This is a genomic window from Pseudogemmobacter sp. TB195 (genome assembly GCF_058313095.1).
In genome coordinates this window covers 1-42455 of record NZ_JBZEGG010000035.1, presented here as the reverse complement: position 1 = coordinate 42455, position 42455 = coordinate 1, and the positions used below count along the sequence as shown (strand labels likewise).

Annotated in this window: 48 protein-coding genes, 5 pseudogenes, 1 riboswitch and 1 other annotated feature; of the genes and pseudogenes, 23 read left to right on the top strand and 30 right to left on the bottom strand. The window is 64.3% G+C overall.

Annotation, left to right across the window (positions count from 1 at the left end; translation table 11 throughout):
- Together AC4FS3_RS25835 and AC4FS3_RS25830 are read left to right on the top strand one after the other, a co-directional pair.
- A pseudogene (locus AC4FS3_RS25835) lies at window positions 1–200 on the top strand (hypothetical protein); the annotation flags it as partial.
- A 5-nt stretch (window positions 201–205) separates the two neighbouring features.
- The gene (locus AC4FS3_RS25830; protein WP_491022895.1) at window positions 206–502 is read left to right on the top strand and encodes a hypothetical protein; all 297 of its coding nucleotides are present in this window, start codon (window positions 206–208) and stop codon (window positions 500–502) included.
- Between the two features lie 518 nt (window positions 503–1020).
- Here the strand turns inward: AC4FS3_RS25830 and AC4FS3_RS25825 are convergent.
- Window positions 1021–1896, bottom strand: a complete 876-nt coding sequence (locus tag AC4FS3_RS25825; protein ID WP_491022894.1) for an AraC family transcriptional regulator — start codon at window positions 1894–1896, stop codon at window positions 1021–1023.
- Window positions 1897–2040: 144 nt separating this feature from the next.
- On the opposite strand from AC4FS3_RS25825, the gene AC4FS3_RS25820 reads away from it, so the two are divergent.
- Genes AC4FS3_RS25820 through AC4FS3_RS25800 form a run of 5 tightly spaced genes read left to right on the top strand, consistent with a single transcriptional unit; the run spans window position 2041 to window position 4962 of the window.
- Window positions 2041–2772 (top strand): SDR family NAD(P)-dependent oxidoreductase, encoded by a 732-nt coding sequence (locus AC4FS3_RS25820; protein WP_491022896.1) that lies wholly within the window; start codon window positions 2041–2043, stop codon window positions 2770–2772.
- A 10-nt stretch (window positions 2773–2782) separates the two neighbouring features.
- A complete protein-coding gene (locus tag AC4FS3_RS25815) occupies window positions 2783–3193 on the top strand; it encodes a VOC family protein (protein WP_491022893.1) in 411 nt (136 codons plus the stop codon).
- Window positions 3190–3531 carry a YybH family protein gene (locus AC4FS3_RS25810; protein WP_491022892.1) on the top strand — a complete coding sequence of 114 codons (342 nt, stop codon included), beginning with the start codon at window positions 3190–3192 and terminating at the stop codon, window positions 3529–3531. Before AC4FS3_RS25815 ends, AC4FS3_RS25810 begins: the two co-directional genes overlap by 4 nt.
- A gap of 6 nt (window positions 3532–3537) precedes the next feature.
- Window positions 3538–4542, top strand: a complete 1005-nt coding sequence (locus AC4FS3_RS25805; RefSeq protein WP_491022891.1) for a saccharopine dehydrogenase family protein — start codon at window positions 3538–3540, stop codon at window positions 4540–4542.
- 27 nt (window positions 4543–4569) lie between these two features.
- Window positions 4570–4962 carry a VOC family protein gene (locus AC4FS3_RS25800; RefSeq protein WP_491022890.1) on the top strand — a complete coding sequence of 131 codons (393 nt, stop codon included), beginning with the start codon at window positions 4570–4572 and terminating at the stop codon, window positions 4960–4962.
- A gap of 54 nt (window positions 4963–5016) precedes the next feature.
- Here AC4FS3_RS25800 and AC4FS3_RS25795 read toward each other — a convergent pair whose 3' ends face one another.
- Window positions 5017–5616: a TetR/AcrR family transcriptional regulator gene (locus AC4FS3_RS25795; protein ID WP_491022889.1), complete on the bottom strand. Its 600-nt coding sequence runs from the start codon at window positions 5614–5616 to the stop codon at window positions 5017–5019.
- A gap of 156 nt (window positions 5617–5772) precedes the next feature.
- Between AC4FS3_RS25795 and AC4FS3_RS25790 the strand changes: the two genes are divergently transcribed.
- The 5 genes and pseudogenes from AC4FS3_RS25790 (at window position 5773) to AC4FS3_RS25770 (ending at window position 8634) form a co-directional block, all read left to right on the top strand.
- Window positions 5773–6261 carry a nuclear transport factor 2 family protein gene (locus tag AC4FS3_RS25790; RefSeq protein WP_491022888.1) on the top strand — a complete coding sequence of 163 codons (489 nt, stop codon included), beginning with the start codon at window positions 5773–5775 and terminating at the stop codon, window positions 6259–6261.
- Window positions 6162–6527, top strand: a pseudogene (locus AC4FS3_RS25785) (SDR family NAD(P)-dependent oxidoreductase); the annotation flags it as partial. The gene AC4FS3_RS25790 and the pseudogene AC4FS3_RS25785, both read left to right, overlap by 100 nt.
- 64 nt (window positions 6528–6591) lie before the next feature.
- Window positions 6592–6984 (top strand): SDR family NAD(P)-dependent oxidoreductase, encoded by a 393-nt coding sequence (locus AC4FS3_RS25780; RefSeq protein ID WP_491022887.1) that lies wholly within the window; start codon window positions 6592–6594, stop codon window positions 6982–6984.
- Between the two features lie 164 nt (window positions 6985–7148).
- Entirely contained in the window at window positions 7149–7904 is a 756-nt protein-coding gene (locus tag AC4FS3_RS25775; protein WP_491022886.1) for an SDR family NAD(P)-dependent oxidoreductase, read from the top strand.
- Window positions 7905–8112: 208 nt separating this feature from the next.
- On the top strand, window positions 8113–8634 hold the full coding sequence (locus tag AC4FS3_RS25770) for a zinc-binding dehydrogenase (RefSeq protein ID WP_491022885.1): 522 nt from the start codon (window positions 8113–8115) through the stop codon (window positions 8632–8634).
- A 36-nt stretch (window positions 8635–8670) separates the two neighbouring features.
- Here the strand turns inward: AC4FS3_RS25770 and AC4FS3_RS25765 are convergent.
- The 12 genes and pseudogenes from AC4FS3_RS25765 to AC4FS3_RS25710 form a co-directional block, all read right to left on the bottom strand.
- A pseudogene (locus AC4FS3_RS25765) lies at window positions 8671–8865 on the bottom strand (IS3 family transposase); the annotation flags it as partial.
- Window positions 8866–9254: pseudogene (locus tag AC4FS3_RS25760) on the bottom strand (transposase); the annotation flags it as partial.
- Window positions 8869–8985 (bottom strand) — a sequence feature (AL1L pseudoknot). Its footprint overlaps the pseudogene before it by 117 nt.
- A 719-nt stretch (window positions 9255–9973) precedes the next feature.
- Window positions 9974–11146, bottom strand: a complete 1173-nt coding sequence (locus tag AC4FS3_RS25755; RefSeq protein WP_491022884.1) for a DcaP family trimeric outer membrane transporter — start codon at window positions 11144–11146, stop codon at window positions 9974–9976.
- 110 nt (window positions 11147–11256) lie between these two features.
- Complete coding sequence (gene folD, locus AC4FS3_RS25750; protein WP_491022883.1) at window positions 11257–12135, bottom strand: bifunctional methylenetetrahydrofolate dehydrogenase/methenyltetrahydrofolate cyclohydrolase FolD; 879 nt, start codon at window positions 12133–12135, stop codon at window positions 11257–11259.
- Window positions 12132–13010, bottom strand: a complete 879-nt coding sequence (locus AC4FS3_RS25745; RefSeq protein WP_491022882.1) for a methylenetetrahydrofolate reductase — start codon at window positions 13008–13010, stop codon at window positions 12132–12134. Before AC4FS3_RS25745 ends, folD begins: the two co-directional genes overlap by 4 nt.
- Before the next feature lie 9 nt (window positions 13011–13019).
- Window positions 13020–13865, bottom strand: coding sequence for a formyltetrahydrofolate deformylase (gene purU / locus AC4FS3_RS25740; RefSeq protein ID WP_491022881.1), 846 nt, complete (start codon window positions 13863–13865; stop codon window positions 13020–13022).
- 16 nt (window positions 13866–13881) lie between these two features.
- A complete protein-coding gene (locus tag AC4FS3_RS25735; RefSeq protein WP_491022880.1) occupies window positions 13882–15381 on the bottom strand; it encodes a fumarate hydratase in 1500 nt (499 codons plus the stop codon).
- A 4-nt stretch (window positions 15382–15385) separates the two neighbouring features.
- Window positions 15386–16030, bottom strand: a complete 645-nt coding sequence (gene maiA / locus AC4FS3_RS25730; RefSeq protein ID WP_491022879.1) for a maleylacetoacetate isomerase — start codon at window positions 16028–16030, stop codon at window positions 15386–15388.
- Window positions 16027–16725: a fumarylacetoacetate hydrolase family protein gene (locus AC4FS3_RS25725; RefSeq protein ID WP_491022878.1), complete on the bottom strand. Its 699-nt coding sequence runs from the start codon at window positions 16723–16725 to the stop codon at window positions 16027–16029. Before AC4FS3_RS25725 ends, maiA begins: the two co-directional genes overlap by 4 nt.
- A gap of 18 nt (window positions 16726–16743) precedes the next feature.
- Window positions 16744–17805 carry a gentisate 1,2-dioxygenase gene (gene gtdA / locus AC4FS3_RS25720; RefSeq protein ID WP_491022877.1) on the bottom strand — a complete coding sequence of 354 codons (1062 nt, stop codon included), beginning with the start codon at window positions 17803–17805 and terminating at the stop codon, window positions 16744–16746.
- Between the two features lie 12 nt (window positions 17806–17817).
- The gene (locus tag AC4FS3_RS25715) at window positions 17818–19038 is read right to left on the bottom strand and encodes an FAD-dependent monooxygenase (protein ID WP_491022876.1); all 1221 of its coding nucleotides are present in this window, start codon (window positions 19036–19038) and stop codon (window positions 17818–17820) included.
- Complete coding sequence (locus AC4FS3_RS25710; protein ID WP_491022875.1) at window positions 19038–19778, bottom strand: glutathione S-transferase family protein; 741 nt, start codon at window positions 19776–19778, stop codon at window positions 19038–19040. Before AC4FS3_RS25710 ends, AC4FS3_RS25715 begins: the two co-directional genes overlap by 1 nt.
- A 259-nt stretch (window positions 19779–20037) precedes the next feature.
- Between AC4FS3_RS25710 and AC4FS3_RS25705 the strand changes: the two genes are divergently transcribed.
- Genes AC4FS3_RS25705 through AC4FS3_RS25690 form a run of 4 tightly spaced genes read left to right on the top strand, consistent with a single transcriptional unit; the run spans window position 20038 to window position 23798 of the window.
- Entirely contained in the window at window positions 20038–21087 is a 1050-nt protein-coding gene (locus AC4FS3_RS25705; protein ID WP_491022874.1) for a TRAP transporter substrate-binding protein, read from the top strand.
- Window positions 21084–21686, top strand: coding sequence for a TRAP transporter small permease (locus tag AC4FS3_RS25700; RefSeq protein ID WP_491022873.1), 603 nt, complete (start codon window positions 21084–21086; stop codon window positions 21684–21686). Before AC4FS3_RS25705 ends, AC4FS3_RS25700 begins: the two co-directional genes overlap by 4 nt.
- Window positions 21683–22975, top strand: coding sequence for a TRAP transporter large permease (locus tag AC4FS3_RS25695; RefSeq protein ID WP_491022872.1), 1293 nt, complete (start codon window positions 21683–21685; stop codon window positions 22973–22975). Before AC4FS3_RS25700 ends, AC4FS3_RS25695 begins: the two co-directional genes overlap by 4 nt.
- Window position 22976: 1 nt before the next feature.
- Window positions 22977–23798, top strand: a complete 822-nt coding sequence (locus AC4FS3_RS25690) for an IclR family transcriptional regulator domain-containing protein (RefSeq protein ID WP_491022871.1) — start codon at window positions 22977–22979, stop codon at window positions 23796–23798.
- A gap of 114 nt (window positions 23799–23912) precedes the next feature.
- Here AC4FS3_RS25690 and ligM read toward each other — a convergent pair whose 3' ends face one another.
- From ligM to AC4FS3_RS25670, 4 genes are all read right to left on the bottom strand, one after another.
- Entirely contained in the window at window positions 23913–25313 is a 1401-nt protein-coding gene (gene ligM / locus AC4FS3_RS25685; RefSeq protein WP_491022870.1) for a vanillate/3-O-methylgallate O-demethylase, read from the bottom strand.
- Window positions 25314–25466: 153 nt separating this feature from the next.
- Window positions 25467–26840: a glutathione-disulfide reductase gene (gene gorA, locus AC4FS3_RS25680; RefSeq protein WP_491022869.1), complete on the bottom strand. Its 1374-nt coding sequence runs from the start codon at window positions 26838–26840 to the stop codon at window positions 25467–25469.
- Between the two features lie 108 nt (window positions 26841–26948).
- A complete protein-coding gene (locus tag AC4FS3_RS25675; RefSeq protein ID WP_491022868.1) occupies window positions 26949–27335 on the bottom strand; it encodes a VOC family protein in 387 nt (128 codons plus the stop codon).
- Window positions 27336–27348: 13 nt separating this feature from the next.
- Window positions 27349–28272, bottom strand: coding sequence for an AraC family transcriptional regulator (locus tag AC4FS3_RS25670; RefSeq protein ID WP_491022867.1), 924 nt, complete (start codon window positions 28270–28272; stop codon window positions 27349–27351).
- Between the two features lie 168 nt (window positions 28273–28440).
- Here AC4FS3_RS25670 and AC4FS3_RS25665 point away from each other — a divergent pair, with 168 nt between their 5' ends.
- From AC4FS3_RS25665 to AC4FS3_RS25655, 3 genes are read left to right on the top strand one after another with little or no spacing between them, the layout of a single operon-like run.
- A complete protein-coding gene (locus AC4FS3_RS25665) occupies window positions 28441–29184 on the top strand; it encodes an SDR family NAD(P)-dependent oxidoreductase (protein WP_491022866.1) in 744 nt (247 codons plus the stop codon).
- Between the two features lie 7 nt (window positions 29185–29191).
- Entirely contained in the window at window positions 29192–29581 is a 390-nt protein-coding gene (locus AC4FS3_RS25660; RefSeq protein WP_491022865.1) for a VOC family protein, read from the top strand.
- Between the two features lie 8 nt (window positions 29582–29589).
- Entirely contained in the window at window positions 29590–30591 is a 1002-nt protein-coding gene (locus AC4FS3_RS25655) for a saccharopine dehydrogenase NADP-binding domain-containing protein (protein ID WP_491022864.1), read from the top strand.
- 142 nt (window positions 30592–30733) lie between these two features.
- Here the strand turns inward: AC4FS3_RS25655 and AC4FS3_RS25650 are convergent, their stop codons facing one another.
- The 12 genes from AC4FS3_RS25650 to AC4FS3_RS25595 all read right to left on the bottom strand — a co-directional run bounded on the left by AC4FS3_RS25650 (window position 30734) and on the right by AC4FS3_RS25595 (window position 39898).
- Window positions 30734–31483 (bottom strand): ABC transporter permease, encoded by a 750-nt coding sequence (locus AC4FS3_RS25650; RefSeq protein ID WP_491022863.1) that lies wholly within the window; start codon window positions 31481–31483, stop codon window positions 30734–30736.
- Window positions 31480–32184 carry an ABC transporter ATP-binding protein gene (locus AC4FS3_RS25645; protein WP_491022862.1) on the bottom strand — a complete coding sequence of 235 codons (705 nt, stop codon included), beginning with the start codon at window positions 32182–32184 and terminating at the stop codon, window positions 31480–31482. Before AC4FS3_RS25645 ends, AC4FS3_RS25650 begins: the two co-directional genes overlap by 4 nt.
- Window positions 32181–32858 carry a TenA family protein gene (locus AC4FS3_RS25640; RefSeq protein WP_491022861.1) on the bottom strand — a complete coding sequence of 226 codons (678 nt, stop codon included), beginning with the start codon at window positions 32856–32858 and terminating at the stop codon, window positions 32181–32183. The genes AC4FS3_RS25645 and AC4FS3_RS25640 overlap by 4 nt, the downstream gene beginning before the upstream one ends.
- Window positions 32855–33805, bottom strand: coding sequence for an ABC transporter substrate-binding protein (locus AC4FS3_RS25635; RefSeq protein WP_491022860.1), 951 nt, complete (start codon window positions 33803–33805; stop codon window positions 32855–32857). The genes AC4FS3_RS25640 and AC4FS3_RS25635 overlap by 4 nt, the downstream gene beginning before the upstream one ends.
- Before the next feature lie 11 nt (window positions 33806–33816).
- Entirely contained in the window at window positions 33817–34788 is a 972-nt protein-coding gene (locus AC4FS3_RS25630) for a HesA/MoeB/ThiF family protein (RefSeq protein ID WP_491022858.1), read from the bottom strand.
- Window positions 34785–35381, bottom strand: a complete 597-nt coding sequence (locus tag AC4FS3_RS25625) for a thiamine phosphate synthase (RefSeq protein WP_491022857.1) — start codon at window positions 35379–35381, stop codon at window positions 34785–34787. The genes AC4FS3_RS25630 and AC4FS3_RS25625 overlap by 4 nt, the downstream gene beginning before the upstream one ends.
- A complete protein-coding gene (locus AC4FS3_RS25620; protein ID WP_491022856.1) occupies window positions 35378–36142 on the bottom strand; it encodes a thiazole synthase in 765 nt (254 codons plus the stop codon). Before AC4FS3_RS25620 ends, AC4FS3_RS25625 begins: the two co-directional genes overlap by 4 nt.
- A 3-nt stretch (window positions 36143–36145) precedes the next feature.
- On the bottom strand, window positions 36146–36340 hold the full coding sequence (gene thiS, locus AC4FS3_RS25615) for a sulfur carrier protein ThiS (RefSeq protein WP_491022855.1): 195 nt from the start codon (window positions 36338–36340) through the stop codon (window positions 36146–36148).
- Entirely contained in the window at window positions 36340–37311 is a 972-nt protein-coding gene (locus AC4FS3_RS25610; protein ID WP_491022854.1) for an FAD-dependent oxidoreductase, read from the bottom strand. Before AC4FS3_RS25610 ends, thiS begins: the two co-directional genes overlap by 1 nt.
- The gene (gene thiD / locus AC4FS3_RS25605) at window positions 37308–38120 is read right to left on the bottom strand and encodes a bifunctional hydroxymethylpyrimidine kinase/phosphomethylpyrimidine kinase (protein ID WP_491022853.1); all 813 of its coding nucleotides are present in this window, start codon (window positions 38118–38120) and stop codon (window positions 37308–37310) included. Before thiD ends, AC4FS3_RS25610 begins: the two co-directional genes overlap by 4 nt.
- Before the next feature lie 68 nt (window positions 38121–38188).
- Window positions 38189–38293: riboswitch (TPP riboswitch) on the bottom strand.
- A 74-nt stretch (window positions 38294–38367) separates the two neighbouring features.
- The gene (locus AC4FS3_RS25600) at window positions 38368–39093 is read right to left on the bottom strand and encodes a sulfite exporter TauE/SafE family protein (protein WP_491022852.1); all 726 of its coding nucleotides are present in this window, start codon (window positions 39091–39093) and stop codon (window positions 38368–38370) included.
- Between the two features lie 43 nt (window positions 39094–39136).
- Entirely contained in the window at window positions 39137–39898 is a 762-nt protein-coding gene (locus AC4FS3_RS25595) for a spermidine synthase (RefSeq protein WP_491022851.1), read from the bottom strand.
- Between the two features lie 703 nt (window positions 39899–40601).
- Here AC4FS3_RS25595 and AC4FS3_RS25590 point away from each other — a divergent pair.
- The 4 genes and pseudogenes from AC4FS3_RS25590 to AC4FS3_RS25575 all read left to right on the top strand — a co-directional run.
- Window positions 40602–40766 (top strand): hypothetical protein, encoded by a 165-nt coding sequence (locus tag AC4FS3_RS25590; RefSeq protein ID WP_491022850.1) that lies wholly within the window; start codon window positions 40602–40604, stop codon window positions 40764–40766.
- Window positions 40767–40984: 218 nt separating this feature from the next.
- Window positions 40985–41470 (top strand): DUF6878 family protein, encoded by a 486-nt coding sequence (locus AC4FS3_RS25585; protein WP_491022849.1) that lies wholly within the window; start codon window positions 40985–40987, stop codon window positions 41468–41470.
- Between the two features lie 11 nt (window positions 41471–41481).
- Window positions 41482–41841: pseudogene (locus tag AC4FS3_RS25580) on the top strand (DUF6915 family protein); the annotation flags it as partial.
- 263 nt (window positions 41842–42104) lie between these two features.
- A partial coding sequence (locus tag AC4FS3_RS25575; protein WP_491022848.1) for a hypothetical protein occupies window positions 42105–42455 on the top strand: 351 nt, incomplete at its 3' end.

Sequence of the window (42455 nt, the reverse complement as noted above, 5' to 3'; positions counted from 1 at the left end):
TCGCCAGCGATGCTGAAGCGCGGGCGGTGGTCACCCTGGCCTGCCGCCAGCGGGCTGAAGCGCAGCATCTCGCCGATTTGGGCAAACATGCCGATGCCAACCGTCTGCGCAGACAGGCGGCCGCGACCGAAGGCCGCCTGGTCGATCCGTTCTGGCGTGATGCTGCACAGCTGGCGCTTCTGCAGCGGAGAGCCGCGTGATGCCTTTGAACATCGAGATCAAGATCTGTCACTTTGACTATCTGGCGGAGACCGCCAATGACAATGCCCCCGGCTCTGCGGATGGAACTTTTGTTACATTCGCAGCCCTCCTTCCATCGCGTGAGATCAGGCCGTCCAAATGGGCGGAAAGCCTTCTGATGGCGCTGCGGCGTGGCTGTGGCAGAAACGTTGCCGTTGCAGTCCTTCGAGCCGACCGCAGCGAGATCGCCGTGAGGGCGGCGAGCGGTCTGACGGCAGCGCGGCATGGCAGACGCGGCGACGTCGCGAAAACGGTTATTTGAACAACTTGCGGCAAAGTTGGCGGATCTTGCTGTTAACCAGCAGAAAGCAGTTTTTCATACAAATTGCATCAAACGGATGCTGTGGCATTTCTGCCCAGAGACCACGACAGTCCTTAACGGTTGAGTACCGGGCATCAGAACGTTTGCCTCAGATCGATCGTTCGAATCCCACCCTCTCGGCCAGCCCTGGCGATTTCCCTCTATGACCCGATAGCGCCGCAGCTCTGCCAATCGTCGAGCACCACCATATGGTAAATCGAACCGCCGATTCCACGCTGTTATCTGGTACTTACGTGTCCAAGCCGGCAGTGCGACAGCTTTTGAGCACCCCAGTCATTCCCCTCCCAAGCGGTAAACGTCCCGTTTCGCGGAAAGCCTGTGACCACTTTTGATCAGGCTGTTCTGCGAGCTACTGCCCGGCGGCGGCCGGCCTCCCGCGCAAGAGCGGTCAAAGGGGCCATAGCTGATTTTTGCAGTGCATTGTGTCGCCGGCGGTTCTTTGAAATCCCACCAAAGGATCACAATTGGCGTAACCGCAGCGCGTCCCGCGACGGCGGCAGGCCGAATTGGCGCGCATATTCCCGGCTGAATTGCGTAGGGCTTTCATAACCGACGCGGAACGCCACGGCCGTTGCGTTTCCATTGCCCGCGATCAGCATGGACCGGGCGTGCAGCAGGCGAACGTGCTTCTGGTACTGTAACGGACTAAGCGCGGTCACCGCCTTGAAGTGGCGATGAAAGGCGGACACGCTGAGTGCGGCCATCTCGGCCAGCACCTCGACGCGGATAGGGTGCGCGAAATTCTCCCTGATCCATTGAATAACCACCCCGATCCTCGACAGCGCGGTATCAGGTATGGCAATATCGCGCAGCATCCCGCCCATCGGCCCTTGCAGGACGCGAAACAGGATCTCGCGCTCATAGGCGGGCGCGAGCGCGGCGATCTCGTGCGGACGCCTGATCAGGCGCAGCATCCTCACCCAAGCGTCGAGCAGGTCCGCCGTCACCGGTGCGACCGAAAAGCCCGGGCTGAAAAGATCGCCGCCAGCAGTTCTGGGCATGTCCGTCAACAATGTGGCGACCATGGAGGGTTGGATCGTGAGGCTGACCGCGAGATAGGGCGCGCCGCTTGCCGACGGATGGACGGCACCCGCCGCGGGGAGGTCAACGGACATGACGAAGTAAGTCGCCGGATCGTAACGCAGCGTGCGGTCACCTACGGTCATCGTTTTGGACCCTGTCAGGATCAGATTGACCATTGGCTCGTAGACGGCGGCGAGCTGATGTTCGGGGATCACTCCCTGCACCATGGCGACACGTGGAATGCCAGTTTCGGTCCGGCGGTTCTCGGCACGTGCCGTCAGCGCACGCAGTTCGGTGAGTTGAGCTTCCATATCCCATCGCTCCCACGAAACGCGCTCCCAGACAACCGATGAGCAGGAATAGGCAAGAATCGGGCAGGATTTGACGAGCGGTGACATCGCCTTGCGTCTAGAGCTTTCTCAGCGAGATCGAAGGAGCATCGCCGTGAGTATCGCATCATCACCGGCGGCAGCCGCAGTCTCGGCGCCAGTGCCGCTGCGGAATGCGCGAGGCGCGGTATGGGCGTCATCGTGACATATAACACCAGGCCCGGGGCCGCCGCCAAAGTCGTGTCCGCTATCGAAGCTGAGGGTGGCAGGGCGGTCGTCCTGCAGCTGGATGTCAGCGACAGCGCGCGCTTCCCAGCGTTCCGGGATGCCGCCCGCGAGACGCTGGCGGCAAGCTGGCATACGGATAGGTTCGACGCCCTCGTCAAAAATGCCGGTTATGGCCTCTTCCGTCCGATGGTCGAAGTCGACGAGGACGCGTTTGACGGCCTTTACCGTGTCTACCTGAAGGGGCCGTTCTTTCTTACTCAGACGCTGCTCCCGCTGATGGAGGACGGTGGTCATGTCCTGAATATCGCCAGCGCGACCACGCGTGTGGCAACAGTGGGCTTTGCGCCCTATGTCGCGTTTAAGGGCGGGCTGGAGGTCTTGACCCGCTACATGGCGAAAGAGTTCGGCGAACGCCGCATCCGCGCCAACTCGATCGCGCCGGGTCTGATAAGGACCGGCCTCGGCGGCGGCGTGAGTCCGGAGTTCGATACCTTGCTCGCTGTTCAGACCGCGCTTGGCCGCGTCGGCGAGCCGGACGATGTTGGCTGCCTGATCGCCGGGCCGCTTTCAGAAGATCATCGCTGGGTCAACGCCCAGAATATCGAGGTTGCCGGCGGCTACATGATCTAAGGAACGAAATATGCTCGACCACATCTTTCTGACAGTCAATGACACTGACCGTTCGGTTGCCTTCTACGAACGGGTGCTGCCGATCCTCGGTATCACCGCGCGGCTCGATTACCATGGTAAGGATGGCCCGTCCGGTCATCCCGACCTGAATGGCTTCGGCGCGAAGGGACGCATGTTCTTCTGGCTGCGACGGGGCCATGCCGCGCCAGGCGCGGTCCATGTCGGCCTGGTCGCAACCTCACCGGCGATGGTGGATGCGGCGCACGCCGCCGCGTTGGCGGCCGGGGCAAGCGAAATCCACCCACCCGGGCCGCAGCTCCACTACGATCCCCGCTATTACGCCGCGCAGGTCTGTGATCCTGACGGCTATTCCCTCGAATTCGTTTTCAAGAGCTGGCAACACGAAGGGCAGCTGCCATGACCGACCACCCCTTGCGAGACGTCGCAGTCTCGCTGATTGCTGCGACCAATGCCGGCGATCTCGATGCGGTCGTCGCGCTGTTCACGCCGGACGCAGTGATCGATGATCCGTCAACTGGCCATCGCTTCGACGGCCATGGCGGCATCCGCACCTATGTTGGGCGGTATTTTGTCGGCTATCACACCGTCACGCAACTGATCGCCATCTCGACCTTGACCGATGATCGCACACGCGTGCGTGTCGATTTTACCGGCGATTTCGGCAACGAGATCGGTATCCTAGACCTCACGGTCGACGCCAACCACCGCATCACGCGCATCGACGCCGACCTCGAGTAACCGAACATGCAAAAGCTGATGATCTACGGTGCCAGCGGCTATACTGGCCGTATGGCCGCCGAAGCTGCGCGCGCGGCTGGAATTTCGCTGGTTCTCGGCGGGCGCTCCCGTGCCTCGCTTGTCCAACTTGGCGACAGCCTCGACGCCGGCTGCCGCGTATTCGATCTCTCAGTTTCCGGCGCCATCGAAGAAGCGCTGAGCGATGTGACGGCGGTGCTGAACTGCGCCGGGCCGTATATGGACACCGCCGGGCCGCTGATGCGCGCAGCGATCCGGTCGCGTGTGCATTATCTCGATATTGCTGCCGAACTGGACAGTTACTATTTGGCGGAAAAGCTGGATGAAGGCGCGAAGGCGGCGGGCGTTATGCTACTCCCCGGCAGTGGCGGCAGCGTTGCGATGCTGGGCTGCCTTGCCGGTCATGCCGCCGCGCGGGTGGAAAACCCGCGCAAGGTGGAGGTCGCCCTGCATGTCGCCGGCTCGATGTCGCGGGGGTCGGCGATCAGCGCAAGCCGCAACGTCGTGACCGAAACGCTGACACTGCATGGAGGGCGATTGACGCCGCGCCCGTCGGGCGAAACGGCACTGTTCGACTTCGGCAATGGTAAGGTGCCATGCTTTGCCGTCACCCTGCCGGACATTATCACGATCGGCCGGTCGACCGGCATTCCAGACGTGGAAACCTATGTGCATGTCTCCGGCAGCGCCTTTCCCGAGGGCGACCTGGCGGCATTGCCAGACGGCCCGGACAGGTCAGAGCGCGAGGCCAATCGATACCAGGCTGCGGTCGCGATCACCACAGCAGGCGGCACTGTCGCGCGTTCGATCCTCGACACGGTGAACGGCTACAGCTTTACACCGATGGCTGCGACCGAAGCCGCACGTCGCGTGCTGGCCGGCGAGGTCTGCGCCGGGTTCCAGACGCCGGCGGGGCTGTTCGGCAATGGCTTCGCCGAAACAATCGCCGGCACGCAGATCACTGACCTTCCACTTGGCTCAGGGCTGGGATGAATGTGACCCGGCATGAAGGAGGACGATATGGACATCATCAATCACATCGAAATCGGCGTTACTGACGTTGCGGCGTCGCGGCGCTTTTATGACGCCGCTCTTGCGCCGTTGGGGTTGTCGCTGGTCGTCAGCATCGATCCTGCGCGCACCGCGCACGGCACGGCGCGCTATGGCTTTGGCTGTGACGGCTATCCCAGCATCTGGATCCATGGAGAGGCGGGGCCCGGTCGCGCCATCCACATTGGCTTTACCGCCGCGAGTCATGATCAGGTCGATGCGTTTCACAGGGTGGCGCTTGCCAATGGCGGGACAGACAATGGTCCACCGGGTATCCGCACGCGCTATCACTCCCGCTACTATGCGGCATTCGTTCTCGACCCGGATGGCAACAATATCGAGGCGGTCTGCCAGAGCGAATGATCCGGGCCGGGGAGCGTGGGGCTTTCCTGCGCCCGTTATGACGGTGCGCTCGACTCAGCCGAACTCCTGAGCGAGCGACTTGCCGGCCATCCGTGCGCATTCCACCAGCTTCTCCTGCTCCCATCCGAGGCAGGCGAAGGACGAGAGGCCCCTTAGTGTCAAAAGAATGTAGCCGGTTATCTCGTCCGTGCGATCGGGCGCGTGTCCGGCAACATAGCTCCGGATCATCTCGGAACCCGGCTCAGACAACACTATGGCCATGTCGCGTGCAACCGGATCGTTGGCACGCATTCCTTCGGTGATCATGCAACCACGCGGCGCCCCGTGCCGCGTGTAGTGACGCGCGGCCTGGATCAGGAGGTCAGTCAGCACGTCGGCAGGAAGTCGGTCCGATGCGAGGATCTTTTCGAGTGGCAGCGCCTCATCCGCGGCGTAGTGCCGAATGGCGCGTTCGAACAGTTCCGCCTTACTTCCGTAGGCGGCGTACAGGCTGGGCGGCACGATATTCAGCGCGGCGGTGAGATCGGCAATGCTGACCGCATCATAGCCGCGCGAATGGAAAAGCGCGCGCGCGATCACCTCGCCCTTCTCGCGATCAAATGCGGCGCGGCGTTTGCGAGCCGGCGCCTCTGTTTTCTGGTCTCTGATGCTCATTCTGACCCTTTACACCGGAACACTGGGTCGGTCACCTTTATAGTGACTGCTACAAGCTCCTTGTGCCGGCCTGATTTTAGTGTATAGCAATCACTATATAGCGATTACTATATACGCCATGACTTTCGGGCCACCACGAACGACCAGGATGAAGCGATGACCGACTCTCGGATGAAAACGATTTACCGGCTGGATGCCGAAAGCGCTGTTCGACAGTTGATCGCCCGATACGCACGCAGCCTCGACGAGGGTAAGTTTGGCGAAGTTGCGGAGCTTCTCCAGTATGCCGAATTTGATGTTGTCGGGAAACTCGTTGCCGGGCGCTTCGAGATCGAAGCGTTTCTGAACAGAGGGGTACAGCGCCATGCTGATGGCACACCTCGCACCTGGCACTCGGTCACCAACACGCTCATCGACGTCGATAATTCAGGCGAGCAGGCGTCGTCGTCGAGCTATTACACCGTGTCTCAGCAACTTGACGGCTTTCCCCTTCAGCCCATCGTGATCGGAAAGTACCTTGATAGATTTGTACGCTCGCACGGGGAATGGCGCTTCGCCCGTCGGGCCGTCACGGCTCACTCTATGGGCGATCTCCGGTACCACGTCATGGGATCGAACACCGAGCCGACGAAGGTGGGCAGATGACCCTGAAGCGGCAGGCGCTGATTACCGGCGCGAACAAGGGCATCGGCCTCGCCATCGCGAAGGGACTCGCCGAGGCAGGCATGACCGTCTGGATGGCGGCGCGGGATCTGCAGCGCGGCGAGGCAGCGGTCAAGAGCCTGCGGGAAACAGGGCACGACGTCCGCCTGGTTGAACTGGGCGTTGCAAGTGACAGGAGCGTCACGCGTGCGGCTGCATGGCTTTCGGGCCAGATCGATGCGCTGCACGTGCTGGTGACCAACGCGGGAACCCTTGTCGACGCTGGGACACCACCGAGCGGGCTTGCCATGAAGGACATCGCTGACCTTCGAGGTGAGCCTGTTTGGCCCCATCCGGGTAACGCAGAGTCTCACGCCGCTGTTGAAGAAGGAGGGAGACTCCCGCGTGGTGATGATGGGGAGCGGTCTCGGATCGCTTGCCTTGATCACCGATCCCGCGTCGATCTACTCGAGCGTCAACCTGCTCGACTACAGCGCATCGAAAGTCGCCCTGAACGCCGTGACCATCTCTTTCGCCGGGGAGCTCGAACCGTTCGGAGTCAAGGTGAACAGCGTTGATCCCGGGAACGTCAGGACCGAATTGGACGACAATACAGGGGTCCTGACGCCGGAGGAAGGCGCGGCCACTGCGATCAGGATGGCCTTGTTGGATTCTCGCGGTCCGACCGGAGGATTTTTTGCCAGCCATGGGCGTCAACGCTGGTGATGTCAGGTCGGCGGAGCGGGTGACCGGCTACAGGTCGGTTCGTGCCCGCCAATCCGGCGCTCCCAATCCCGGGCATACCGCAACGCCGATCATTCCGGGGACTGAGCGCCGTCACAGAATTGCACCTCACTCACGAGTTGCATCACTTAGAAAAGGTCTGAACCATGAGTAACAAGCTTCAGGATAAAGTCGCCGTCATCACGGGCGGTTCAAGCGGCATCGGTCTTGCCACAGCCAAGGCGTTCGTCGCTGAAGGCGCTTATGTCTTCATTACCGGCCGACGGATGGAGGAACTGGACAAGGCCGCCAGGGAAATCGGACGAAACGTCACGCCGGTGCAGGGCGACGTTGCCAGCATGGATGACCTCGACACGCTTTACGACACCGTCCGCCGCGAAAAGGGCCGCATCGATATTATCTTCGCCAATGCCGCCGTGGGGGGCCTCGCACCAGAGGGTGCGGCCGCATCGCCCGACCATTTCGACCGTGTCTTCAACGTTAATACGCGCGGCGCATTCTTCACGGTTCAGAAGGCGCTCCCCCTCCTGAGCGACGACGCCTCCATCGTACTGACCGCCTCGAACGCCCACTACCAGGGCATTCCCAACTTCGGGCCCTATTCCGCATCCAAAGCGGCGGTCCGTTCGTTCGTGCGGACCTGGGCGGCGGAGTTTGCGCCTCGCGGTATTCGGGTCAACACGCTGAGCCCTGGACCAATCGACACGCCGATCATGGCCACATCCGGCCTTTCGCCGGAAGATGTGGACAGCTTCATGGAGCAGATCATCGCGAGTGTACCGCTGGGTCGCATCGGTCGTCCTGAAGAAATGGCTAGGGCCGCTCTATTCCTGGCGTCGAGCGACTCTAGCTTCATCACCGGCATCGACCTTGTCGCCGATGGCGGCATGACACAGATCTGACCGCGCGCAGAGCAAACCGCTCGGCCATTCAAGCCCCTCGGAGCGATCCCGGGGGCTTCTTTAGCATGAACAGAGTGCCAGTGCTGCACGGGTATTCCTTCCCGTTCCAGCGGGGCAGACGGCGTGAACCAGAAGCGCATCCGGCGGCTCATATGACTTATGAGCCTGATGCGCGTGATGCCGATCTACCCGAGGCCCAACACCAGTAATGGGCGGGCCGACTGTGGCAGAAGTTCTGGAAAGCTTTCATCCCGATTTCCAGGCTGGCGACATGGTGCAAACATGGTCAGGATGGCAGGATTACGCTGTCTCGAACGGCAACGGTATTCGCAAGCTTGATGAGAAAGCAGCCCCACTTTCAACTGCGCTCGGCCCTCTTGGTTTAACGGGCTTCACGGCATGGTATGGCATGACCAAGGTGCATGACTTCAAGCCCGGCGGAACGCTCGTTGTGACAGGCGCGGCGGGCGCAGTCGGATCAACCGCCGCTCAACTGGGTAAATTGCGCGGTATGCGCGTGGTGGGAATAGCCGGTGGACCGGCCAAGGTTGCCATGCTGAAGAACGATCTCGGCCTGGATGCTTCAGTTGATTACAAATCGAGTAATTTCGCGGACCAGCTACGCGATTCTTTGCCCGATGGCATTGACGCGTTGTTCGAAAACGTCGGTGGCCCGATCTTCCCGATCCTGATGGAACATTTCAATACCGATGCCAAAATGACGATCTGAACCGCGCCGGGTTTGCCGGAGGCCGATTAGGGTTAGTTACGCGGCCATGGCTTCAGTTTCCAGAGCTGCATAGAAGTTCGCCTCTGCCTCTGCTGGCGGGATGTTCCCGATTGGCTCGAGCAGGCGGCGGTTGTTGAACCAGTCGACCCATTCCAGCGTGGCATATTCCACGGCTTCGAAGTTACGCCATGGCCCGCGCCTGTGAATGACCTCGGCCTTGAACAGACCATTGGACGGGGCAATCGGCAGAAACCTGCAGATCGGCTCGACCCCGTGCGTGCCCCGATGGACATCAATAAAACCCACCATCACTTCGACCGGCGGTCGAGCTCCGCCATCGCAAAATACGCTGACGCCTTGCGCAGGATCTCGTTCGCCTGGCGCAGTTCCCGGTTCTCACGTTCCAGGGCTTTCATGCGATCCGACATCTCACTGGAAACGCCCGGCCGTTTGCCGCTGTCGATCTCGGCCTTCTTGACCCAGTCATTCAAGGTCTGGATCTTCGCCGCAATCGACATCACCGACTGCCAACGCGAGCCATGCTGCCCTTCGTTGTCGAGAACCATCCGAAACGCTCGTGCGCGCACTTCAGGGGAAAACTTGTTCGTTGTCTTGCTCATGATGCTCCACCTTACTCAGGAGTTGGAGCCTCCGGCAAACCCGGCGCGGTTCAGTTCGCGGTGGAGGCCGCGCTCAAAGGTTCGACGCTGGAGCCCCGGCTTCTGCATCTCGTTAAGCTGCGCGCCAGCCCGACCATCTGACCGTCTATCTGACCGATGTTCTCGCAACGATCGGGATCACGGATCTACGCTTTGTTTATCTTGAGGCGACGGCGAACCCGCAGATCCAGCCAAAGGTGCTGGCACGGGGCCGGGCGCTGGTCGCCGCCGATCCGCGTTTCGGAGCACTGCAACCCGCCAGCTGAGGGAGAGCAAAACCTGCGCCGCGTTGGAGCCGACAGAAGACACGATAGCCCGTGCCGCAGCCGAAGCTTCCGGATGATGTTCAAAAGTCCCATGTGGATCACTCGGTTGCCCCCCCTCGCTCGACGCGCGGGGGAAGGGTCACATGGGTCAATTCTCAATGGCCTTCTCCCATCAAGGCCCGCTCAACGTATCAGTTCTTCAGGCTCCCGTGGTCCAGCCGATGGGGTTCACTCCAGCTCGTCTCCCAAGTAAAGACAAGCTTGAAACACAGGCCGCAGACCAAGGGGGTCCATTTCGTCAAGACGACCATAAGCTGGCTGTTTTCACGAAAGATCGCATTCAGTTACTGGTATGGATGACACAGTAAATGCTGCGCCATCCCTGACAATGGCTGGCGCAGCATCTCGTGATGATCAGAAGGCAAACATCGCCGACAGCTGGACACGATTGTTGGCGAAACGCGCGCCATCGCGTTGTTCACGTTCTGCACGGATGTATTCAACACCGAAGGTGGTGTTCGCCGCGGGCTTGGAGCGCGCCGTCAGATGCAGTGTCCTGATCTCATCAGTGCCGTTAGACCCCTGGCCGACATAGGGGTCATACCGGCTGAACCCGACGGCCGCACCCAGATCAAACCGGGCCGAAAGCGATTGGCTTGCAGAAAGCGAAAGCGCCTGCATGCCGATGGTTCCGCCAAGCGCATCCAGATCGTGGAAGGTCTGTGTACCGGTGCCCGCCTGTTGACCCGCAAAGGGGGCGTAAGCCATGAGAGACGAGATCCCCGAACCTCGGGTATAGGCCAGCTGCACCAAGCCGCCCTCCCACAACTTGGCATTGCCGCTGAGCATCACAGCCCAGCCACGGGCACTGCCGGTGGACGCACTGTCCAGCGGGCGGGACAGGAGCGCCAACCGCAGGGTGCCCTTGTCGAACTTCTGCGCCAACGTGCCCACCAGATTGAACCCGTCCGCCCAGCTTGCCGGATCCTCCTCCAACGAAACCGCAAGCGTGGTGGCGCCGAGATCGCGGGTATAGCGCAACTGCGCAACGCGGTTGGCTACCATACCCGCGGGGCCGTTCAGATCAAGCGTTGCCGGCACCTCGCCCAAGGGCACGAACAGGCTCCACGTCTGACCGGCGAGCACCCCTCCCAGTTGACCCCAGGCGTGGCGCAGACGGAATGTACCGCCCGTGCCGCCCAGAAAATCGCCTTCGATGTTGAAGGCAAGCGTCCCGCTCTCTGTGTCCTGCGTGCCGCGAATGCCGATGCGCGACTGGAAGGCATGCGCGCGGCTGTCCGATTTCTGTGGCGTGGCGGCCCCCACCCCGCCGATGCCTGCGGTGTTCAGCCCAAGCCCATAGCTGTCGTCGTAAAGGGCATCGGCCTTGATCAGCCCGTAGAAACTTAGCTTGAAGCCTGTCGGCGTGGTGATCGCGGCCGGTTTGGCAGCTTGTGCCTCCAGCGCGGCGATGCGGTGATCAAGCACATCCAGATCTTGCGCCAAAGTCGGCGCTTGCCAAGCCAGCCCAAGACAGATCGCGACAGGCAGATGGCGCAATGGCCATCGGTTTGCAATCCAACGCATTTTCTTTCTCCTCCCAGAGTGTTTCAGACCTGTAGCCCCTTCGCGAAGCCGCAGGCTGCAGTCATGTCGGCCAGTGTTGTTGTCCTGGTCCTGGCCATTCGCGGGTGACGTCACCGCCGATCGGGCAGATTCATCGCGGCCCGAGCGGCGGTCAGGGTGTTGTGCAGAAGGCAGGCAATCGTCATCGGTCCCACCCCGCCTGGGACGGGGGTGATCGCAGAGGCCACGTCCCGCGCCGCGGCGAAGGCCACATCGCCAAGCAACAGCGGCTTGCCATCGCGCTCGACCCGGTTGATGCCGACATCGATCACGGTGGCGCCGGGCTTTATCCAGTCACCCCGGATCAGTTCCGGCCGCCCGACCGCAGCCACCAGAATATCCGCGCTGCGGCAGACTTGGGGCAGATCGCGGGTGCGCGAATGAGCGATGGTGACGGTGCAACCCTCGGCCAACAACAGGCGGGCCATCGGTTTGCCCACGATGTTCGACCGCCCGACCACCACGGCATGACATCCCGCAAGGCTGGACCGGGCCTCGCGCAGCAGCATCAGGCAGCCAAGCGGCGTACAGGGCACCAACGCCTGCTGCCCCGTCGCCAGCAGGCCCGCATTCAACGGGTGGAATCCGTCGACATCCTTGGCTGGATCAATCGCCGTCAGGATCTGCTGGGCATCGATCTGTGCAGGCAGGGGCAGCTGCACCAGAATGCCATGCACCGCCGGATCCGCGTTCAGTCGCCCGATCAGTTCCAGCAGCACGGCCCCGGTTGTCGTCTCTGGCAGGTGATGTTCGGAACTGCGGATCCCGACCTCGGTGCTTTGGCGGGCCTTATTGCGGACATAAAGGCTGCTGGCTGGATCAGCCCCGACCAGAACCACGGCCAGAGCCGGCGCCAGACCGTGATGAGTGCGGAAGTCCGCAACCCTCGCGGCAATCTGCGCGCGCAGCCGAGCGGCAGTGGCCTTGCCGTCAATCAGCCGCGCCGTCACGCCGACACCCGACGCATCCAGTCTGCCGTGGCCCCGATCCCGCCCAGGGGAAACAGGTGGATGTGCCGGATCAACCCTTGCGGATCACGGCTTTGCGCATCCACAAACGCGGCAAGCAGATCATCCGCCTCGAACGGGCGCAGCAGCGCGGTCAGATCCATGGCGCGTTTTTTAAGCACCCGCAGCGAAGGACCGACCCCGCAGGCGATGGCGAATTTGATAAGGCTCGACAGTTTGGTCGGCCCGGTCAGACCGATATGGATAGGCAACTCCACGCCCCTTTCCCGCAGCCGCGCGGCCCAGTCCAGGACCGGCGCAGCCTCGAAGGCGAACTGGGTCACGATGGCCATATCGATACCCGCAGACCGGGCATATTCCTGCTTTTGCAGCAAAAAATCGTCCAAGGCTTCGGGTGCTGCGGGCGCGATATCGGCATTGCCCTCGGGGTGGCCCGCGACATGCAGCCGGTCGAAGCCATGTTTGATGAAGACGCCGCTTTCCAGCAGCTGAAGCGCGGAATGCAGGCTGCCGCGCGGCGTGACCGGCCCACCCCCCAGAACCAGCGCCTCATGTATCCCGGCCTCGTCCCGGTAGCGGGCGAGCAGGCCGTCGACCTCTGCCAGATTGTGGAAGATCCGCGCGGGCAGATGCGGCATCACTGTAAAGCCTTCGCCGGTCAGTCGGCGGGCGGTTGCCACCATGTCCTCGGCGCCCGTGCCCTCGATATGGGCCAGATAGATGCGCGTGTCCGCAGGCAGGATCGCCGAAAAGCTGGGGATCTTGGCGGCCGTACGCGGCATCACCTCGATCGAAAAGCCGCGGCGCAGCCGGTGCGGATCAGATTGCTGCGGGGAAAGAGAGGGGACCAGTTTCATGCCACCCCCTCAGCGCCGGAAGACGACGGTGCGCGCACCGTTCATCAGAATGCGGTCTTCCAGATAGCAATGCACCGCATCCGCCAGCACCCGCCGTTCCGTGTCACGGCCGATGCGGATCATGTCTTCGGGCGAATGCGCGTGGCTGACCGGCTCGACTCCTTGGGCGATGATCGGCCCCTCGTCCAGATCGGCGGTCACGAAATGGGCCGTGGCGCCCACCATCTTCACCCCCAGATCAAAGGCCTGATGATAGGGTTTGGCACCCTTGAAGCCCGGCAGGAACGAATGGTGGATGTTGATGCAGCGTCCTGACAGGAAGGCCGACAGGTCATCGGACAGGATCTGCATGTAGCGCGCCAGAATGACCAGTTCGGCCCCCGTGCGGGTCACGATCTGCTTGATCTGAGCTTCCTGCGCGGCCTTGGTCGCGGCCGTGACGGGTAGGTGATGGAAGCGGTCGGCGGGAATGCCAACCAGCTCGCTCGCGTCCAGCTGATGGTTCGACAGCACCGCCACGATGTCGAGGTTAAGCTCGCCGATCCTGACACGGTAAAGCAGATCGGCCAGACAATGGGTAAAGCGCGAGACAAGAATCACCACCTTGCGCGCCGAAGCCGCCCGCCGCAGCGTGATCTGCGCACTGATGCTGTCTGCCACACTCTGCAGATCGGCCAGAAGTGTGGGGTGTGCCGGCGCCCGGAACGACAGGCGCATGAAGAAGCGCCCGGATTGCGTGTCGTCGAACTGCTGCGATTCAAGGATGTCGCCGCCCAGTTGGTGGATCGCGCTTGAAATGCGCGCAACAAGGCCCGGCCCGTTCGCACAGGTGATGGTCAGGATATGCTCGATCATGGTTCTTCCCGAAGTCTCAAGTGGGGGCGGCCCTGCGCCAACGGGCGGGGCCGGTCTGGTGAAGTGAGGTGCCTTCCGCATCGACGGCGACGATGACGGGCATGTCCTGCACGCGGAATTCGTGGATGGCCTCCATCCCCAAATCCTCGAAGGCGACGATGCGGGCGGCGCGGATCGCTCGGGACACCAGAATGGCGGCGCCGCCGACTGCGATCAGATAAGGGGTGCCATGCCGCGCGATGGCGGCGATGACTTCGGGGCCGCGCTCGGCCTTGCCGATCATCACCGCAAGGCCGGTTTCGGCCAGCAGGCGCGGGGTGAATTTGTCCATCCGGGTAGAGGTGGTCGGCCCTGCCGGTCCGATCACCTCTCCGGGTGCGGCATCGACGGGGCCGACGTAATAGATGGCCCGTCCCTGAAGGCTGACCGGCAATGCCTCGCCCCGGTCAAGCATCGCATCCATCCGTTTATGCGCGGCATCGCGGCCGGTCAGGATATGGCCCGACAAAAGCAGGGTATCGCCGGCCTTCCAGCTATAACGCTCGGCTTGGGTCAGATGGTCCAGATCGACGCGCCGGGCGCCGTCTTCCGCCCGGGCGGTGAAGTCGGGCCAAAGGCTGATCGGCGGGGGCTCCAGATCGAAGCCCCGCTCCGCATCTAGCCGGAAACGGACCATCCGCGTTGCCGCACATTGCGGGATCAGCGCGACCGGCATCGCCGAGGCATGTGTCGGCGCCGTCCTCAGTTTGACATCCAGAACCGAGGTCAAGCCGCCAAGTCCCTGTGCCCCGATGCCCAAGGCATTGACCCGGTCGCACAGCGTGACGCGAAAATCCTCTTCCGGGGTGCGTGCGGGCCTCTCGCGCAGCGTGGTCATATCCGGCGGGTCGTAAAGGCTTTCCTTGGCCAGCCGCATCGCGATGTCGGCACTGCCTCCCACGCCGATGCCCAGCATCCCCGGCGGACACCAGCCCGACCCCAGCTTTGGCAGTTCCGCCAGCACCCATTCCATCACATCATCCGAGGGTCGCAGCGTGATGAAGCGGCTCTTGTTCTCGGCCCCGCCGCCCTTGGCCATCAGGCCGATATCGATCCCGTCGCCGGGCACCAGATCGATGGTCAGCATCGCCGGCGTGTTGTCGCGGGTATTGCGGCGCCCGAACAACGGATCGGCCACCATCGACGCCCGCAGCGGGTTCCTCTCGTCCGCCCATGCGCGTCGGATGCCTTCGTTGACCAACGATTGCAGACTTCTGTCGCCCTCCAGCTGCACCTGCATCCCGACCTGCAGCCAAGCATTGACGGTGCCGGTGTCCTGACACAGGGCCCGGCGCCCCAGCGCCGCCATGCGCGAGTTGGTCAGGATCTGTTCAATTGCCGCGCGGGCAACGGGACTTTGCTCATCCGCGTGGGCCTGGGCCAGATGGCGGATGTAATCCACCGGATGGAAGGCAGACAGATACTGCAGCGCCTCGGCCACGGCGTCGACGATCCGTGCATTGGAGATCAGCACCATCGGCCTAGCCCTTCGGTGCATCGGGCTGGCGGTCGGGGTGGGCCTCTTGCACCGCAGGCAGAGCCAGCATCGCGGCATGGGCCTGTGCCAGTCGCGGATAGTCGGCTACCCTGACGCCCGCCCGTGCCGCATTGGCGACCTGCGGAACCAGACAGATATCGGCCATTCCGGGGGTCTCACCGAACAGATACGGACCGGGGTTTCCCACCGTCTGCGCCTCAAGTCCGCGGAAGCCCTCGGCGACCCAGCTCCCCTCCCATTTGCGGATGGCCTTCTCGTCCAGCCCCAACGTCTCTTGCAGGTAATGAAGGACGCGGCGGTTGTTCAGCGGATGGATATCACAGGCTATCAGCAGTGCGGCGGATCGGACCTGCGCCCGCGCCAAAGGGTCGGCGGGCAGGATCGGCACGGCAGGATGGGTCTCCTCCAGCCATTCCATGATGGCGATGGACTGGGGCAGGACGGTGCCACCCACATCCAGCGCAGGCACCAATCCTTGCGGATTGGTCGCCAGATAGGCAGCCTGGCGATGCGCCTCGCCCCGGATCCAGACGCCACTGGTGTCATGCGCCACGCCTTTCAGGCGCAGCGCGATCCGCACCCGCCAGGCCGCGGTCGAGCGGAAGAAGTCATAAAGGACCGGCGTCATGTTCTGGCTCCGATGGTGGTGACCAGATCGGGGAACCCGTTGATCCCGCCGCGCATCGTCTGACCGGCCGTCACCGGGCCGATACCGGCCGGCGTGCCTGTCATGATCAGATCGCCCGGTTCCAGCCGCCACAGGCGCGAACAGGCGGCGACAATCTCGCCCAGCTTCCAGATCAGCTGCGCCAGATCGCCGGTCTGCTTGCGCTGTCCATCGACATCCAGCCAGATTGCGCCCCGGTCGGGGTGACCGATGTCTTCCACGCGCAGGATCTCGGTCACGGGGGCCGAGCTGTCGAAGGCCTTGCCTGTGTCCCATGGCCGCCCCTCATCCCGGGCTGCAAGCTGAAGATCGCGGCGTGTCAGGTCATTGCCCACCGCATAGCCCATCACATGGTCCAATGCCGATCCGGGGTCTAGGTCCGCCCCCGCCGTGCCGATGGCCGCCACAAGCTCGATCTCGTGGTGCAGATTGGTGGTGGCCGCCGGATAGGGGAGGGTCGCGTGGTTCTGAACCAGCGCATCGGCGGGTTTGGTGAAGAAAAACGGCGGGCTGCGATCAGGGTCGCGCCCCATCTCGCGGACGTGTTCGGCATAGTTCCGACCGACGCAGAAGATGCGTCGGACGGGGAAATCCACGGACAGCCCACGCAGGGGCAAGCTGGGCCGCAAGGGCGGCGCAAAGATGTAGTCGGGCATCTGTTTTCCTTCGTCGGCTCAGTGCGAGGGGGGGAAGCAAGGTGCATCATTGCCCCGCGTTTCCATGAAGAAGCCCAGCTTGTCCTGCGCCGCGCGGTCTGAGTAATTGAACAGGAACGCGTCGGTCTCGGCTTCCAGTGTGAAGGGCGTCCAGGCGGGGACGACGAAGATGTCCTTCGGTTTCCAGGCCATGCGTTTGCCCGCGACCTCGACATGGCCGTGCCCTTCGGTCACGACGAAAACCGAGCTTTCGGTCGAGCGATACGGGGTCGAGACGAAGCCCGCCGGCAGCTTGCGCAGATAGGTCGCCAGCGTCGGCATCGCCCAATCGCCGTTGATCGGGTTGGTGTAGCGCAGCCGCCACCCGTGGCAGGGGTCGGGCGCCCCGGTCCGTGAGACCTGTTCGACCGAGGCGCGGCTTTTGACATAGGGATAGTTAAACACCGGCGAGGATTTGCGCGCCCAGGCCTCGTCCACCGGGGCAAGGCCGGATCCGAACCGGGCCAGACTGTCGCCCTCAGTCTTCACGATGGCCTGGCTTTCGGTTTCCAGATCCTCTTCGAAACCGGCGTTGAACAGGCGAACCATCGGAATATCCAGCCCGTCCAACCAGATCATCGGCTGATCCGACAGGTTGCCGTGATCATGCCAGCGCCAGGGTGGGGTCACGATGAAATCGCCAAACTCCATCGTGGTCTTTTCGCCGCCGACGGCCGTATAGGCGCCCGAGCCGTCCAGCACGAAGCGCAGCGCGGCCTGGCTGTGGCGGTGCGAGGGGGCAACTTCGCCCGGAAGGATGATCTGGAAACCCCCGAATATCGAATCCGCGATGCGGCTGGTGCCCTTCAAGGACGGGTTTTCCAGGATCAGCACACGGCGTTCGGCCTCTTTCGCGGTCACCAGGCGGCCGGCTTCCAGAATATGCGGCCGCAGTGCATCGAAATCCCACAGATGGGCCACCGCCTGCGGCGCAGGTGCAGGCGGAACCAGCCCGCGCAGACGGCCCCACAGCGGGGCAAGCGCCTGAGATTCAACGGTGTCGATGTAAGACTGCGGTGTCTTCGCCAGAGCGTCACTCATGTCGTATCCTCCTTAAAAGTCGTTCTGATCGCCGTAGAGCCAGTCCACGGCCGAATAGTCCTGCGGATTGCGGGCGCGCATGATCCTGTCGCGAACCTCAGATTCGATGCCGCCGGAATGGATCACCTCGCCGAAGCGGCGGGCGGTCAGCTGGACACGCGCCGTGCGCAGCAGACGCCGCGCCTCGAAGGCGGCGAATGTGGTTTCGGGATCGCCCTCTGCATCGGTCATGCAGCGGGCCAGAACCGCCGCATCCTCCAGCGCCTGGCAGGCGCCCTGGGCCAGATACTGGTACATCGCATGGGCGGCGTCGCCCATAAGGACCACAGGACCGCGCCACCAGGGGCGGAAGCTGTCGACATCGCGCAACGGCCAGCGGATGCCCCGATTCACCCCGGTGATCGACTGGCGCACATGCGGCGCCATGGTGCTGAAGGCAGCGTCCAGCTCTTCCGGGGTACCCCAATCCTCGTGCGAGGGGTCGTACCTGTCCGACAGGAATACCGCGGCCTGATTGTAAAGCTCTCCGCCTCGAATCGGATACTGGATCAGGTGGATCCGGTCGCCGCCGTAAAGGATGATGTTGTCGCCATGGGTGGTGGTGTTCATGCTTTGCGAGGGCACGGTGCCGCGATAGACGACATAGCCCGTGCCCTGTGGCCGCATCTCGCCCGTTACCGCGCGACGCACGGCCGACATATTGCCATCGGCGCCCACCAGACGACGCGTGACATAGGTCACCCCGTCAGAGCAGGTGACGCGCGCAAGATCCCCCTCGATGGCGACATCGGTGACATGCCGGTTGTTCTCCAGCGTCACATTTTCCGACTGCCGCGCCTTTGCCAGCAGTGCCTCCAGCAGGTCAGAGCGGTGCATGACCAGATAGCGGTAACCGAACTGGCGCACGAAGCCGGCGCCGAGGTCGATGCGCGTGATCTCTTCGGCGGTGTTGATGTCGTGAAATGCGATCCTTTCGGGAAAGATCGCTTTGGCCTGCAACTGTTCCAGCACACCAAGCCGGTCGAGCACACGCGACCCGTTCGGCCCGATTTGCAGACCGGCCCCGACTTCGGAGTATTCGGGCGCCCGTTCCAGCAGATGGACCGGAAAGCCCGCATCGGACAATGCCACGGCGGTCGCAAGCCCACCGATCCCGCCGCCGACAATAAGCGTCGTTTCTGCCGACAGCACGATGGTGTTTGCGCTGTCCGTCGATCCAGCAAGCCGCTGCATCATGCGACCTTGGCCGCTTGAAAGCGCTGGCGCACTTTGGGGATCGCTTCAAGATAGGCGGGGCGCGCCTTCACCAATGCGATCCAGCGCTGGACATTGGGCATCTCGGTCCAGAGGCCGACGAAATCCAGCTCTTCCAGCCGGTCGATAAAGGGCGCGGCGGCGATATCGGCAAGGGTATAGCGGTCGCAGGCCAGCCATTCGGACTGCGCAAGCTGGCGGTCAAGGCGCTGCAGGGCCGCGGCCATCTTTGCGCGGGCCTCGCTTACGGCGGTCGCGTTGAACGGCTGGCGCGCTGCATCATGCAACTCGCGGGCGCGCTGCGGATTGGGGTGCTTGCCCATCAGTTCGGCAAGCTCTTCATCGGAGAGCACCGCAAGTTCCTGCGCCATCATCATGTTGAAGGTCGCAGGGCGGATGGCGGGATGCAGCACGTCATCCTCGTATTTCACCCAGAACCGCATGCGGGCGCGTTCCACCGGGTTGGCGGGAACCAGACTGATCTGCGGGAAAACCTCGTCGAGGTATTCGTTGATCAGGGTGGATTCGACGATCGGCACGCCGTCATGCACCAGCGTCGGCACCACCCCGTTGGGGTTCAGCGCCAGATATTCCGGCCGGGTGTGTTCCAGCTTCATCAGGTCGACATAGTGGCTGGTCCAGTCCAGCCCCTTTTCGGTCAGGCACAGCCGGACCTTGATCGAGCAGAACGAGCGCCAGTCGTGATACAGTTCAAGCATCTTTCTTCCCCTCCATGCGGCGGTTCACCGCACGGAGTGATCGGCCGAAGTGGCTGGCATGACCAAAGGTTTGCCAATGGCTGTCCGTTAGCCGGACGAATGGATGACCGTTCCCCTTATTTTTCTGCACCAGCAAAGCCGCATTGCAGCAAAAACTGTCCGGCTACCGGACAGGATGCAGATTGAAATCAGGCCCGCATTTCGGAAGCCCTACTGTCACCCCCGACCGGAGAGGCGGTCAAAGAGGGAGGAGACCACAATGGACAAAGCCGTGTTTCATGGCCGGCGCCGCTTTTTGCGCGGTGCCGCCACAGCAGGGGGCGCGCTGCTTGCAGCGCCCGCGATCCTACGGGCGCAGACGCAGTACAACCTGACAGCCAGCCTGTTCCTGCCCCCGCAGCATCCTTGGGTAAAGGACTGGCTGGAGCCCTGGGGCGAGGAACTTTCGGCGCGCACCAACGGTGCGGTCTCGCTACGGATCTATGGCGCGGGCAGCGCTTTTGGTCAGGCGGCGCGGCAGTATGATCAGGTGGTTGCCGGGGCCGTCGATATCTCGGCGGGCATGCGCGGCTTTCCGGCCGGGCGGTTCCCGCTGACGGGGCTGATCGAGATGCCCTATCTGGTGCGCGGCGCGGGCGCGGCCTCGCAGGCACTGTGGGACAGCTATCCCAACCATCTGGCCCCGGAATTCACGGGCGCGAAGGTGCTGACCCTTTATGCGCAGAACGGCGGCTCGATCCATACGCGCGACCGCGAGATCACCCATCCATCCGAGCTGAAGGGTCTGCGGATCCGCTCTCCCAGCCCGATGGTGAACCGGCTTCTGGAATTCTACGGCGCGGTTCCGGTCGGCATTCAGGCCAGCGAGATCTACGAAAGCCTGCAACGCGGCACCATCGACGGCACCATCATGCCGTTCAATGCGGTGGCCGCCTACAGTCTGGGCGAGGTGCTGAAGTTCCATCTCGATGCGGATACCGCAACCTCGGGGTTCTTCTTCGTGATGAACCAAGCCAAGTTTGACGGCCTGCCCGAAGAGGTGCGCCACGCCATTGACGAGACGACGGGCGCGGCCTTCCTCGACCGCTGGCAAGGCTGGTGGGACGACTGGGATGCGCCGGGGATCAAGGCGGCCGAAGCCGCAGGCAACAAGATCACCGTTGTCCCTGATGCTGAACGCCTTGCCTGGGCCGCAGAGGCGCAGCCGCTGACCGAGGCGCTGCTTGCCGAAATAGAGGCTGCGGGCCAACCCGATACGCGCGCCACCTATGCCGCGTTCCAGGACAGTGTGCGGCGGATCGAAGGATGAACCCGCTGGAATTGGGCCTTCAGCCCGACCCCGCCGCCCATCCGGGCCCGTCCCCGGACCAGGGCGCGCCGCGCTTTGCCTTGATGGCAGCGCTTTACCGCCTGAGCCGCCGGCTTCTGGCGGGTCTGGCGGTGGCGGGCGTGGTCATCACACTCGCCGCCGCCGTCATTGTCGTGGCCGACATCGGCCTGCGGTTCATCGGACAGCGCGGCGTGATCGGCGGCGTCGATCTGGTGATCCTATCCGTTGTCTGCGTTGCGCATTTCTCGATCCCCTACGGGATCATCGAAGGTCATCATATCCGCATCGACGGGCCGATCTCGCTGCTGTCGGCCCGCTGGGTGGCGCTGTTCGATCTGCTTTCGGCGCTGATCATGCTGATCCTGTTCTGGGGCATCACCTCGACCGGGCTTGATCAGGCAAGGATCGAGGCGGCACTGGGCAATGTCTCGCAGACGCTGGCCATTCCGGTCGGCTGGTACTGGGCGCCGATGGTGCTCGGCTCGGCAGCCTCGCTGCTGGCGGCACTGATGCTGGCGATCCGCCACGGCCTATTGTTCCTGACCGCCTGCGACATTGCAAAGGAAGAAAAGAAATGAGTCCTATCGCTTCGGGCCTTGCCGGCTTTGGCGTCGTGATCGTGTTGATCGTGATCCGGGTTCCGGTGGGCATCGCCATGGGCATCGTGGGCATGATCGGCCTGCTGCTGGTCGGGGATCATGCGCTCTACACCTATCTGATGGGCTCGCTGCCTTTCGAGAACAGCGCATCCTACACATTGTCGGTGGTACCACTGTTCATTGCCATGGGGGTCTTTGCGGGCCGGGCGGGGCTGACCCAGCAGCTCTACAATCTTGCGAACGCCTACCTGGGCGGGATGCGGGGCGGGCTGGCGGTGGCCACAATCGGGGCCTGCGCAGGCTTTGGCGCGATCTGCGGATCTGCCATGGCCACTACTGCGACCATGGCACGGGTGGCCATCCCGCAGATGCAGCGGTTCGGCTATGACATAAGGCTTGCGGCGGCAACCGTTGCCGCGGGCGGCACCCTGGGGATCCTGATCCCGCCGTCGATCATCCTGATCATCTATGCCCTGCTGACCGAGCAGTCGATTGGACAGCTTTTCGTGGCGGCCATGCTGCCCGGCGTGCTAGGAACGCTGCTTTACATGGCAGCCATCCTTGTGGCGGTGCGGGTGCGCCCCGACTGGGCGCCGCCCTCGATCCGTATCGTTGCCGGCGAGAAACGGCGCACCCTTGCCGCAGCCCTGCCGGTGGTGGGGATGTTCACCCTGGTGATCGGCGGGATCTACACCGGCATCTTCACCACCAACGAGGCCGCGGCCGTGGGGGCGCTGCTGGCGCTGGTGTTCTGCGTGGTGATGCCCGCCGGACGGGGCAAGCTGTGGGGTGGGTTGCCGGAAACCGCTGCCACTACAGCCTCCATCTTTCTGATCCTGATCGCCTCGGGCCTGTTCAATGCCTTTCTCGAGATCACGGACATGCCGACCGTGGTGGTCAGCTGGATCGCCGCCTTTGATCCCGGCCCTGTCACCTTCCTGCTGGTGCTAAGCGTGTTCTACATCGTGATGGGCATGTTCATGGACGAGCTTGCATTGATCCTGCTGACGCTGCCTGTGGTCTTTCCGATGATCCAGCATCTGGGGATCGATCCGATCTGGTTTGGCATCTATGTCGTGACGATCATCGAAGTCGGGTTGATCACGCCGCCTGTGGGATTGAACCTGTTTGTGGTGCGGGGGGTTTCGGGTATCCCTGTGGGGCAGATCGCGGTGGGTGCGGTTCCCTTCGTGCTTGTCGATCTGCTGCGTATCGGCCTGCTGATCGCATTTCCTGCCATTGCAACCTGGCTGCCGGGATTGATGTAAGGTGAACGACCGGGCTTTCGAGGAAGGGGCCTGCGATGATCCGCAGGACAAGACGCGGGATTCCCAGCGAGGGGTGCGGCGCACGATTGCCGTCATCCGGGCGCTGAACGCGCTGGATATGGCCAGCGTATCGGAAATCAGCCGCCTGACCCGCATCTCGCGCCCGGCCGTCTACCGGATCATTGAGGCCCTTGTGGAAGAGCGTCTGATCGCCCGGCATCCGTCGGGCGACACCTATCATCTGGACATCGGGATCCGCAGCCTCAGCGACGGGTTCCGCGATCAGGACTGGGTGCTGGGGATCGTGGCGCCTATCGTCGACCGACTGCAAAAGGCCATCGTCTGGCCCACCAATTTTGGCACATTCCGCAACCATTCTATCGTGATCCGCCACACCAGTCGCCGCCAGTCACCGCTGGTGATCGACAATGCCACGGTCGGGCTGGAGGTGCCGCTGATGGAAACGGCCATGGGTCTGGCCTATCTGTCGGCCTGCTCGCCCCGCGAACAGTCTGAAATCCTGTCGGTCCTTGCCACGCTTGCCGAACCGGGCGAGGTGCTGGCGCAGGGCGAAGCGGTCGCGCGCAGCCTGATCGAAAAGACAAGGGCGCGCGGCTATGCCACGCGCCCGGGGAATTTCATGCCTGCGACCCGCAGCATGGCCGTTCCGGTGATGCTGGCGGATCGGCCGGTCGGCGTTATCGCCTTCACCTATTTCAGCTCGTCCTGTTCAACCTCGGAAGCGGTGGAACGCTATCTGCCCAGTCTGCTGAATGCACAAAGGGCGCTGCGTGACAGTCTTGAAGGGCAGTCGATCCCCTGATCAACGGGCAGGCCGCCTTACCGGGGGTATCCTGCGCGGCAGGCCTGTAGGCTGCCACGCAGGCTGCATTCATGCGCAGGCGCCCCAGACGGCAGTCGTCCGGGGCCTGCAGTGTCAGGCGGGGACGCGCGACCGCCAACCTTCGGCATATTGCGTGCGGGCGATGGGCGAATAGGGGGCCACTTCCACCCTTGCGCGGATTTCGGTCTGGCGGTGACGTTCGACGTTGCTTTTGCGGGTGCCGCCTTCTGGCTCGCCCCAAAGGATCGAAACCTCGGCGCCGATCTCGACATCGGGCGCGGCGATCCCAAGCGAGACCATCATCCGGTAATTCCACTCGCAGCCAGCATACATCGACAAGCCAACAGCCCGTCCATTCTGGCGTACCGCATCATAGTCATGCGAGGAATAGTTCGACAGCGGTAGCTCGATGTATTTGTAGGGCAACTGGTCGGGGTCGAACATCGAGGCCATGACGCGCGCCACATCCTCGGGGTTCCAGACATAGGTAACCTTGCGGCGCTGCGCGGCAGGGTCCATCGCCTGGAGGGCCTCGGCCCCGATAAAGTCATGGTCGAACTTGATGAAGTTGCCATAGCCCATCTCGTACGGCGTCAGGTAGTAATCCTCGAACCGGCCGGGCACATGGCTGCCACCAATGGCCGCGCGGGCCTCATAGCTGGTGGCGGGCAGCCATTCGCGGTAGGGCCGCATCGCCTCCCCAGTATAGATCGCGGGCAGCGCCGAAGGAATCCAGGCCGAGCCGAACACCGTCGAGGCATAGGCCCGCGATCCGACCGCACGGATGCCGAATTCGGCGCCCGCCTCCAGGATCGCCGCGCGGATTTCCTCGCGTTCGGCATAGGGGCCCCAGATCTCGAGGCCCGGGGTGCCGGCCATGCCATGGCGCAGTGCGCGTACCTCGCGTCCGGCAATCCGGATGCGGCCCATGTTGAAGAACTTGATCTCTGGCCGCACACCACCGTTCAGCTTGGTGATGATGTCCATCGCATGCGGACCCTGGATCTGATAGCGGTAGAGGCTGCGGTTGACGGCCCGCCCCCCCGGATCCGAGGGAGAGCGGTCCTCACGCGTGATCTCGACATCCAGGCCAAGTCTTTCGGCGTTGTACTTCAGCCAGTTCGGCACGATGGGCCGCCCGACGACCAGAAGTTCATTCTCGGCCAGATAGAACAGCACCCCATCACCGATAAAGCCGCCATCGGGTGCGGCGCAGATGATCTGCTTGGCCTTGTCGGGGGCAAAGCCCTTCAGGCTGTTCACGGCCACCGCCGAGATCAGCTTCAGAACATCGGGGCCCGTCATATACTGATAGGTCATGTGATGGGTCTGATCAAGCAGCACCGCGCTGGTCGTCCAGGCGGTCTGTTCGTCGCGCCAGTTGGAAAACTCTGCCGGAACGACAGGGAATGAATAGGCCGCAGCCGAGATGTTGCGCAGATCGTCCAGATAGTCGGCGGACGCAGTCATCGCATCTTGAAGTGATTTCACCATGGTTTCCTCCCGTTCGGGGGCCGGACAGACACCTTGTCCTCCTGCATCTGCGGCCCTTTGTCCGAGGCTATCTGCTGGGGGGGACCGGCTCCAGCAACAGGATGGAAGCGTTCGGCTGGCGGACAGGTTGCGGGACCGTTCAGCCGCTCGAGCTCAGGTCGACCGGACAGGGCGTGCCATGGTCACAAGCTCTTCTGCCATGGTCGGATGCACGGCCAGCGTGCGGTCAAAGTCGGCCTTGGTCGCGCCCATGGTGACTGCCACGGCCGCCAGCTGGATCAGCTCGCCCGCATCGGGGGCAACGATGTGACAGCCAAGCACCCGGTCACTGGCCCGCTCGACGATCAGCTTCATTAGCGCGTGATCGGCCTCGCGTCCGGCGAAAAGCGATTTCATCGGACGGAAGCGGGCAGCATAGATGTCGATGCCGGGGGTTGTCGCAAGATCCTCCTCTGTCTGGCCGATGCTGCCGATCTCGGGGCGGGTGAAGACCGCACTGGCAATCATGGGCGGCACGGATCGCGCGGGTTGCGCGCCGAACAGATGGTCGGCCAAGCCATGGCCCTGCCGGATCGCAATGGGTGTCAGGGCAATCTGGCTGCTGACATCACCAACGGCATAGATGTTCGGGGCAGTGGTCGCGGATCGGGCATCGACAACAATCCGTCCGTCCGGCCCGGTTTGCACGCCCGCCACCGCCAGCCCCAGATCACCCGTGTTGGGACGCCTGCCCGTGGCATAGAGTATATGCTCGAACACCGCCGTACCGCCGTCAGAGAAGCACACCCGATGACCCCGCCCGGCCCAGTCAAGGCCCGTCACCCGACAGGAAAGACGCAGCTCAACCCCCTGCCGTTGCAGAGCTTCCGCCACGAGCTGACGAGCCTCGCCGTCGAACCCACGCAGAATCTGCGGGCCGCGACAGGCCAGCGTCACCTTCACCCCCAGCCCGGCCATGATCGACGCAAATTCGCATGCAATATAGCCGCCCCCCACAATAAGCAGATCACCGGGCAGGGCCGGCAGATCGAACACATCGTTCGAGGTCAGAACGTCATGCCCATGGACCAGGTCCGGTAGGATCGGCACCCCGCCGGTGGCGATCAGGATATGGCGCGCGCGGACCACTCGGCCATCCGCCAGCCCGATGGTCTGCGGGTCGATCAGCCGGGCACGGACATCGAAAATCTCGACATTGGCAGCAGCCAGCGTCCGGCGATAGGCCGCCTCGAGCCGGTCGAGCTCGGCGGTCAGATTCTTCTGGAAGATCGGCCAGTCGAACCCTTGCCGTTCGACCTGCCAGCCATAGGCGCCGGCATCCTCGATCCCGGCCCCCAATGCGGCGGCATTGACCATCAGCTTTTTAGGCACGCACCCCCGGATCACGCATGTGCCGCCCATCCGGTATTCCTCGGCAAGGCCCACGCGGGCGCCATGCTGACCAGCCGCGACGCGCGCGGCACGCACGCCCCCCGATCCGCCACCGATCACAAAAAGGTCGAAGTCGATATCCTGCCCGTCCGGCATGCGTTCCCCCGATGCATATGCGTGTCGGAGCTGCTTGCGCAGATCGGGTAGCGACCACAAAGACCGTTGCGGACCCTGCCCGCAGACCGGACACCGGTCGCCGGTCCGCTAGCCCGCCGCGGGCAGCGCATAGACCGCCAGCTTGTTGCCATCAGGGTCGCGGGTATAGGCGGCCACCGCGCCCGGTGCCCAGACACGGGGACCAACCGCGCCTTCATCCGGCGCGCCAAGTGCCAGGGCTGCGGCATGAAAGGCGCGCACCGCCCCCTCATCGGGCGCATGGAAGCTGACGGTCGTGCCATTGCCCGCCGTCGCGGGATGTCCATCGCGGGGTCGGGTGATCATCAGGCTGGGTGCCTCTCTGCCCCACATTGATCCCGTCTCGCCCAGATCGAACATCCGGGCCCAGCCCAGCGGGGCCAGCACCGCGTCATAGAATTGGCGCGCCCGTGCGATGTCGTTGGTGCCAAGGGCGATATGTGTGAAAGCGGTCATCCGTTGGTGTCCTTCAGGCCGAAGCCGCGCCGCTGCGGATTTCCGCCAGCACCCGCGCGGCATCGCGTGACGGGGGCAGGCCGAACAGGCGGGCGTATTCCCGGCTGAACTGGGTGGTGCTTGCGTAGCCCACACTGAACCCGACCGAGGTGGCATTGTCCGCCCCGGTCAGCAGCAACGTGCGCGCCTGCAACAGCCGCAGCTGCTTCTGGAATTGCAGCGGGCTGAGCGAGGTCACGCTTTTGAAATGCCGATGGAAGGACGAGACCGACATTGCCGCGCGGCTGGCCATCGCCTCGATGGTGACAGGTTCCATGTAGTTGCGCCGCAGCCATGCGATCACCTGCTGCACCCGGTGCAGCATGGTGTCGGGGGTGGCGATGTCGCGCATCATCGCCCCCATCGGGCCGGACAGCACGCGATAAAGGATCTCGCGTTCATAGATCGGGGCCAGCGCGGGAATGTCCTCGGGCCGGGTCAACAGGCGCAGCAGCCGCGCCCAGGCATCGAGCAGCTCTGGCGTAACGGCGGCGACCGAAAACCCCTCGGGTCGCGCGGCACTGCGGATCGGCGGGATCTCGGCCAGCAGGGCCGCGATGAGCGCAGGCTCCAGCGTCAGGGCCACAGCCAGATAGGGCGCACCATCCGGTGCCGCATGGATCGTGCCGATGGCGGGCAGATCGACCGACATCACGAAATAGGTCGCCGGATCATAGCGCAGCGTCCGGTCGCCGACCGACATGGTTTTGGACCCTTGCAGGATCAGGTTGACCATGGGGGCATAGACCGCCGCCAGTTCATGTTCGGGAACCCGCCCCCTGACCATGGCAAGCCGCGGGATTCCGGTCTCTGTGCGCCGGTTTCCGGCATGCGCCAGCAGGTGGCGCAACTCGTCCAGGGTGCTTTGCGTGGCGTCGACAGGCGTCGGATCGGACATGGGCGAGCGGCCTCTTCTGTGCTGGGGCAGTGATGCGCCCCATTGCCGCCGGTGCCAATGGCGCAGGTGCCGGAAAGCAGGATCAGGCAAGTTTGCGCCATGATCGGGGCCGCGCTGGCGGCGGGTCTGGCCTAGCTAGGATGCAGGACAACCGCAAAGGAACAGCCCATGAAGATCGTCATCATCACCGGCGGTAGCCGCGGCATTGGCGCCGCCACCGCGATTGAATGCGCAAGCGAGGGGATGGGGATCATCCTGACCTACAATGCCAACCGCACCAAGGCCGAGGCGGTCGTCGCCCGGATCGAGGCGGCGGGCGGGCGCGCCATAGCACTGCCGCTGGATGTGGGCGACAGTGCCTCTTTCCCAGGGTTTGCGGCGGCGGTGTCCGAGGCGCTGGCCAGGGTCTGGGGGCGCGATCGGTTCGACGCGCTGGTCAACAACGCAGGCTATGGCCTTTACAACCTGATGGAGACCGTAAGCGAAGACCAGTTCGACAGCCTCTACCGCGTGCATCTGAAGGGGCCGTTCTTCCTGACGCAGGCGCTGCTGCCGCTGATGGCCGAGGGCGGGCATATCGTCAATCTAGTCAGCGCCACCGCGCGGGTCGCCACCGCAGGCGTCGCCCCCTATGCCAGCTTCAAGGCCGGGCTCGAGGTATTGACTCGCTATCAGGCCAAGGAGTTCGGCGACCGGGGCATCCGCGCCAATTCCATCGCGCCGGGCCCCATCCGCACCGAACTGGGCGGTGGCCTGAACGAGGCGTTCGAAACCCTGCTGGCAGGCCAGACCGCCTTGGGCCGGGTGGGGGAGGCGGTCGAGGTCGGCAGCGTGATCGCCAGCCTGTTGTCCGACAAGAACCGCTGGATCAATGCGCAGTCGATCGAGGTCGGCGGCGGTTACATGATCTGAGGCCGCCATGCTGGACCATATCTTTCTGACCGTGCGCGACCTGAGCCGCTCCATCGCTTTCTATCAGGCGGTGCTGCCGGGGTTGGGGTTCACGCAGCGCCATGATTACGACGGCACGAACGGGCATCCCGACCTGAAGGGCTTTGGGGCCGGCGGCCGCATTTTCTTCTGGCTGCGGCAGGGCCAACCTGCCCCGGGCGCGGTGCATCTGGGCTTCGTCGCCGACAGTGAGCGGGCGGTGCAGGCGGCCCATGCGGCCGCCCTTGCTGCCGGGGGGCAAGACCTGCACGGCCCCGGCTCGCAGCTGCATTACGACCCGCGCTACTATGCAGCGCAGGTCCGCGACCCCGACGGCTACAGCCTCGAATTTGTCTACAAGGACTGGCAACACCGATGATGCGACTGATGATCTATGGAGCCACCGGATATACCGGGCGAATGGCGGCGGCACTGGCACAGGCAGCGGGAGTGCCGCTGCTGCTAGCCGGGCGTAACGCGAGCGCGCTACAAACCATGGCGCAAGAGTTGAGAGTTGAACATCTGGCCTTTGCGCTGGATGACCGCGACAGTTTGGACGCAGGCCTTCAAGGCGTCAGCGTTGTGTTGAACACCGCTGGTCCGTTCCGGCATACGGCAGGGCCAATGATGCGGGCTGCCCTGCGGCGGGGGGTGCACTACCTCGACGTCGCGGCAGAGCTCGACAGCTATCATCTCGCCGCCGAGCTTGATGATGCGGCGCGGGCAGCGGGAGTGATGCTGTTGCCCGGAAGTGGTGGCAGTGTGGCGATGCTCGGCTCTCTTGCCGCACGGGCGGCGCGAAGGTTGGACCGGCCAAGGCGGATTAGCATCGCATTAAATGTCGCGGGGCCAATGTCGCGCGGATCGGCCATCACTGCAGCACAGGGGCTGGTCGGGCTGGTACTGACGCGGATGGATGACCGACTGGTAGAGAGCGTCACAGGGTCGCGCGATTTCGATTTCGGGCAGGGACCGGTCGCATGCTTCCCCGTGACGTTGCCTGACCTTATCACCATCGCGCGCCAGACCGGCGCGTCGGATGTGGAGACCTTTGTGCATGTTACGGACGATGCTTTCCCTGGCGGCGATCTGTCTGACACGCCCGACGGACCAAGCGCGCGGGATCGCATGGCCAACCGCTATCAGGCCGCAGTGACCGTGACCGGCGCGGATGGCAAGATTGTCGACGCCCGGCTCGACACCGTGAACGGCTACGGCTTCACGGCGCTTGCCGCAGTCGAGGCTGCAAGACGGGTGCTAGCAGGCGAGGTTCGCCCCGGTTTCCAGACATCCGCGGGGCTTTTTGGGGCCGGTTTCGCCGAAACGATCGCAGATACCACAATCACGCTGGTGGCCACACCAGCCCGCAGGAAAGCCCACGCACCATGATGTCTCAGAACACTGTTGCCACGGACGCATTTGACCCGCACCGGTTCACCGCGACGATCGGCCGGGCGGGTGGGCCGGCGGCGAGAGGGGTTTCGACAGGCATGGTTGTCTTCTTGCTCCGATTGTCGAGTTTGGGCGCGGATCAGGACGGTGCAAACCGCCGGAAGGCTCGGTTGACCACCGCCCCGACCAGCGCGTGGAACGCCAGTGCGATCAGCGTCACCAGCGCCAGCGCCGCGAAGGTCAGGTCGATCCGCATGCGGCCATTGGCATGGATCATCACCGCGCCCAAGCCTTCCGAGCCGCCGACCCATTCCCCGATCACCGCGCCGATGGGGGCGTAGACAGCGGCAAGCTTCAGGCCGCTGCCCAGCATCGGCAGCGCCATCGGCACCCTCAGATGTGCCATCACCCGCCAATTTCGCGCGCCCATGGTCCGGGCCAGATCGAAACAGGCGGGCGAGGTGCGCTCCAACCCGTCGAGAAAGGCCGAGGCCACCGGAAAGAAGCAGATCAGGGCCGCCACCACGATCTTGGGCGCCATGCCATAGCCCAGCCAAAGGGTCAGGATCGGCGCCAGCGCGAAGGTCGGGATCACCTGCGACAAGAGCAGCACCGGACGTAGCGCCTGCGCCAGGCGGGGGAAGGCAGCCATGAGCACCGCCAATGTCGCGCCGACGCTTGCACCAAGCGCAAAGCCGGCAACAATTTCGGTCAGGGTACGCAGGGTCGCGCGGGTCAGGACCGCATTATGGCTGACCAGGGCGCGCGCCACCGCCTCCGGTCCCGGCAGCAGGAAGGGCGGCAGACCGGTTGCAAGGATCAGCCCCTGCCAGAGCGCAACGCACAGAGCGAGGATCACCAGCATTTTGCCGGAGCGGACCAGGGTCATGCCATATCTCCTGCGGTCAGCAGCGCGAGGAGTTCTGCCTGACAGGCCAGCACCCCGGGATCGGAGGGCCGGCGGGGGGCCGGTCCATGCGGCGGGGTGGCCGGGGTCAGCCCGGCCTCGGTCAGCACGAGGATCTGATCGGCCAGCCGCGCGGCCTCGGCCGGATCATGGGTGACCATCAACACGCTGCGCCCGGCCAACAGCCGCGCTGTCAGGTCCTGCATCCTCAGGCGCATCCGTGCATCCAGTGCCGAAAAGGGCTCGTCCAGCAGCACAAGCGGCCGGTCCTCCATCAGGGTGCGCGCCAGCGCCACCCTCTGGCGCTGGCCACCGGAAAGCTCGGCGGGGCGCTTATGTGCATGTTCTGCCAGCCCGGTTTGCTGCAGTATTTCCGCCAGCCGCGCCGCATCGGGCGCCTCGCCGCGCAACCGCGCACCAAGGGCAGCGTTCTGGCGGAGATCCAGCCAGGGCAGAAGCCCCGGATCCTGCGCCATCAGGGCGACCGGCGGCGCGCCATCAAGGGAGCCCTCGAATGTACCCCCCACCGGCAGACCGGCAATCAGCCGCAGCAGAGTGGATTTCCCCACGCCCGAAGGACCCAGCAGTGCGGTCCATTGGCCCGGCGGGATTTCCAGCCGGATCGGTGGGAATAGGGCCTGCCCGCCGATCCGCACCTGGCCTGCCAGGGTGACGGGGTTCATGCCCGGCCAAGGCCCCAGAAGGCAGCTTCCAGCCTGGTGGCGGTGGTGAAGTGGCGGCACAGCTGCTGCCAACGCGGCAGGGACTGCGCGTCAGGCCCCAGCCGGTCTGCCACGGCCCGGTCGATCAGGGCGCCGGTGTCGCGGCAGAGCGACTGGAACTCCGCGCCGCCATAGGTCTCGATCCAGTCGCGATAGGGGGTGTCGCCCGCCTCGGCCAGCAGCCTTGCGCCGATCTCGCCATAGCCCAGCACACAGGGCGCCAATGCCGCCAGCAGATCAAGAAAATCGCCTGAATAGCCCGCCTCCAGCACATAGCGGGTATAGGCGAGGTTTTCGGGGGCTTCCTCCGTCGCCTCCAGATCGGCGCGGGTGATGCCCGCCGCCTCGCAGGTGCGGATGTGCAGATCCATCTCGAAGTGCAAAAGTGCGTGGACCGTGGCGCTGGCGGCCTTCATTTCCTCCAGATTGCCCGCCTTGACCACCGCCAGCGACCAGGCGCGGGAGAAGTGGATCAGGAAGACGTAATCCTGCCGCAGGTAGTTCAGGAAGGCCTCGCGCGGCAGGCTGCCGTCCTTCATCTCCTCAACGAAGGCATGGTGGCTGTAGGCACGCCAATGCTCGCCGCTCGCCGCCCGCCAGGCGTTGAAACTGGTTCCGTAATCGGGGGCGCTCATTCCGCTGCCCCCGGATCGAGCGCCAGCGCCGAGACCGGCAGGATGCTGTCCACCAGCCCCGCTACATGCAGGAAGGTCTCGAACCGCGCATAACGGCCATGATCCAGCGCCGCCGGGCTATGGGCAAAGCGCGGCAGCGTGTCGGCCCAGGCGCGGGTGTTCAACTCGTCCGAGAGGTCGGGCGCGGTGGCGGAAAACACCGCAAAGGCCTCATCGGGGTGGTTGAGCATATATTCCGTGCCGCGCTCGATGGCGCTGAGGAAGCGGGTGATGCGGTCGCGGTCGAAGCTGTCCGAGTTGGCGACGAAGATCAACTCGTCATAGCCTGGCAATCCGGCCTCCTCAGGGAAGAAGCACCGCCCGTTTGCGCCCGCCAGCCGCATCTGCGTCAGCTCGAAATTGCGGAATGCGCCGATGACGGCATCGACCTGGCCCGTCATCACGGCGGGGGTCAGCGACCAGTTGACGTTGATCATCTCGACATCTGCCAGCGTCAGATCCACCGAGGCCAGCATGGCGGCCATCACCGCTTCTTCGACGCCCGAGACCGAATAGCCCACCTTGCGGCCCTTGAGGTCGGCAAGGTTTTGCACCGGGCCGTCGGCATCGACCATCAGGCAGTTCAGCGGCGTTGCGACCAATGTGCCGACGCGGACCAGCGGCAGGCCCGCATGCACCTGCAGATGCAGCTGCGGCTGATAGCTGACCGCCAGATCGGCGCGGCCTGCGGCGACCAGTTTCGGCGGCTCGCTGGGATCGGCGGGGGCGATGATCTCGACCGTCAGTCCCTGATCGGCAAAGAAGCCCTTTTCCTGCGCGAGGATGACCGGCGCGTGATCGGGGTTCACATACCAGTCGAGGATCAGCGTCATGCGGTCCTGCGCAAGGGCGGGCACAGCCGTCAGCAGGGTCGCGGCAAGGGTTGCCGCAAGGCGGGTGGGGGTCATGTCAGGTCTCCTCAGGAACTGGATGTATCGGCCAGAAGGGCGATCTCGCCGGGCCAATGCGGGCGGAGCCGGTCGGCGGCGCGCCATGCGCGCAGGCCCGAGCGGCAGGTGAAGACGGCGCGCTGACAGGCTGCTGGCATCGGCCCCCGGGGGCCAAAAGCCTCGGGGGGCAGGCGCAGGGCATCGGGGACGACCGGAATCGGAGCTTCGGCCTCGGGCCGCAGCTCGATGACATAATCGCTGCTGCGCAGGTGGGATTTGGCGATGAACGGATGGGCGGTTGCAGGCTCAGGTGCCGTATCGAAGCGGAAGGCGGAACTCCTGAACCCCGCCATCTCGTAGCGCCAGAGCTGCCCGAGCGGCGAGGGGGCTGCGCCGAGGATCACCGCCAGCACCATTTGCGCCTGCATCAGCCCGAACATGCCGACCACCGGGCCGAGGACGCCAGCCGTGGCGCAGGTCGCAAGCGTGTCGGGCAGGTCGGGGAAGACCGCGCGCAGCGATGGTGCGGTGCCGCAAAACCCGCCGACATAGCCGGAGGTCCCGAGAACCGAGGCCGAAATCAAGGGCTTACCGAGTATCAGGCACAGATCCGACAGCGTGTAGCTGGCGGCGAAACTGTCGGCGCAATCGAGCACCAGATCCGCGTCTGCTATCAATGCAGGCGCATTGGCGGGGGTCAGCCAGTCGATCACCGGGGTGACGGAGACATCGGGGTTCAGGGCATGGGCAAAGGCGGCCGCCGCCTGCGCTTTCGGCTGGCCGATATGGGCGGCGTAGATCGGCTGGCGGTGGAGGTTGCTTTTCTCCACCCGGTCGGGATCAATCAGCGTGATCCGCCCCACGCCCGCGCCCGCCAGATATTGCACGACCGGCACGCCAAGCCCGCCCGCGCCGACCACCAGAAGATGCGCGGCGCGGATGCGGGCCTGCCCCTCGCGCCCGATTTCGGGCAGAATCTCCTGCCTCGCGTAACGGCTCATCGCGTGGCGTCCAGCCAGTCGTGCAAGCGCCCTTCGGGGTCCGGGTTCAGCGTGATGTCGGTGACGGCCGAGACCACATCTGCGCCTGCCGCAAAGGCCTCGGGCGCGCGGGCGATGCTTAGGCCGCCAATGGCGATCAGGGGGGTCGTGCCGATCTTCGCCTTCCATTCGGTCAGCTTTTCCGTGCCCTGCCGGTGCCATTTCATCTGCTTGAGGATCGTCGGCCAGATCGGCCCGAGCGCGATGTAATCGGGCTTGGCCGCCAATGCGCGGGCGAGCTCCTCCTCGTCATGGGTGGAGATCCCGAGCTTCAGCCCCGCCGCGCGGATCGCGCCCAGATCGGCGGTGTCGAGGTCTTCCTGTCCCAGATGCAGCCAGTCGCAGCCTTCCTCGATGGCGATCTGCCAGTAATCGTTGATCACGAGGATCGCCCCCGCTGCGCGACACAGATCGCGGGCGCGGCGGATCTCGGCGCGGGTCTCGGCCTCCGGTCGGTCCTTGATGCGCAGCTGCACGAGTTGCATGCCAAGGGGCAGCATGCGCGCGATCCAATCGGCGCTGTCGAAGATCGGGTAGAAACGCGGCAGGGTCATGCGAGGAAAGCCTTTCCGATCACGGGGGTGGAGGGGGTGGCCATGTCGCGCGGCTCCATCGGATCGGCGCGGTGGGCGGCGCGTCCGGCCTCGACCGCCAGCGCCATGGCGCGGGCCATCGCGGCGGGGTCACCCGCCTTGGCCACGGCGGTGTTCAGAAGGACGGCGTCATAGCCCATTTCCATCGCGCGGGCGGCATGGCTCGGCAGGCCGATCCCGGCATCGACGACGAGGGTGGTGTCGGGGAATTCGGCCCGCAGCGCCCGCAGCCCATAAGCGTTGTTGATCCCGAGGCCGGAGCCGATCGGTGCGCCCCATGGCATCAGTACCGCGCAGCCCGCATGGAACAGGCGGTCGCAGACGATCAGATCCTCGGTGCAATAGGGGAAGACCTTGAACCCGTCTTCCGCGAGGATCCGCGCGGCCTCGACCAGCGCGAAGACATCGGGTTGCAGGCTGTCGGTATGGCCGATCACCTCCAGCTTGATCCAGTCGGTGCCGAAGAATTCCCGCGCCATATGGGCGGTGGTCACGGCCTCCTTGACCGTGTGGCAGCCGGCGGTATTGGGCAGGATGCGGGTGCCAAGCCCGCGGATCAGCTCCCAGAATGCATGGCCGCCGCCCTGTTCGCGGCGCAAGCTGACCGTGGCGATCCCGGCTTTCGAGGCGCGGAACGCCTCGGCGAGGGTTGCGGGCGAGGGATACTGCGCGGTCCCGAGCATCAGCGCGCTCTCGACCTCTGTCCCGTAGAAGACCGGCATGGTTCAGCCCCCCTGCATGACGGAAAGCGCCTCGATCCGGTCGCCGTGCCGGATCGGGGTGGCAGCACGCAGGCTGGCGGGCACGAAACTGCCGTTGATGGCGGTGGCCACCTTGGCGGTCAGGCCCTGTTCGGCCAGCAGATCGGCAAGGGTGGTGGCAGCAGTCTGCCGCGCCTCGCCATTGAGGGTGATGTCCATCAGGAAACCTCGTCCATGAATTCGGGGGTGATGCCGGTTTCGATATGCTCCGCCGCCATGCGGGCGACAGCGGGAGAGAGCAGGAAGCCGTGGCGGTAAAGCCCGTTGGCATAAAGGGTGCCGCCACGTCTGCGCAGGCGGGGCAGGTTGTCGGGGAAGGCCGGGCGGGCATCGGCCCCGAGTTCCAGCACCTCGGCCTCGCCGAACCCCGGATGCAGCGCCCATGCGGCGGAGAGGAGTTCAAGAAGCGAGCGGGCGGTGACCACGCCGCGCCGGTCGCTCTCGATCATCGTGGCGCCCAGCATGAAGATGCCATCGCCGCGCGGCACGATGTAAAGGGGCATGCGCGGATGCAGCATTCGCACCGGGCGCGAGAGACTGACGCCGGGGCAGCGCAGCACCAGCATCTCGCCCCGCACGCCGCGCAGGTCCGGCAGTGCGTCCCGGGCGGCGAGGCCTCGGGCGTCGATGGTCAGGGCGGGGGCGGGTGCTTCGGAATGGAACGCGACACCGGCGGCGTCGAGGCGGTTTTTCAGCGCCTGCAAGGCCTTGCGGGGGGAAAGATGTGCCTCGGTCTCGAAGAACAGGCCCGTGTTGAAGCGCCCGGCAAGATCGGGTTCCAGCGCCGCGATTCCGTCAGCGTCGAGGCTGCGGTGGTTCCGGCTGCGGCGGGCGAAGCGGGCCAGCTCGCCCCTGTCGCGCTCGGGCGTCAGCACCAGCGTGCCCTTGCGCTCCACCGCGCCGGTGTGGCGGTCCCACCAGTCGATTGCGGCCAACCCAAGGCGCTCCACCGGCTCTTCGGCATCCACGACTTCGCAATGCGGTGCGAGCATTCCGCCCGCCCACCATGAGCAGCCATGCGGCCCGGGCGGGCCTGCGGGGTCAATGATTTCAACGCGATGGCCGCGTGAGGTCAGTTCGGTGGCGATGACAAGGCCCATGACGCCCGCGCCGAGGATGCGGATGTTCATGCCCGTCTTTCCCCATCTGGCCACCAGGCATGGAAATGATGCACCGGCCCGTGCCCCGAGCCGACCGAAAGCCTGTCCGCCGCCGCGATGGCCGCTTGCAGATAGCTATGCGCGCGGGTCACGGCTTCGGGCACGCTCAGACCCTGCGCCAGCCCGGCGGCAATCGCAGCCGAGAGCGTGCAGCCGGTGCCATGGGTGTTGCGGGTGGCAAGGCGCGGCGCACTGATTTCCAGCGGGGCAGGGCCGATCAGCAGATCGGTGCAGACCGGGCCTTCGGCATGGCCACCCTTCATCATGACCCATTCCGGGTCCATGGCGCGCAGGGCGCCACCCTGTGCCTGCCGGGTGGCGTGGTCGCGTGCCGGGGGCATCGCGAGCAGATCGGCGGCCTCGGGCAGGTTCGGGGTCAGGACAGTGGCCAGCGGCAACAGGCGTTCGCGCAGGGCCGCAATCGCCTCGGCGGCAAGCAGCCGGTCGCCGGATTTCGCCACCATCACCGGGTCGAGCACCACCGGCACCGCGCAGTCCTTCAGCGCCGTCGCCACGGTTGCGATCGCCTCGGGGTCGCCGAGCATGCCGATTTTGACCGCGCCCACGGCGAGATCGTCGAAGACGGCCTCGATCTGTGCGCGAACGATGGCGGGGGGCAGGCTTTGAATGGCGGTGACAGCGCAGGTGTTTTGCGCCGTGATCGCGGTCAGCACGCTCGCGCCGTAAACCCCGAGCGCCGAAAAGGTCTTCAGATCTGCCTGAATCCCCGCCCCGCCGCCGCTGTCGGAGCCTGCAATGGTCAATGCGATGGTTGTCACGTCGCCCCCAAAAGTGACCGACGGACTGGTTCTGGGGGCTTGGCGCACGGACGGAATCCCGCCGTGAGATGCTAGAGCTACCCGTTCCCTCCGCCGGTATGAACCGGATCAGGTTCGATGGGTTGGCTATCGCCTCTCAGCCCCGGTTGCCCGGGACACCCCAACGAGTAAGTGGCGCAAACGTTAGAGAAGTTTCGCTCCCAGGGCAAGATCGGGAGAGCTGGACGGGCCGAGATAGGAGACCGGATCACATCAGCAGCTTGATCCCTGATGAGAACAGCAGGACCGAGAGGATGCCACGCAGCCAGCGGTCCGACAGATAGCGACTGCCGATCCAGGCACCGGCTGTCCCACCGATTGTGACCGCGCAAAGCCAGCCGGGCAGGGTGGACGGCATCTGGTCCCAGGCGGCATAGGCGCCGATCAGCGCTGCGGCCGAGTTCAGAAGGTTGTACACGGCCGTGGTCGCCGCCGTCTGGCGTGGGGTGGCCCAGTTCATGCCCAGGATGACGGGGGCCAGGAACACGCCTCCACCCGTTCCCGTTGTTCCTGACACAAAACCAATGACCGCCCCGGTCACGAGCGCTGCCATGAATGGCGGCATGACCGGGGTATCCGGGCGGGAGGGGCTGGCGAGAAATGCTGATCGTGCCATTTGAAGCGCGGACAGGATCAGAACGGCCCCGACCAATGGGAAATAGAGCGTTCCTGGCAGATGGATGGCACCACCCAGCATCGAGAAGGGGAACCCGAGGATGGCAAAGGGCCAGACATTGCGCCACGACAACCGGCCATTTCGAAGATAAAGGGCTGTGCCGATTGCCGCGACGAGGAGGTTCAGCGAAAGCGCCGTCGTCTTCATGGCGAGCGGTTCAAAGCCCGCCACGCCCATGATCGCGATATACCCGGACGCGCCCGCTTGCCCGACCGCCGCATAGACCAGAGCGACCGCCAGAAATGCCGCCGCGAGCAAGAGTGGTTCGCTGTCCAGGGATATGCTCCGAGCTGATCTTATGTCAGCTTATGTCCGGTCCTGCCGGCTGGGCCAAGACCAGTGCGGGCGGAATATGGCCCGCGACCGCCAACCCTGGTGATACTCGCTCACCTTGGAACTGCCGCGCTAGGTAGATATGGTGGAAGGCATCCACCCGCCCGCCGGGCAATTGCACGTCCTCGCGCTGCCAGTTCCAGCCAAGTTCGTTGAGCCTGTCCTCAAATGGATCGGAGATCTCAGCAGACCAGAAGGCCGCAATCCCGCTTGGTCGCAGGGCATCCCGCACCGCGTTCAGGCCGGTTTGTCCGTAGAGGCGCTGGTTGTCATCGCGGACCAGAAAATCCGGCCCGTTGTCAGTATCCATCAGGATCACATCGAAGCCTGGGCCGCTTTCGGCAAGCAGATCCATCACATCCATGACCCGCAGTTGCACTCGCGGATCGCGCAGTGGATGGTCGGCCAGCGGGGCCAGAACCCCGCGATTCCATTCTGCAATCGCCGGGATCAATTCGCAGACTGTGACCTGCGCATCGGGGGGCGAGAGATCGAGCGCGGCCCGCAGGGTGAAGCCCATGCCGAGTCCGCCAATCAACAGGCGAGGTTGGGGCGCGCCGCCAAGCTGTCGCAGGCTGCGCTCGGCCAGCACCGCTTCGGAGCGCCACATGATGTTCGACATCAACTCGATGCCGTTGAAGCGGATCTCATAGATATCGCCGCGTTTGCGCAACAGGATATCGTCGCCCGCCTCGGTCGAGGCGCGGGCCAGTTCAGTCCAGAGTGTCATGACAAATCCCTCGGCCCCGTCAGGGTGCCGGTCTGATGTGTTGCAAGGGAATGGTCTGGGGTTGCCCGGCGGTCAGCGCATGCTCAGCGCACAGGCAACCCAGGCACATGGCGTGCCCTGGTCCCGATCAGCAGCGGGAAAAGCGCTGCGCTGGATTTGCTGCCAATATGATCACTCATGACCACTCTTGTGCCTGATCAACCCGCCTGGAGCAATGGCAGGGGTATTTTCCGAGTCTGAGCTGAAAGCCGGCTGGCTGGTATCGGGCCTTTTTCCTCGAGGATCGCCGCGCGTGGTCTTCACCGGTTCCTTGTGCGCGGCATGGCCTTATGTCTGGGGCCGACGGTCGTGAGTGTCTCCCGTATAATATTCATCTTCAATTTGCGGACCGGATTTCACCGTCTTCAACACGACGAAGAACGCGCCCATCTTGCTCCGAGGCCGGTGGCGAGCGGAGGCATCCCGTCATGGGATCAGGCACCTGTCAGAGCCAAAGCCCCATCCCCGCTTCCATTCGCAAACCTTGGTCCGATCCGTCTCTTTGAAATCAACCCGTAAAGGGTCGGCTTACGCGCGCGTGCCGCCCTCGGGGATTCGGGCAAGGGGCCCGAACGCCCAAGGGTGATTGCAGATCCGGTCAGACACTTCGGGCGCCTGTCGAGCGGGGGATGGTCCCTCGTCTCCAAAGACAGGAGCCAGTCCCATGTCCAGGAAAGATGCCACCGCATTCGCCGCCAGCCTCGCCGCTACGCTGATGGTCTCGATCGTCGTGTTTCAGGCCGGCGATGGCAGCCATGCCGCCATGCCCGCCGATGAATATGATGGCGATGAGACGCTCATCGCCCTCGAGATCGACCCCTGGCAGTGAGGCGCGCAAGCGCCTCACCCCCTTCGGGCGGCTTTCGCTGTGCGCAGCGCCGTCCACGGGGGGAGCGCGATCACTCGCCTGTGGCTCCGCCGCGCGGCGGAGCCGGGATGAACCCGGCACGGGAGAGATCGAGGAGGGGTCTGGGAAGGGCGAGCCTTCCGATCCCAGAGAGAGCGCCGGTCGGCTTCACCCGTCCCTTTGCTCTCAGGAGAAGTCCGATGACCCAAGATATCGCAACAACCCAGGAAGCCAGCCTGGCGGCCGCCATGGCGCAGTTCGATGCCTCGCAGCTGGCGCATCAGACGCTCAACACCACCGCAATGGCACAGAACAAGGAGGTCCTGTTCGCGGCCATGCGCGCCGCCGGGATTACCGAGATCATTGTCACCTTCGACGGCGCCGGCGACAGCGGGCAGGTCGAGGATATTGACGCCCGCTGCGGCGATACCGTGGTGCCGATGCCGAACACGGAAATCACGCTCGCGCAGGTCAGCTGGGGCATCAGCGAGGTTTCGACCAGCACTATCTCGCTGTCCGAGGCCGTCGAGACCCTGGCCTATGATCTTCTTTCCGACAGCCATGGCGGATGGGAAAACTGCGACGGTGCGTTTGGTGAGTTCCATTTCGACGCCGAGGCCGGGACGATCCTGCTCGACTACAATGAGCGGTTCACCTCGTCCGAGCAATTCAACCACAGCTTCTGAGGGCGGAGAACATGGCACATCCCTATCATCACTCCCTGTCCTCGGTGAAAAAATGGGGCGGCCAAGTCGAGGATTACATCGAGCTGCATTCCTGGTTCGATTCCTCGAAACTGATCCTTGCTGACTTCCGGCACCGAGCTTTGCGCCACCATGCCGAAGGCATCTTTCTGCTGGAAACCGTGTTCGGCAAGACGCTGACGCTGTCCTCGGGCCGGGTGATCCCGACCCGTTGGGTGGGCGAGCAGCATGTCCGCGAGGATCTCGGCCATATCCCGAGCTTTGCCGACTGGGCGCGGGCGATCCGTCCGAAACCCTGGATGGGGCGCACCCCAAAGATTGAGGCTGAGGTTGAGCCTTTGCATGCCACCCCGACCCCGGCACCTGATCCGTTCTCCCCCCTTCTCGGCCTGACAGCTGATGCCGCAGGTTTCGCAGTCCTGCGCGCCGCAGCCCGTGCCTTCCACCCCAGTATCCGCAAGGATCCCGGCCTCAGGCTCGCCCGGCGGCGGTTCTACCGCCAGATGCTGGCCGCCCATGCGGCCGCCACGTCCTCGGTCATCTGACCGTTTCCCTCCGCAATCCCGACCAGGCCCGGCCTCGCGCCGGGTTTTCCATTTCTGACAAGGAGCCTGTCATGGCTGACTATTACACGCACTTTTCCTGCCTGCTCGATGCGGGATCGCCCGAGAATGCCGTCAAGGCGATGGCACTGTTCCACCGCTTGCGCGCCGAAGAGGCGGAGGCTGACGAGCCTGCGTTCAACGGCTTCGACCTCGTCCAGCAGGATGGGCCGAGCGGCTCGCAACTCTGGATCCATGATGATGATCAGGGCGATGTCGGGGGCGTCATCAACTTCGTGCTGCGTCTTGCCGAAGAACTGAACCTCACCGGCCTCTGGGGGTTCGATCTCGCCCACACCTGTTCTCGCCCCAGGGTCGAGGCTTTCGGTGGCGGGGCGCATGTCATCGACCTTGGCGCACGCAAG

Coding starts and splice junctions, on each gene's coding strand:
- AC4FS3_RS25595 (WP_491022851.1), bottom strand. CDS start 39,898: ATGACACTCTGGACTGAACTGGCCCGCGCCTCGACCGAGGCGGGCGAC.
- ligM (WP_491022870.1), bottom strand. CDS start 25,313: ATGGTGAAATCACTTCAAGATGCGATGACTGCGTCCGCCGACTATCTG.
- AC4FS3_RS25725 (WP_491022878.1), bottom strand. CDS start 16,725: ATGCCCGACTACATCTTTGCGCCGCCCTTGCGGCCCAGCTTGCCCCTG.
- AC4FS3_RS25585 (WP_491022849.1), top strand. CDS start 40,985: ATGACCCAAGATATCGCAACAACCCAGGAAGCCAGCCTGGCGGCCGCC.
- AC4FS3_RS25675 (WP_491022868.1), bottom strand. CDS start 27,335: ATGACCGCTTTCACACATATCGCCCTTGGCACCAACGACATCGCACGG.
- AC4FS3_RS25670 (WP_491022867.1), bottom strand. CDS start 28,272: ATGTCCGATCCGACGCCTGTCGACGCCACGCAAAGCACCCTGGACGAG.
- AC4FS3_RS25710 (WP_491022875.1), bottom strand. CDS start 19,778: ATGCTTGAACTGTATCACGACTGGCGCTCGTTCTGCTCGATCAAGGTC.
- AC4FS3_RS25775 (WP_491022886.1), top strand. CDS start 7,149: ATGAGTAACAAGCTTCAGGATAAAGTCGCCGTCATCACGGGCGGTTCA.
- AC4FS3_RS25800 (WP_491022890.1), top strand. CDS start 4,570: ATGGACATCATCAATCACATCGAAATCGGCGTTACTGACGTTGCGGCG.
- AC4FS3_RS25625 (WP_491022857.1), bottom strand. CDS start 35,381: ATGACCCTGCCGCGTTTCTACCCGATCTTCGACAGCGCCGATTGGATC.
- AC4FS3_RS25645 (WP_491022862.1), bottom strand. CDS start 32,184: ATGAACCCCGTCACCCTGGCAGGCCAGGTGCGGATCGGCGGGCAGGCC.
- AC4FS3_RS25755 (WP_491022884.1), bottom strand. CDS start 11,146: ATGCGTTGGATTGCAAACCGATGGCCATTGCGCCATCTGCCTGTCGCG.
- AC4FS3_RS25700 (WP_491022873.1), top strand. CDS start 21,084: ATGAACCCGCTGGAATTGGGCCTTCAGCCCGACCCCGCCGCCCATCCG.
- gorA (WP_491022869.1), bottom strand. CDS start 26,840: ATGCCGGACGGGCAGGATATCGACTTCGACCTTTTTGTGATCGGTGGC.
- AC4FS3_RS25635 (WP_491022860.1), bottom strand. CDS start 33,805: ATGACCCCCACCCGCCTTGCGGCAACCCTTGCCGCGACCCTGCTGACG.
- AC4FS3_RS25630 (WP_491022858.1), bottom strand. CDS start 34,788: ATGAGCCGTTACGCGAGGCAGGAGATTCTGCCCGAAATCGGGCGCGAG.
- AC4FS3_RS25715 (WP_491022876.1), bottom strand. CDS start 19,038: ATGCAGCGGCTTGCTGGATCGACGGACAGCGCAAACACCATCGTGCTG.
- AC4FS3_RS25825 (WP_491022894.1), bottom strand. CDS start 1,896: ATGGAAGCTCAACTCACCGAACTGCGTGCGCTGACGGCACGTGCCGAG.
- AC4FS3_RS25590 (WP_491022850.1), top strand. CDS start 40,602: ATGTCCAGGAAAGATGCCACCGCATTCGCCGCCAGCCTCGCCGCTACG.
- AC4FS3_RS25770 (WP_491022885.1), top strand. CDS start 8,113: ATGGGCGGGCCGACTGTGGCAGAAGTTCTGGAAAGCTTTCATCCCGAT.
- AC4FS3_RS25735 (WP_491022880.1), bottom strand. CDS start 15,381: ATGGTGCTGATCTCCAATGCACGGATCGTCGACGCCGTGGCCGAGGCG.
- AC4FS3_RS25610 (WP_491022854.1), bottom strand. CDS start 37,311: ATGAACATCCGCATCCTCGGCGCGGGCGTCATGGGCCTTGTCATCGCC.
- AC4FS3_RS25640 (WP_491022861.1), bottom strand. CDS start 32,858: ATGAGCGCCCCCGATTACGGAACCAGTTTCAACGCCTGGCGGGCGGCG.
- AC4FS3_RS25655 (WP_491022864.1), top strand. CDS start 29,590: ATGATCTATGGAGCCACCGGATATACCGGGCGAATGGCGGCGGCACTG.
- AC4FS3_RS25790 (WP_491022888.1), top strand. CDS start 5,773: ATGACCGACTCTCGGATGAAAACGATTTACCGGCTGGATGCCGAAAGC.
- AC4FS3_RS25650 (WP_491022863.1), bottom strand. CDS start 31,483: ATGACCCTGGTCCGCTCCGGCAAAATGCTGGTGATCCTCGCTCTGTGC.
- AC4FS3_RS25795 (WP_491022889.1), bottom strand. CDS start 5,616: ATGAGCATCAGAGACCAGAAAACAGAGGCGCCGGCTCGCAAACGCCGC.
- AC4FS3_RS25660 (WP_491022865.1), top strand. CDS start 29,192: ATGCTGGACCATATCTTTCTGACCGTGCGCGACCTGAGCCGCTCCATC.
- AC4FS3_RS25805 (WP_491022891.1), top strand. CDS start 3,538: ATGCAAAAGCTGATGATCTACGGTGCCAGCGGCTATACTGGCCGTATG.
- AC4FS3_RS25695 (WP_491022872.1), top strand. CDS start 21,683: ATGAGTCCTATCGCTTCGGGCCTTGCCGGCTTTGGCGTCGTGATCGTG.
- AC4FS3_RS25810 (WP_491022892.1), top strand. CDS start 3,190: ATGACCGACCACCCCTTGCGAGACGTCGCAGTCTCGCTGATTGCTGCG.
- gtdA (WP_491022877.1), bottom strand. CDS start 17,805: ATGAGTGACGCTCTGGCGAAGACACCGCAGTCTTACATCGACACCGTT.
- AC4FS3_RS25815 (WP_491022893.1), top strand. CDS start 2,783: ATGCTCGACCACATCTTTCTGACAGTCAATGACACTGACCGTTCGGTT.
- AC4FS3_RS25620 (WP_491022856.1), bottom strand. CDS start 36,142: ATGCCGGTCTTCTACGGGACAGAGGTCGAGAGCGCGCTGATGCTCGGG.
- AC4FS3_RS25745 (WP_491022882.1), bottom strand. CDS start 13,010: ATGAAACTGGTCCCCTCTCTTTCCCCGCAGCAATCTGATCCGCACCGG.
- purU (WP_491022881.1), bottom strand. CDS start 13,865: ATGATCGAGCATATCCTGACCATCACCTGTGCGAACGGGCCGGGCCTT.
- thiS (WP_491022855.1), bottom strand. CDS start 36,340: ATGGACATCACCCTCAATGGCGAGGCGCGGCAGACTGCTGCCACCACC.
- AC4FS3_RS25705 (WP_491022874.1), top strand. CDS start 20,038: ATGGACAAAGCCGTGTTTCATGGCCGGCGCCGCTTTTTGCGCGGTGCC.
- maiA (WP_491022879.1), bottom strand. CDS start 16,030: ATGACGCCGGTCCTTTATGACTTCTTCCGCTCGACCGCGGCCTGGCGG.
- AC4FS3_RS25665 (WP_491022866.1), top strand. CDS start 28,441: ATGAAGATCGTCATCATCACCGGCGGTAGCCGCGGCATTGGCGCCGCC.